General features: G+C 40.6%; 40 protein-coding genes (1 of these 40 running past the window's edge). 38 read left to right on the forward strand and 2 right to left on the reverse strand.

What is annotated here, in order from left to right:
- Positions 1-209: 209 nt before the first annotated feature.
- Positions 210-2144, reverse strand: a complete 1935-nt coding sequence (locus HRT96_RS15515) for a serine/threonine-protein kinase (RefSeq protein ID WP_293158577.1) — start codon at positions 2142-2144, stop codon at positions 210-212.
- A 649-nt stretch (positions 2145-2793) separates the two neighbouring features.
- Here HRT96_RS15515 and tagH point away from each other — a divergent pair.
- From tagH to HRT96_RS15705, 38 genes are all read left to right on the forward strand, one after another.
- Positions 2794-4170, forward strand: a complete 1377-nt coding sequence (gene tagH / locus HRT96_RS15520) for a type VI secretion system-associated FHA domain protein TagH (protein ID WP_293158579.1) — start codon at positions 2794-2796, stop codon at positions 4168-4170.
- A 3-nt stretch (positions 4171-4173) separates the two neighbouring features.
- Positions 4174-4752: a type VI secretion system lipoprotein TssJ gene (gene tssJ / locus HRT96_RS15525; RefSeq protein WP_293158581.1), complete on the forward strand. Its 579-nt coding sequence runs from the start codon at positions 4174-4176 to the stop codon at positions 4750-4752.
- A gap of 53 nt (positions 4753-4805) precedes the next feature.
- A complete protein-coding gene (tssK, locus tag HRT96_RS15530) occupies positions 4806-6143 on the forward strand; it encodes a type VI secretion system baseplate subunit TssK (RefSeq protein WP_293158583.1) in 1338 nt (445 codons plus the stop codon).
- A gap of 98 nt (positions 6144-6241) precedes the next feature.
- Positions 6242-7600, forward strand: coding sequence for a type VI secretion system protein TssL, long form (gene tssL, locus HRT96_RS15535; protein ID WP_293158585.1), 1359 nt, complete (start codon positions 6242-6244; stop codon positions 7598-7600).
- Positions 7601-7605: 5 nt separating this feature from the next.
- On the forward strand, positions 7606-11157 hold the full coding sequence (gene tssM, locus HRT96_RS15540; protein ID WP_293158587.1) for a type VI secretion system membrane subunit TssM: 3552 nt from the start codon (positions 7606-7608) through the stop codon (positions 11155-11157).
- The gene (gene tagF, locus HRT96_RS15545; protein WP_293158589.1) at positions 11139-11894 is read left to right on the forward strand and encodes a type VI secretion system-associated protein TagF; all 756 of its coding nucleotides are present in this window, start codon (positions 11139-11141) and stop codon (positions 11892-11894) included. Before tssM ends, tagF begins: the two co-directional genes overlap by 19 nt.
- Before the next feature lie 14 nt (positions 11895-11908).
- On the forward strand, positions 11909-12694 hold the full coding sequence (locus HRT96_RS15550) for a protein phosphatase 2C domain-containing protein (RefSeq protein ID WP_293158591.1): 786 nt from the start codon (positions 11909-11911) through the stop codon (positions 12692-12694).
- Between the two features lie 49 nt (positions 12695-12743).
- Positions 12744-13946, forward strand: a complete 1203-nt coding sequence (gene tssA, locus HRT96_RS15555; protein WP_293158593.1) for a type VI secretion system protein TssA — start codon at positions 12744-12746, stop codon at positions 13944-13946.
- Between the two features lie 128 nt (positions 13947-14074).
- Positions 14075-14581: a type VI secretion system contractile sheath small subunit gene (gene tssB / locus HRT96_RS15560; protein WP_006033259.1), complete on the forward strand. Its 507-nt coding sequence runs from the start codon at positions 14075-14077 to the stop codon at positions 14579-14581.
- On the forward strand, positions 14581-16068 hold the full coding sequence (tssC, locus tag HRT96_RS15565) for a type VI secretion system contractile sheath large subunit (protein WP_293158595.1): 1488 nt from the start codon (positions 14581-14583) through the stop codon (positions 16066-16068). Before tssB ends, tssC (HRT96_RS15565) begins: the two co-directional genes overlap by 1 nt.
- 81 nt (positions 16069-16149) lie before the next feature.
- Positions 16150-17844: a type VI secretion system contractile sheath large subunit gene (gene tssC, locus HRT96_RS15570; protein WP_293158597.1), complete on the forward strand. Its 1695-nt coding sequence runs from the start codon at positions 16150-16152 to the stop codon at positions 17842-17844.
- A gap of 115 nt (positions 17845-17959) precedes the next feature.
- Complete coding sequence (locus HRT96_RS15575; RefSeq protein ID WP_293158599.1) at positions 17960-18781, forward strand: type VI secretion system accessory protein TagJ; 822 nt, start codon at positions 17960-17962, stop codon at positions 18779-18781.
- The gene (gene tssE, locus HRT96_RS15580) at positions 18781-19272 is read left to right on the forward strand and encodes a type VI secretion system baseplate subunit TssE (protein ID WP_293137720.1); all 492 of its coding nucleotides are present in this window, start codon (positions 18781-18783) and stop codon (positions 19270-19272) included. The genes HRT96_RS15575 and tssE overlap by 1 nt, the downstream gene beginning before the upstream one ends.
- A gap of 75 nt (positions 19273-19347) precedes the next feature.
- A complete protein-coding gene (gene tssF, locus HRT96_RS15585; protein ID WP_293158601.1) occupies positions 19348-21183 on the forward strand; it encodes a type VI secretion system baseplate subunit TssF in 1836 nt (611 codons plus the stop codon).
- A gap of 15 nt (positions 21184-21198) precedes the next feature.
- A complete protein-coding gene (gene tssG / locus HRT96_RS15590; RefSeq protein ID WP_293158603.1) occupies positions 21199-22176 on the forward strand; it encodes a type VI secretion system baseplate subunit TssG in 978 nt (325 codons plus the stop codon).
- A 142-nt stretch (positions 22177-22318) separates the two neighbouring features.
- On the forward strand, positions 22319-24013 hold the full coding sequence (gene ushA / locus HRT96_RS15595; protein ID WP_293158605.1) for a bifunctional UDP-sugar hydrolase/5'-nucleotidase UshA: 1695 nt from the start codon (positions 22319-22321) through the stop codon (positions 24011-24013).
- Positions 24014-24193: 180 nt separating this feature from the next.
- A complete protein-coding gene (locus HRT96_RS15600; RefSeq protein ID WP_293158607.1) occupies positions 24194-24850 on the forward strand; it encodes a LysM peptidoglycan-binding domain-containing protein in 657 nt (218 codons plus the stop codon).
- A 63-nt stretch (positions 24851-24913) separates the two neighbouring features.
- Entirely contained in the window at positions 24914-27913 is a 3000-nt protein-coding gene (locus tag HRT96_RS15605; RefSeq protein ID WP_293158609.1) for a toxin VasX, read from the forward strand.
- A 14-nt stretch (positions 27914-27927) separates the two neighbouring features.
- Positions 27928-28884 carry a hypothetical protein gene (locus tag HRT96_RS15610; RefSeq protein ID WP_293158611.1) on the forward strand — a complete coding sequence of 319 codons (957 nt, stop codon included), beginning with the start codon at positions 27928-27930 and terminating at the stop codon, positions 28882-28884.
- Positions 28885-29021: 137 nt separating this feature from the next.
- Positions 29022-29957, forward strand: coding sequence for a hypothetical protein (locus tag HRT96_RS15615; protein WP_293158613.1), 936 nt, complete (start codon positions 29022-29024; stop codon positions 29955-29957).
- Positions 29958-29978: 21 nt separating this feature from the next.
- A complete protein-coding gene (locus tag HRT96_RS15620; protein ID WP_293158615.1) occupies positions 29979-33497 on the forward strand; it encodes a toxin VasX in 3519 nt (1172 codons plus the stop codon).
- A complete protein-coding gene (locus HRT96_RS15625) occupies positions 33490-34215 on the forward strand; it encodes a hypothetical protein (protein WP_293158617.1) in 726 nt (241 codons plus the stop codon). Before HRT96_RS15620 ends, HRT96_RS15625 begins: the two co-directional genes overlap by 8 nt.
- A gap of 100 nt (positions 34216-34315) precedes the next feature.
- Positions 34316-36913: a type VI secretion system ATPase TssH gene (tssH, locus tag HRT96_RS15630; protein ID WP_293158619.1), complete on the forward strand. Its 2598-nt coding sequence runs from the start codon at positions 34316-34318 to the stop codon at positions 36911-36913.
- 234 nt (positions 36914-37147) lie between these two features.
- Positions 37148-37627 (forward strand): type VI secretion system tube protein Hcp, encoded by a 480-nt coding sequence (locus HRT96_RS15635; protein ID WP_006033241.1) that lies wholly within the window; start codon positions 37148-37150, stop codon positions 37625-37627.
- 72 nt (positions 37628-37699) lie between these two features.
- The gene (tssI, locus tag HRT96_RS15640; RefSeq protein ID WP_293158622.1) at positions 37700-39601 is read left to right on the forward strand and encodes a type VI secretion system Vgr family protein; all 1902 of its coding nucleotides are present in this window, start codon (positions 37700-37702) and stop codon (positions 39599-39601) included.
- Between the two features lie 29 nt (positions 39602-39630).
- The gene (locus tag HRT96_RS15645; RefSeq protein WP_293158624.1) at positions 39631-39918 is read left to right on the forward strand and encodes a PAAR domain-containing protein; all 288 of its coding nucleotides are present in this window, start codon (positions 39631-39633) and stop codon (positions 39916-39918) included.
- Positions 39919-39927: 9 nt separating this feature from the next.
- Complete coding sequence (locus tag HRT96_RS15650) at positions 39928-41055, forward strand: hypothetical protein (RefSeq protein WP_293158626.1); 1128 nt, start codon at positions 39928-39930, stop codon at positions 41053-41055.
- Positions 41052-42020, forward strand: a complete 969-nt coding sequence (locus HRT96_RS15655) for a hypothetical protein (protein ID WP_293158628.1) — start codon at positions 41052-41054, stop codon at positions 42018-42020. The genes HRT96_RS15650 and HRT96_RS15655 overlap by 4 nt, the downstream gene beginning before the upstream one ends.
- A gap of 132 nt (positions 42021-42152) precedes the next feature.
- Positions 42153-44144, forward strand: coding sequence for a hypothetical protein (locus HRT96_RS15660; RefSeq protein ID WP_293158630.1), 1992 nt, complete (start codon positions 42153-42155; stop codon positions 44142-44144).
- On the forward strand, positions 44144-44683 hold the full coding sequence (locus tag HRT96_RS15665) for a hypothetical protein (RefSeq protein ID WP_293158632.1): 540 nt from the start codon (positions 44144-44146) through the stop codon (positions 44681-44683). The genes HRT96_RS15660 and HRT96_RS15665 overlap by 1 nt, the downstream gene beginning before the upstream one ends.
- A 25-nt stretch (positions 44684-44708) precedes the next feature.
- The gene (locus HRT96_RS15670) at positions 44709-45050 is read left to right on the forward strand and encodes a hypothetical protein (protein ID WP_293158634.1); all 342 of its coding nucleotides are present in this window, start codon (positions 44709-44711) and stop codon (positions 45048-45050) included.
- 120 nt (positions 45051-45170) lie between these two features.
- Positions 45171-45626, forward strand: a complete 456-nt coding sequence (locus HRT96_RS15675; protein ID WP_293158636.1) for a hypothetical protein — start codon at positions 45171-45173, stop codon at positions 45624-45626.
- 4 nt (positions 45627-45630) lie between these two features.
- Entirely contained in the window at positions 45631-46170 is a 540-nt protein-coding gene (locus HRT96_RS15680; RefSeq protein ID WP_293158638.1) for a hypothetical protein, read from the forward strand.
- A 280-nt stretch (positions 46171-46450) separates the two neighbouring features.
- Complete coding sequence (locus tag HRT96_RS15685; RefSeq protein WP_293158640.1) at positions 46451-48256, forward strand: hypothetical protein; 1806 nt, start codon at positions 46451-46453, stop codon at positions 48254-48256.
- 64 nt (positions 48257-48320) lie between these two features.
- The gene (locus HRT96_RS15690) at positions 48321-49490 is read left to right on the forward strand and encodes a hypothetical protein (protein ID WP_293158642.1); all 1170 of its coding nucleotides are present in this window, start codon (positions 48321-48323) and stop codon (positions 49488-49490) included.
- Position 49491: 1 nt separating this feature from the next.
- Positions 49492-54033: an OmpA family protein gene (locus tag HRT96_RS15695; RefSeq protein WP_293158644.1), complete on the forward strand. Its 4542-nt coding sequence runs from the start codon at positions 49492-49494 to the stop codon at positions 54031-54033.
- 265 nt (positions 54034-54298) lie between these two features.
- Positions 54299-54625: a hypothetical protein gene (locus tag HRT96_RS15700; RefSeq protein ID WP_293158646.1), complete on the forward strand. Its 327-nt coding sequence runs from the start codon at positions 54299-54301 to the stop codon at positions 54623-54625.
- The gene (locus tag HRT96_RS15705; RefSeq protein ID WP_293158648.1) at positions 54610-55575 is read left to right on the forward strand and encodes a hypothetical protein; all 966 of its coding nucleotides are present in this window, start codon (positions 54610-54612) and stop codon (positions 55573-55575) included. Before HRT96_RS15700 ends, HRT96_RS15705 begins: the two co-directional genes overlap by 16 nt.
- A 265-nt stretch (positions 55576-55840) precedes the next feature.
- Here HRT96_RS15705 and HRT96_RS15710 read toward each other — a convergent pair whose 3' ends face one another.
- On the reverse strand, positions 55841-57671 hold the final stretch of the coding sequence (locus HRT96_RS15710; RefSeq protein WP_293158650.1) for a C39 family peptidase. Its footprint extends 3176 nt past the window's final position; 1831 of the gene's 5007 nt are visible here — the last part of the coding sequence; its start codon lies off the right edge, out of view; the stop codon is at positions 55841-55843.

Consider the following 57671-nt stretch of genomic DNA (forward strand, 5'->3'; position numbering starts at 1 on the left):
AAAAGGCCGCTTAGTGAACAAAATTAGTCCTTGTATACACTGTCGGAAAAATTATGGTCGCGCGCTAAATGACGGAACGATGGGAACGAGTCATTTACATAAAGATGGTCGTGAGTATTTACCTACAGGGGAACTTGATAACCTCGCTGCTGGTTAACGAGCATGCCCCTGTATAAAATACCACATATTGGTTTTCTGGTTTTCTGCATTTAAATTAAATCTGCTTGTCCCTTATCTGCTTTGGTAAACAAACTTTCCGCTTTTTTAATCACTCTTGGGTCTGATTTTATTTTACCTGTCACGATCAGTTTTAAGTAACGATTGGCTAAGTCTCGACGTAGTTTGATTAACGGTTTAAAGTTTACTGGCAAATATTGATTATATTTAATCTGTTGCATATAAATACGATCCAGTGATTTTTGATTTTTCGCATTTTTGATTGCGCCAGTCCAATCATCAAATCTGTCTTGGTAAAATATTTCCGCCGCATCGAAAGGAAATTCTCCGCTTTGTTCTGATACTTGATAGTCAGTGAGCGTGTTAATTGCAGATATTAACTCGGGCTGTGTTAATAAGGTTTGTAGCTCAGGTACCGAATCTTTAAATAGCAGCTCTCCAGGGGCAAGCAGGGTGTTAATTTGACGGTAATTATAATCGCTTACAGCAGTTTGTAGCTGTTTAGCATATAAACTGATGGCTTGCTCGGACGGGATAATTTTGTAATCCGCATCAACTTGTTTAATATCCTGCTCTAGGGTAAATAGATCCATGCCATCGCTATCAGGTTTATAATTGGCCTGTAATAACCGTTGCTCAATATTAGCGACCAGGATTGATCGGGCTGATTCTCTTTGACCTTGCACATACCGCTCTATATCGGTGAGCTTGACCGAGTCAGGATACAGCGTCATTGTCTCTGCGATTAACGCTGACATGTGGTAGAAATCTGGATAACGTGAGTTTGGATCCTGCATAATGCGGTTTACCTTGGCAATATGATAATCGATCACCTCATCACGTTTTTGGCGCAAAACACCGGCTTTAATGGTCAAGGTTTTAGTATCTAAATCAGCTAATGAATTCATAAATACTTCAACACTTGACTTAACTAAACCGTCCACACTGGATATATGCGCTTGCTGCGTGATTTGCTGTTTAGTGATCACATTTTCCATATAATAAAAATAACCAACAGAACCTAATACGGTGAGTAACGGCAAGACAGTTGAAAACACCGGGAACGGTTTGCGGGCTAGTTTAGCTTGCCACTGTTGGATGCTGACTGGACGTTCTGCATTTTTTAGTGCCAGTGCTGAACGCAACATGGCCCAATTCTTACTACTCAGTTTAGTTAACTTTTTAGCGGTGATCTTATCAGTAATGGCTTGATCTGCCGGCTTACGCAAATACGGGTGTTTACTTGACAGTAATTCATAAAATATACAACCGAGTGAAAACAAATCATCACTTTCTGATGGTTGCTGACCCTGCAGTAACTCGGCACTGGCATACGCCGGTGTATATCCACTTAATGCGTTATGATGTTCAACATTATCACCGGCAAATTTATCGGCATGATCCTGCAGTACGCGTGCGACACCAAAATCAAAAACCTTAATATCACCATTGCGGGTATGCATGATATTGGCAGGTTTTAAATCTGTGTGCACGATGCCATTTTTGTGTGCAAACTTAAGTGCATTAGCGACTTGCGAAATGATTTTTTCAGCACCTTTATACGTCAGACCTTTGGGTTTTGACCGGGAAATAACTTGATCAAGGGTTTCACCATCCAGCCACTCCATAATGATAAAGCACAGTTTATCTTCTTTATCGACATCATAAACACGAATGATATTAGGGTGGGAGAGCGCCATGGTTTTATGTGCTTCTCTAAACAGTAACTGCTGTGCTTCTTTGTTTTTAGTATATTGTGGTTGCAGGACTTTTATCGCTACGTAAGGATCATCAACGCCCGCTTTGCTTAATAGTAAGTCTTTGGCTTTATATATATCACTCATACCGCCAGAACCAATATGTGCTTCTAACTCATAACGGTCTTTTAATATTCGTCCTGTAAGCGTAGCTGTATCAACTTCGTCTTTTGAACTAGTGCTATCTAATAGCGTTTTATCTTGTACCACACTACACTCCTTGTTCTGTTTGAATAACGTAATTTATATAAAGTACTAGTTCCGTCTAGCACTTTGGTATTGAATTTTGTTTTTTATTGAATTTAATACTTTAGTTAACTTTCATATTAATAGTTAAAATTTATTGTTTATCATTGTTGTTTACTATGCTGTTTATCAATTGCGATGCAACGGTTATGCTGTTTTTACATTAATGTTCTAAATATGTTGGTAAGAACAGGTTTGCAGGTTAAGTTGTTGTTACTTATCAACTTTACGTCTTAGTTGTTAGCTGTCCATATAGGTTTAAAGCACCACTAAAGAGATTTTATATAAATACCATTTGACGACTTATATAAACACTCTTTTGTTATTGGATATTAATTAGTTTAATTTTGGTAACGTCAATCAGCATACACATTTATTTGTCGGAAATAGTATTAAATGTAGTATTAGATATCTGTTTATTTTGTAAATGTAGCGGATTCACTTGTTTGACTTGACTGCACATATTTGGTTTTATAGTTGTAACAGTATGTATTTGGATATGAATATATATTTCATATAAATAGTATTGCTATGAAGTTTCAAGATGATTTCATAAATAGGTTTAGCAGGATATTTATTTAGTGTTAACAATAGATAAGTCAAGGAATGACAAATGGGACTGTTTTTATCTGTAATTAGCTATCAACAATTATCACCAAATTTACAAGCTAACTTTACCCTTGAAGGTGCTTCAGCCGTGATTGGCCGTTCAGATGCCAGTGATTGGGTGCTACCAGATGGCGATAAAATATTATCTGGCTGCCACGCCGAACTCACGTTAGTGATGGATAAATATTATATTACCGACGTATCGACCAATGGTGTGTTCATCAACGAGTCCACAAAACCGCTTGGTAAAGGCAATCGACACGCGTTGACCACTGGTGAGCAGATTATACTGGGTGAGTACGTTATTGAAGTGGTTATCGAATCTGCATTATCTGACGATAACCAAACTTCCGCTCATTTAGAACCTAACCAACAAGTGTCTAGCTTTTCTTCTTTTACTTCATCGTCGATGCCTCAGACCGATCGCGAGATAAATATACCATCAGTGCCTCATCACAGCCTCAGTGATCCATTTTTAGAAGGCAGTGAGATGGACGACAGTTTAGTTCTAGAGAGTAATTTTATCCCTGATGATTGGAATTGGGATCAAGAAGGTCAGACCCCAGACGTTCAAAAAATGCTAAATAATCCGCAAATCGACGCAGCGAAACTATTACCGACCAAAACTTTACCGACAAAAACTTTACCGTCAGAAATAGCACCGACAAAAGCAGTCTCGGCAAAAATAACACCGAAACAAACAGTTGCTGTTGACGCCAATAACAGTAGCAACCGCCGCCGTAATACAGACAAGGTGATTGAATCACCTCAGGTGGCAGCTAAACCGAACAAACCAACCGTTGCAAATACTGACAACATGATGGCATTGCTGAAAGGTCTAGGTATCGACAAGTCACCAGTTGATGGCGATGAAGAATGGTGGTTTGACCTAGGCGCATCAATGCGAACCATTAATGAAGAACTTATGTCATCACTGCGAGAGCGCGCTGCATTCAAGAATAAATTTCGTGTAAACCACACCATGTTTCAAATTAAAGAAAATAACCCGTTTAAATTTTCTGCTTCTGTAGATGATTTATTTCGTAATTTATACCTACGTAGTAACGGCAGTTTCATGTCGACGAACAAAGCCATCACAGAAGCTTTTGGGGATTTACGCCAGCATGAACAAAGTATGCGTGCGGGTCTAGAAGGTGCCGTGGTTGGTATCTTAGATCAATTAGCGCCAGACAATATGCAGGAAGAGCAGGGCGAACAAGGCTTTTTTGCGAAATTTAATCGTAGTAATAAAGAGCAGAAGCTGTGGCGTCACTTTATTGAAATGCATGAAGATATCCGTAACGAGATCACCGTTAACCGCGAAAGTATTCTTTCCGATGCGTTTGTTCGGGCTTATGAAAATAAACAGAAACAGGGATAACAGATGCTGAGTAATCAACCTTCTTTATTTAAAATCCAACTTATTAATACAGGTAAATACATGAACCTATCTAATCGTAATCGTAATCGCAACCGGAATATTAACCTTAACTTTAATCGTTTTAACCGCATTATCTTTATGTGTTTGGCATTGTTAACCGTAACGAGTATCTCAGGCTGTTCGATGATGAACTTTTTTGTTACGCCATCGACAACATTGAATTTTGTTGCGTCTAAAAATTTAAACCCGGACATGGAAACACGCCCGTCACCTGTAGTAGTGAAGGTGTTTGAGCTGGCAAGTCGTGGGCCAATTGAAACAGCTGATTTCTTTAGTTTGTATTCTGATTATGAACAGATCTTAGGACCTGAGTTACTGAACAAAGAAGAGTTGGTATTTAATCCTGGTCAACGATTGACTTACACACGTGAGCTCAACAAAAATACCCGCTTTATTGCGGTGTTAGTTGCCTATCAAGATATTGAAAATTCACGCTGGCGTGATGTCATTGCGGTAGACCCTAAATCTTATGACGATTTTAGCGTATACCTAGAAAAACTCAGCGTATTTATACGTGATTAATCATCCTTTTGTTTTAGTTGCGAAGATCCGCCCGTTTATGAGTGATAACCGTTATGAGTGATTACAGCAAAGTTGCATGGAGTGAGGGTATGTTCCTTCGCCCACAACATTTTCAACAGCAAGATCGTTATCATAGTTATGTGCAACGACGTTTGTTACAAACATCGGGATCGCACCAATGGGGCGTAGTTGACCTTTGCATTGATGATGATTTATTAGGGTTAGGACGATTCGCACTGACTGACTTTGAAGGCATCTTTAATGATGGTACCCACATTAAAATGCCATCACAGGCCACATTGCCATCGCCGTTATTGATCCCGCCGGGCACGATAGATTGTAATATTGTGTTAGCGCTGGCCATTGATAAAAGCACTGGACTTAACATCATCAGTAGTGATGACGACGGTGTTATTGCCCGCTATTTAAACGTGTACAAGGATGTTATTGATACATCATTAGAGAGTCTGCCTGTTGAATCCATTGCTATGGCGAAGTTAAGTGCAGAATTGAAACTGGCTAATCAAGATTTAACCGGTTATGTCACGGTACCAATCGCACGGGTGATTAATGTCAGCGATGCTGGTGATATCAAGCTGGATAAAAAGTTTATTGCCCCTTGCCTGAGTATCGGTTCGGCGAGCCACTTGGTTGATTACTTAAATGAAGTGACAGGTATGGTCGGGCAACGCGCTGAAGCCATTGCCGCACGTTTAACCAAAGGACAAGGGCAGGGGCAAGCATCGACAGTTGCAGATTACATGATGCTGCAGTTTTTAAATCGCATAGAGCCTTTGTTGATGCATCACATACAGCAACGCACTCTGCATCCCGAACGCCTTTTTGAGTTGTTTATCTCGATTTCAGGTGAACTGTCAACCTTTTACAGTGAAACCAAAAGGGCTGCCAAAATGCCTGTGTATCAGCATGATCACTTGGCAGCAACGTTTGGCAGTAGCATGTCGTTGTTGACGCAAACACTGAGTGTGGTGGTCGATCATACTGCCGTAGCCTTAGTCTTAACGCAGAAGAAATTTGGCATTTATGTGGCACAACTTGCCGATAAATCACTATTAGAAAACAGTATTTTAGTATTGGCTGTAAAAGCCAATATGGCGGTACAGGATATAACTAAAAACTTACCAGGACAGATAAAAATTGGGCCGGTTGAAATGATCCGAGATCTGGTCAATGTTCAGCTTCCTGGGATCAGCGTAACCGCGTTACCAGTTGCTCCAAGGCAGATCCCTTATCACGCTGGCAGTTTTTATTTTCAACTCGATAGTAGTAGTGAATATTGGCACAAATTAAAAAATAGTGGCGGTATCGCTATTCATTTATCTGGCCAATTTCCAGGACTCGCAATGGAATTGTGGTCGATAAAGCAATAACGATCAGACGTTATTAAGAGTTATCAGGAATTATTAGGAATTATTTTGACAGTGATGATTAACATGGACCGTTTAGTAGTAAGCAGGGATAGATTAGTATGAGCGAAAAAACGATATTTAAACCCAGACCTGGAGGACGCAGTCAACCTGCGCCTGCAGCGCCTCGTTCTACGGCGAATGGCAATGTGGTGCCTAAACCTGGGATTGCCGCGGCAGAGGAAAATACTTTATTTGTGCACCCCCAAAATAAAGCGCTTAATCAGACGATCCTAACCATAGGTGCTAATCCACTGATTGAGCATGCCGGTTTGATATTATCCTTGATCAATCAGATTAAAGTGAATATTGAGTATGAAAAAGTGGATGTGTTACACGGGCAATGCGTGGGCATGGTGGATAAATATGAACGCCAACTACACGCACTAAAATACGACAATAAATTGAGTGGTAAAACAGAAACGACGGACAACAAACTGATTGATGCGGCTAAGTTTTGTGTTTGCGCATTTATTGATGAAACAGTGATGACAATGCCTTGGGGACGGAATAGTGCATGGGCGCAAAACTCACTGCAAAGCCATTTTTATCACCAAACATTTGGTGGTGAACATTTCTATACGCTGTTGGATGAGTCTGTTGCCAATATGGTCGAAATGGCTGATATCGTTGAATTACAATATCTTTGTTTATCATTAGGTTATCAAGGTAAATATCGGGTAACGAAAAATGCGGATCAGTTAATCGAATCACTACGTGACAAGCTCGGGCTGGCATTGAAAAATCATCACGGACGTAAAGAAAAGCGTTTATCGGATAATTTACAAGTGATCGAAGTGGGTGGTGAAAAATCTAAATTTGAACTGCCGATTTGGGTGACAGCCTCTATCGCGGGTGCATTACTGGTGGCCAGTTTTATTGGTTTACGTTTAGAAGTGAATGAACAAGCAGATCTAGTCTATCAGCAAGTACTGGATCTGGTTGATCGTCAGCCTGAAGTGTCTGCAGCCGTGAGTGCTAGTTCATTAACGTTAAAATTAGAACAGTTATTACAAACTGAAATTATGCGTAATATTGTCGTTGTTCGAGAATTGTCAGATCGTATCCGGATCCGGATAACCAGCTCAGACCTATTTGCCAGTGGCAGCGACCAAATTAATCCGGCATATCAACCTATCATACGTAAAATAGCGCGCACGCTAGAATCCACTCAAGGGCAGATCTTAATTACCGGCCATACCGACAAACAACAAATTATCTCGAGTCGCTATCCTTCTAATTGGCACTTATCACTGGCTCGTGCCACAAGCATTGCAGATGTGTTAGCCAAAGACACCCGTTTAGGTGGCAGGTTATTACCGGAAGGTCGAGGTTCATCCGAACCATTAGCTGTAGAAACCACGTTTAGTCAAGATCAGCATGCGTTAAATCGCCGTGTTGAAATCGATATTTTGAGGTAGTAAAGATGTCTTTTAAACAACGTATGTCCAAGTTATTAGCGTTATTTACGTTAAAAACACTGTTTATTGTTATTGGTATTGTTGCCATTGTCGTTTGCGTTTGGTTAGCGGGTCCGTTAATTGCGATTGACGGTGTCACACCACTCGCCAGTGCCCAAAATCGGTTCGCTTTTTTAGCGATATTATTACTGCTCTGGATCATGAGCCTAGTGGTGAAAAAGATCATCGTTAAACGTCAAAATGATAAGTTAGCGCGCGAGATGATCAAAGGTCAAGGCAATGAGAGTGATGACATAGCTGCTGACCAAGACATTTCAGCTATTGAAGACAAGCTTAAACAAGCAATTAGTATTTTACGTACCGCAAAATTGAGCAAGGGTAAAAGTATTTATCAGTTGCCTTGGTACGTGCTTATCGGGCCTCCTGGTTCAGGTAAAACCACCGCACTGCAACAGTCGGGTTTACAGTTTCCGTTGCAGAAAGAAATGGGGGTTAATGCGTTAGCTGGTATTGCGGGTACACGCCATTGTGATTGGTGGTTTACTGACAAAGCGGTGCTGATTGATACCGCTGGGCGTTATACCACGCAAGACAGCAGAAGTACGACGGATTCAAGGGCGTGGTTTGGATTTTTAGGATTATTAAGACGTTACCGCGCCAAGCAACCGATTAACGGTGCGTTAATTTCAATGAGCCTAGCAGATTTATTAACCTGCACACAAACAGAGCGTAACTTACATGCGCGGGCCATTAAACAACGTATCCAAGAATTACAGAATCAACTTAACATGACATTTCCAATCTATGTCATCTTTACGAAAGCCGATCTTGTTGCCGGGTTTAATGAATACTTTGCTGAACTGAGTGAAGAAGAGCGCGAACAGGCTTGGGGTTTTACCCTGCCGATGGAAAATAGCGAAGATACCCAAGGGGTGGTGTCTCTGTTTAACAAAGAGTTTTATCAACTTATTGTCAAGATTAACGAAGGCATGCTGCAGCGTTTAAATGGGGAACGCGATCCGAAAGTACGTGCGCTTATTTATGAATTCCCGAAACAGTTACGTATGTTGCAAAGCGCAGCTGATGATTTCTTAAAAGAGATATTTGCGCCCAATGCATTTGAAAAACTTCCCCTGCTGCGTGGTGTGTTTATCGCCAGTGGTCATCAAGCTGGCGATCCAATTGATCGCGTCAGCAGTCAGATGGCGAGTGGCTTTGGGTTAAAACCAAGTACCCCTCTAACCGCGAATAATAATGAACCAAAAGGCTTTTTCCTTAAATCGGTATTAAACGATATTATTTTTGCAGAGCAGAATATTGCCAGTATTAATACCGAACATGCCCGTCAAAATCGTTGGTTACGCCGCACTGCCATTACCTCTATATGTGTTTCTTCTGTGGTGCTCGGTGCTAGCTGGTGGGCGAGTGCAAACTGGAACCAAACGCTTTCGGCACAGATCAGTGAGGATGTTGCAGCATTCAAGCAGAATGCCAATGGTGGATTAACAATAACCAGTGATTTAATTACCCTTGCCAATGGCTTAACTATCTTGCGTAATTTACCTACCGGTTATGTCGGTAATTTACCCGAAGGTTGGCCGAATCATCTTGGATTATACCAAGGCGATCGCTTGGCGCAGGCGACGAACGAAGTATATCAGCGTGCTTTACAGCGCTATTTATTGTCGTATGTATCTCGGTCACTGGTGAGTGATATGGCCAACAATAAAACCCATATTGATTATCTATATGAAACCTTGAAGACATACTTAATGTTATTTGAGCGTGATTATTACAATGCTGAGCAGATCAAATCCTGGTTTTCATTCCACCTAGAAAATAATATTCCTGGTGAGGTAAATAAAGAGATGCGTTTAGCGCTTAATGAACATTTAGAAGTATTGTTAAACAACAACGCGATACAAGCTGAGTACAATGCACTAGCGGTTAGTGATGCCCGAGATATTCTCCTCGCCGTGCCTTTAGCTGACCGTGCGTTCGCCCGCATTGAGCAAAAAGCCAAACAAAATCAGTTAGCTGATTTTAAACTGACGAATATGTTACCAAATGAAAGTATTGGCTTATTTTATCGCCACAGTGGTGAGCCGATGAATAAACCAATTCCAGCGTTATTCACCTATGAAGGCTTTTATAAGGTGTTCTTAACTGAGCATAAACAAATCATCCAAGTATTAACCAAAGATAGCTGGGTGTATGGCGATGAAGTGAAAGGCATGGGTGATGATGTAGAAGATCAGGTGATTAAGCAGGTTAAAGAGCGCTACTTTAAAGAGTACAGTTATTACTGGCGTGATTTGATTGATGATATCGCCTTGAAAACATTTGCTACCGCATCGCAGGGTGCTTATATCACTAAGATCTTAACCAGTCCTGAACAGCCAATACAAAAACTGTTAACGGCGATCCAAGACAATATCGAGTTAACCAAGTTACCGGCTTCCGAAGCGGTTGGTAAAGCGGGTAAGTTAGCAGGTGCCATTGCGGCTCACAAAATGCCAAGTGCAACTAACCGTTTTAAACAATATATGCCAAGAGACGTCAGTATCGATGTGGCATTACCTGGCGAATCGGTTGAAAAAGTATTCCCGGAAATTTTGGCACTTGAAGATACTGAAGTATTACAAATTCAGACGCAAATGAAAAAGGTACATGCATTATTGGCGCAGCTTAATCGTGGCCAAACCAGCGGTGACAAGATTGTTAACCAGCATGTTAATTTAACACAAGCAGGCGAGCCAATTGCCGAACTGGATAAATTGGTTGAGGATTTACCAAGTCCCTTTGCCGCTATGATCAAAGGTGTGATTGACAGCACTACAAAAATCTCATTGCAAAGTGCACGTTATCATCTCAATGATGTGTGGCAGGGCACGGTATATAACGAATACAAAAAACGTATACGTGGTCGTTACCCGTTTAAGCGTAGTGCGCAAAATGAAGTCAGGATCCGAGATTTCTCTCGTTTCTTTAGCCCACAAGGCACGATGTCTAAATACTTTGAAACCTACATTAAACCGCATGTACGTATGGGAGCCAATCGCTGGACCTTTAAAAACAACATAGGGTTAAGTAATGAGTCGTTAAAAGTGTTCCGTAGTTGGCAGAAGATCAAGAATGACTTTTTTGAATCTGGTAGCAGTACACCTGAAGTCGAGTTTGCGTTGAAAGCCAATTATCTAGACCGTGATATGCAGCAAATTAAAGTGCAAATTGATGATCAAAATTTTGTCTATCGTCATGATCCAATTCGAGTGACTGAGTATCGCTGGCCAGGTTCGGCAAACTTTTCCCAAATGCGGGTGATATTTACACCGGCCAATTACATGCGCACGGTAGAGAAGTCATACGAAGGTGATTGGGCGTGGTTCCGCTTCCTCGATGACATCGTTGCTGATCGACCAAAAACATTAACAGATAATATGCTTGAAATTAAAGTTCAGGGTCATACTGCTAGGATCCAATTGATCGCTGGCAGTGCTTCGAACCCATTTAAAACGCGTGAATTGGAGGCGTTCTCATGTCCAGCCAAGCTGTAATAGACGAACAATCAATGAATAGTACCAATATGAACACTAAAACCATCGATATCATCACGGGTTACTGTGGCAAAATTCCCAGCTTGGGGGACTTTGTCAGCCTAGGCTTGGATCCCAACTTAGAACAATCGTGGAATGAATGGGTGCAGGCTGCGCTGGCGGTAAGTCGTGAAAAGCTACAAGGACAATGGTTGGATAATTATCTAACCTCGCCAATATGGCACTTTGCGGTGAGTGGTGGGGTGTGTTCAGACCGTAGTTTTGCAGGCACCTTGATCCCGAGTGTGGATAATGTCGGACGTTATTATCCATTTACCTTGTTCTACCAAGCGGATATTGACCCGCTACAATTTTGGCAGGAACAAGCGTTTTTTCAGCAAAATGAGCAACCGTTATTGTCAATATTAGACGATGAGTGTGTGTTGTTAAATTGGTATAAAAAGTTGACGCCGTTGAGTTTAGATGTCACGCCGATCACCCCCTACAAACAAACATTGTTATCGCCAAATAGCCACCAGCCAAACTGGTTGCTGTCAGCCGCTGGCGAGCAAATTGGTGGGTTCGGCAGTGATCAATTAGGGTTGTTACAGCAAACCTTAAATCAGCAATTTAACCGTTATAGTATTTGGTGGACAGCGGGCTCTGACAAGATCGATCCTTGTACATTGATTTTTTCTGGAATGCCAAGTGCAGCGACGTATGCTGGCATGCTTGATGGCAATTGGACTCGGTCTTAACTGGAGGTAATAAGATGTTAACTGATATAGCGTTAAAATCTTTTGGTCAGAGTCATGTTGGCGCAGTACGGAAAATAAACGAAGACAGTTTATTGGAGTACCCAGAGCAAAATATCTGGGTTGTCGCTGATGGTATGGGTGGGCATGAAGCGGGTGATGTGGCCAGTCAAATGCTGATTGACACTATTAATACGTATATTAATGAGCATGCGTATCATGGCATTACGATTAACGTGTTGAAGCAAGCGATACTGACTGCAAACGAAAAAATCATTGCTTATAGTCATAGCCAATTGGCAGGGAAAACCGCCGGTTCAACGATAGTATTGTTATGGATTGATGGACACACTGCACATTGGTTATGGGCTGGTGATAGCCGTGGTTATCGTTTTTACCATCAGGATTTAAAACAAGTTACGCGTGATCATTCCCATGTCAATGAACTGGTTGACCAAGGTGTGCTGAGTGCTGAAGAAGCCGAAAAGCACCCGATGGGAAATGTGATAACACGTGCGATAGGGGTGGTTGAAGATATCGATGTCGACCATATTTCCCATCCTATTGTCGAAGGCGAAATGCTATTGCTGTGCAGCGATGGCTTAACGGGTGAACTATCGGATGCCAGTATCGCGGAGCAGTTACAGCAGCAAAACGTTATAAATGCAGGTTCATCGCTAATGCACGCCGCGTTAGGCAAAGGTGCCAAGGATAATGTGACCTTAATATTAGTGTCGGTATCGAAGCAGAGCCAGATCGAAAGCTTTAAAGATGATGATCTTACCGTACCGTTATTTAGTTAAACCTTGGTTTTTAACATGTAGCTTTAACCTGTAACTACGGATGTAATAAATGTCAGTATTAAACCCACAAATTATTGAAGATATAGCGCGGCCAATTAACGGTGAATTACCGTGTGGTGTCGATCCGCGTTCAGACACCTCGCCGCTGTCGCAATATTATCGGTTGAAGGAAGTGCGAACCCGTACCAGAGCGGATGAACGCAGTGCGTTAATTGGTATTGATAGCGACGAAACGATGAATGACTTTGTCCGTGAATGGAGTCCAATTAAAGACGAGATCCCGCAGATACTCGCACAGGAAACCAAAGATCTTGAGTATTGCGCCTGGCTCATTGAAGCGTTATGCCGTACCGATGGTTTTGCCGGGTTAACTCTCGGCTTTACATTGGCGCATCAACTGATCAGTCAGTTTTGGGACGGTTTATATCCGAGCCCTGATGAAGATGGTTTAGAAACTCGCATTGCACCGTTACTTGGCCTTAATGGTTTTGAAGGGGAAGGGGTGTTGTTAATGCCTATTCTATCCATTCCTTTGGTTGAAACTGGATCCGGTGAACGGTTTGCAGCTTGGCAAATTGAACAAGCAAGTCAATTAAATAGTCTGAGTGCGGATAAACAAAAAGCCAAAATTGCCAACGGTGCTATCTCATTAAAACAGATTAAAGAAGCGTTAAACGAAGTCAGCGATGATGAGTTGGTTAGTTTAAAAAACGATATTGCTGAGGCAATTATGGCCTTCCGTCTGCTGGCCAACAAAATGGATGAAGTCATGTCGGGTGATGCGCAACCGACATCGAAAATAACGGAGAAGTTACAACATTGCGAAAGCATCTTTACCTTCATTACCTTAGAACGTTTTAACGTCATTAATGCAGAAGCCGCTGTAGAGGCCGCTGTAGAGGCCTCTGTTGCTGAACAAGTAGCTGAAGACGCCGTCGAACTAAACGGCGCAAGTCATAGCTCAAATCATAGTTCAGGCGCATCAGTACCGCTTAAGTCTGTTAATGGCTATGATTTCATGCAAATGGATCAATCGTTAAATAATCGCCACGAAGCCATTAAAGCATTACATAAAATTGAACAGTATTTTCGGACTACTGAGCCGCACTCGCCAATTTCATATGCGATTGCGCAAGCGATACGCTGGAGTGAACTTAGTTTACCGGAGTTACTGGCAGAATTAGTGAGCGACCCTAGTGCGAGAACCGATTATTTCAAACTCACCGGCATAACCCAAGGTGAAGAGACATAACATTAAGGGCTATTAGTCGTAAATAGAATAAATTAGCAATAAATACGACCAATTAGAAGTAAACAACGAACAGTAAATACCAATAACCAAATAATGATTATCATTAGAGCTTAATTTAAGGAATAGCTATGGAAAGCGTACAATCAAAATTATCACGAGTACGTACCCCACGGGTACATATTACGTATGATGTTGAAACGGGTGGTGCAATTGCCAAAAAGGAATTACCTTTTGTTGTTGGCATCATGGGTGACTTTGCCGGTGAAAACAAAACGTCATTGAAACCGTTGAAAGACCGTCGTTTTGTGCAAGTTGATCGAGACAACTTTGATGATGTATTAAAACGTATGAATCCGAAGTTAGAATTTAAAGTTGATAACACGCTGACCGATGAAGACGGCCTAGAAATGAGTGTTAACCTTGAATTTAATTCGTTGGCGGACTTTGAACCTGCTGCTGTCGTAAACCAAGTTGAACCATTGCGTAAATTAATGGAAACACGTAACAAGTTAAGAGACTTGATGACCAAAGTAGATCGCTCTGAAGAACTTGAAGATATTCTCGAAAAAGTATTAAGCAACAGTGCTGATTTAGAGCAGTTAGCGAGTGAACTAGACCTTGGGGAGAAAGCATAATGTCTGATATTGCAGCAGCACAAGAACTCGAGTCGACCGAAGTACAAGTATCGATACTTGACCAAGTCATTGGCGCCACTAAGCAAACTGAAATATCGCGCTCACAAGAACTGATCAAAACGTTAACCGAAGAAGCGTTAAATGGCACTGTTAGCTGGAATAAGAATCTAACCGTTACCTTCAATGAATCGATTGCAGCACTTGATGCCAAAATTTCTAAGCAGTTAGCTAAAATCATGCATCATGACAAATTCCAAAAATTGGAAGGTTCGTGGCGTGGTGTGCATACGTTGGTGAGCAGTTCAGATACGGGCGGTTCGTTAAAGTTACGTTTGATCTCGGTCACTAAAAAAGAACTACATAAAGATTTAAGTAAAGCGGTGGAGTTTGATCAAAGCCAAATATTTAAAAAGGTTTATGAAGGTGAGTTTGGTATTGCTGGTGGTGAACCGTTTGGTGCAATTGTAGGTGACTATGAGTTTAGTAATCACCCCGAAGACATCGAAACGCTGTCATTGATGTCGAACGTATCAGCCTCTGGTTTCTGCCCGTTCTTATCCGCATCGGCACCTGAATTATTTGGTTTTGATTCTTGGAATGAAATGGATAAACCCCGTGATCTGAGCAAAGTGTTTGAGTCACTGGAATATACTAAATGGAATTCATTTCGAGAAAGTGCTGATTCACGCTTCGTGACACTGACTATGCCACGTGTTTTGGCGCGTTTACCTTATGGTGAAGCGACATCACCAGTTGAAGAGTTCCGTTACGAAGAGTTTGAATTAGCAGAAAACGGTCAATCGTCAACAGAAGCCGATCATGATGACTATTGCTGGTCAAATGCAGCGTATGCATTGGCATCTCGCCTTACTGAAGCATTTTCAAAATATGGGTTCTGTACTGCAATTCGTGGTGCTGAAGGCGGTGGTAAAGTAACAGGCTTGCCAACCCATACTTTCATTAGTAACGATGGCGATCCAACGCTTAAATGTCCAACCGAAATCGGTATTACCGACCGTCGTGAAGCGGAGTTAAGCAAACTCGGTTTCTTGCCTATTTGTCACTATAAAGATAAAGACTACGCGGTATTCTTTGGCGCGCAATCTTGCCAAAAAGCCGGTCAATATAACGATCCTGGTGCCCAAGCAAACGCCGCAATCTCAACGCGTTTACCTTATATTATGGCTACGTCACGCTTTGCGCATTACCTTAAGGTGATGGGCCGAGATAAAGTCGGTAGCTTTGCTGAAGCGAAAGACCTTGAAAATTGGTTAAACCGTTGGATCCTTGGTTTTGTTAATGCTTCTGAAGGTGGTGGTCAAGAAATTCGTGCGAAATATCCATTAGCTGATGCGAAAGTCACAGTGGCAGAAATTCCGGGTAAACCAGGTAGTTACAACGCTATCGCCTGGATGCGTCCGTGGTTACAAATGGAAGAATTAAGCACGTCGTTACGTCTTGTGGCTAAAATTCCAGAAGGTAATTAAGATCAATTCTTAGTAAGTTACTAAAAGTAGCAGGTATTGAATCTGCTACTTTAATTCAATGCATATTGTTAAGGGAGTAGCATGATGCAGCAAATCATTATCAACCAGTCCGAAACAATAGACGCTAAAACCTCGATGTCTTCTGTGGACAATAATATCGACAACAATACCGATAAAAGTAGCGACAATAGTACTGAAAACAGTACCGATAAAAATACCGACAGTAAGAACCAAACTAATAATGCTTTTGTATTGAATGCTGTGGATCTTTTACAGCAGGAATTCTTGCAACATATGGATGTTGAAGATGACCTCAGTATTGAAGAATTATTGGTTTGGCTCGTAGATAACGGCATGCAAACGCAGGGACATTTCAGGCAAGAACTGAATGCTACCTTGACTCGGTTGTTAACAGATCTAGATAAAATATTGAATAGGACGATGAACAACATTATTCATCATAATAAGTTTCAACGGCTTGAAGCAAGTTGGCGCGGTGTGCATTATCTGGTGCAGCAAGAGCAAGCCATTGATCGGGAAGAGTTGATTCAAGTTAGGATGCTAAGTATTTCGTGGCAAGAAATTTCGCGAGACTTTAGTCGCGCCATCGAATTTGATCAGAGTAATCTATACCGCCTTATTTACAGTAATGAATTCGGTCAAGCTGGTGGTCAGCCGTTTGGGTTATTACTCGGTGATTATCAGATCACTAATCGCATACAAGCGGGCAATTCATTGTCCGACATTGATATTCTACGTAATATGACGCAAGTCTCTGCAGCGGCTTTCGCGCCCTTTGTTGTCTCTGCTAGTCCGCAGTTTTTTGGGGTTAACAGCTTTGCTGAATTAGGCTTAGGAGTGGATATTGATAAACATTTCGAACAGCTAGAGTATATACAATGGCGTCGTTTGCGTGAAACTGAAGATGCCCGTTATCTTGGCCTTACCGTGCCGTATATGTTAATGCGCAGTCCTTATTTAGACGATGGCCGTTTTCATCATCAGTTTCGTTTTCGTGAACGTATTGAAAATTCCGAACAAGATAATTTATGGGGCAATATTGGCTATTCGTTTGCAGTGATATTGATGCGATCTTTTGCTAGTTCAAAATGGTTTGCGCAGATCCGCGGGGTTAATCAGGGTGAAATCAGTCGTGGGTTAGTTGACCAATTTCCGCATCACTATTTGGGGGCTGGATCATCACTGAGTATGAATTGTGACGTGTATAAACGTCGCAACCAAATACCCTTAAATATGTATGTAAGTGAACGGTTAGAAAAACAGTTTTCGGAAGCTGGTTTTATCCCGTTATCGGTGTTACAACACACCGACAAATTGGCCTTTTTTAGTAATTCTTCAGTGCAAAAAGCAGTAAATTATATACATAGTGGTGTGCAAGTGACAACGGATGCAAAAATCGCGCAGGTTAACGCACGACTCGCGACTATGCTGCAATATATTCTTTGTGTGTCACGGTTTGCCCATGCGATTAAAGTTATCGGCCGCGAAAAAGTGGGTAGTTATTTAACCGCGCAGCAGATCCAAGGTGATATTCAAAAATGGCTGCAGGGATATACGGCTGCCGCAGGCAGTGCTTCTGACGAAGTAAGGTCAAAGCGACCGCTGAGTGAAGCGCGAGTAGAAGTACACGAAGTGAAAGGCAAAACAGGTCATTTTTATTCAGTCATACACTTAAAACCCCATTTTCAATTAGATCAAATGGTGTCGTCGATCCGCTTAATTACGGAGTTGGCGAGTAGTGATGTCGCCGTATAGCAGGAAAGGAACTCTTTGTAGGGTTGGCTTATTCAACCAATATTAGACGTTAGGCATTAGAAGTTTAACTTTAAAGTTAAAAGCAAATTACATTCGCATGCATAAGGATATGAAGATGCAAGAGATAAAACAGTTAATTGAAGCTGGCAAGCTACAAGACGCAATTAGTCATTGCCAGGCAATATTAAAAAAACAACCGCTAGAAACCGATATCCGCAGTGCTTATATCGAGCTGTTATGTGTTAATGGCGAGTTAGATAAAGCCGATAAACAAATTAATTTGTTGCTGAGTCAAGCGCCTGATACGGCGATTGGTGGTAAAAATGTACAACAATTAATTCGTGCACAACAGTCTCGTGTTGATTTTTCACAAGGTGGTGCTACTGCTGAAGTGTTCAGTGACGTTGATGCCGAGCTTAAGGCGATTGTGGCATTGCAGGTTGCGATTAAAGACCAGAATAATGCCGATGTTGTCAGTCTGTGTGCCGCGTTAGAAAGTGCCCGTTATCAGTCGAGTCCGACCCAACCACGTGATCTTGATGATAGCCTCGCTGGTTATCTGGAAGTGCTGGGCACCAATGGCAAATTTTACTTAGTTAAATTTTCACAAATCAGTGTATTAGAATGGCAAGCGCCGACATCAATATTGGAACAAGTATGGCGTCGTGTGCATATTGACATTATCAACGGCGCCAGTGGCGATGCATTCATTCCGTTAACTTATCTTAATAGCCAATCTGATGCCGAAAAACTGGGCCGTGAAACCGATTGGCAAGCAATTAGTCAAGCTGCAGAGAACGAGCAGAGCATGTACCAAGGTGTGGGGCATAAAATGTTATTAATCGGTGAGTCCGCGCAGCAACTTGCTTATTTTACGCGTGATCTTGATGTTCAGGAAACGGATGTTGATACATCGCCACAAGCAGCGTTAGTTTAATGGCAGTCAACAATAAACAGCTTATCGAAGCATCATTATTAGATAAGCTGATTGATTTAGAACCCAATATTAGTAATGCCCAGGAAAAGCGTACCGGTATAACGGTGCGGGCATTACGCCGAGCAATGAAACGAGACTTAGAAAATTTATTAAATTCAAAGGTCAGGTGGATGAACTGGCCACTTTATTATCGTGAGCTGGATAATTCATTGTTTAACTATGGTTTACCTGATTTTTCGGGGGTGCCGGTAGGGACATTAGATGGCCGACTGGCATTATGCGCCAAAGTCAAAGACACCATTCTGCGTTTCGAACCGCGTATTATCGAAGTTAATGTTGAACCGATTGATGTTGATGATGATATTGACCGGTCTTTAAAGTTACGCATTGAAGCGCTGATGCACGCGGACCCACATCCTGAACTGATCAGTTTAGAATCTGAAATTGAACCGGTTTATCTGGGCATATCGGTCTCTGATAATTTGTATTAATTTTCCAATTTGTAATCGCAATGGCGGTATATACGTGTGTATTTATTGTGATTGCCATATCCATAGGCTGTATATATGAGTGATGATTTATTAAGTTATTATAATCGTGAGTTAAGTTACCTAAGACGTATGGGCGCTGACTATGCTAAAAAATATCCCAAAATAGCAGGTCGATTAAAGCTTGATGATGACTCAGTCGAAGATCCACATGTATCACGGTTGCTCGAAGGGGTATCGTTATTAACCGCACAAATTAGACAAAAACTCGATGATAGTTTTCCGGAATTAACCGATGCCTTGTTAGGGCAGCTGGCGCCTGATTATCAAGTAACTATTCCGTCGCTGGGTATTTGCCAACTTAATGTCAACGAGATTGTCAGCAATGGTAGCTTATTTGCAAAAGGCAGTCGTGTGGTTACTCATGTGGCCGGGTACAAGGCTTGTGAGTTTACCACTTGCTATGATACCGACGTTAAACCACTGACTATTGAAGATATACGCTTTAAAAATGCCCCTTTCAATGCGCCTGATTCGCCTTGGATCACTAAACCGCATTCGGTATTACAATTTAGCTTAAAGCATTTTGTGGCAGGTGATAATTTATCTATGGTTAATCCAGATAAATTACGCTTTTACCTTGGCGGGCAGCTGCAGCACGCATTTTTACTCTATACCCATTTATTCCAACATCTCATTGGTATTAGCATCAGTGCCAAAGATGATTTTAGTCACAGTAAAACGCTCGAAACGAGGCACCTTTCTACTGTCGGTTTTGACCATGACGCGTCCGTATTACCTTATGGCAAAAAATCATTTGATGGTTATCGCTTGTTAGTCGAGCAATTTGTGTTTCCACAGAAGTTTTTGTTTGTGGAATTAGTCGATTTATTATCTAAATTGACCCCGGAATACCATGATGAGGTGCAGTTTCATTTCTATTTTTCAGCGCCTTCATCAGAACTCGAATCAAACATTAATCACGATAGCTTGAAGTTAAACTGCACGCCGATAATTAATTGTTTCGAGCAGCAGTTAGAGCCCGTAATACTGAGCCCAAGTGTATATGAATATCGCATAGTAGCAGATAATCGTGACGAGTCATGCTCTGAAGTTGTCGCGATTACGGATGTCGCTTTGTATGACAGCGAGATGGACAAAACCATACTCGGGCCATTTTACAGCCAAAGTCATCCCAGCTATCAAGATGTGAGCCATTTTTGGGTGGCAAGACGTGAACATTCAGATTGGTCAGGCGGTGTAGCCCAAAAAGGTACCGAGTTATTTATCTCGGTTGTTGATCGGGAATTCAATAGTTTTACGGATGTAGCCGCAAATGGTAGCAGCCAACGGTTAAGTTTACATGGCCGTTGTTCTAATCGGAATTTACCGGTGCAGTTACCTTATGGCGGTGGTAACCCTGTTTTACATACCCCAACTGGTGGTCATATGGTACAAAGTGCAACCTGTATGACGCCATTTACCGCTGCGGTACGCCCTGAATTAGGTAAAGCCACGCGTTGGCAGTTATTACGTCTGGTGAGTCTTGATCATTTCTCCGGCAACGAGGGCCGCGATAAACTGTGTGACTTATTACACCTGTTTAACTTTGCTAATAATGCTGCCAGTAATACCCAGATCCAACATATTGACGCGTTAACCATTACGCCTGCGACAGCTAAGTTACAAGTACAAGGTCGAATGGGGCTGTGTTATGGCAGTGATATTAATTTAACCTTAAACCCTGCGGGTTTCCCGGACAATGATTTATTTTTCTTTGCCACGGTGCTCGATCGTTTCTTTGCTTTGTTTGCTGCGATCAATAGTTTCACCCGTCTTAAGGTCACTTGCCACGGTAGTACGCAGCTATATCATCAATGGCCTGCGCGTATTGGCGAACGAGCTTTGCTGTAAGAATAGGGACGATGTATGTTAGAAAAAGATTTAATGCAATTTCCGCATGATTATGATTTTTATCAAGCCGTTTATGCAGTGCAAAATCAAGCAAAACGGGCCGGACTTGATAATGGTGCCATTGGTCGTGATAATTTCCCCAGCCTTGAAGCGGTACGTTTTTCAGTTGCGCAGCAAGTTGGTTATGTAGGTGCTCCAATTAGCCAAGTGACCGAGGTCGCAGATAGCCATCAGTTAGATTTGGCGGTGACATTTTTAGGATTGACGGGGGTGAACGGGGCTCTGCCATTTCATTATACCGAAGCCATTCTGCAGCGAATGCGACATAAAGATCATGCATTACGTGATTTCTTCGATATGTTTAATAACCGCATCATTGCCTTGTATTATCGCAGTTGGGAAAAATATCGTTTTGCAATTGGTTATGAACAGAACGGCTGTAACCCCACCGATCCCATCAGCGTAGCGCTGAGTAATTTAACTGGCGCGGATGACGATTTAGAACTCTATTTTGCCAGTTATTTCAAACATGCCATTCGTAACGAAGCTAATTTACGCAATATGTTGCAAGAGATTGTGGCAGGTGATGTTGTCATTAAGACACTGCAAGGTCAGTGGATCAACATGGCGGATGATGAAGTCACCCGGTTATGTTCACGGCAACAACCTGAAGGTGCATTCGCCTGCTTAGGTGTTAATAGCATGGTTGGTGGCAAGATGTGGGACCTGAGTAGCAAGATTGATATAGTGTTAAAGCCAAGTGATGCGTCGGACTTTGACCAGCTAAAACCTAATTCAGCCAAACGTAAGATAATAGAAAACTTAGTCGCCAGATATCTTGGCCCCGCAATCAAAAGCAGCTTGAAAGTAGAGGCTGACTATGACGCCATCATCAAACCACGGTTAGGTGCTGTCGAAATGCAGTTGGGTTCTGGCGCTATGTTATTACATGATGAATCGCAAGGGAATCAGGCTCGTAAGGTGTGTTTATGAGCATCTACGTTCATGATCATTTAATAAAATAACGTACACTAATCAATGTTTTCATAAAACTACCACATTCATAACTTACTCTTTAATAAGGTGATCGATAGCAGATCGTAATGGAATGAAATAACGTCAAGGAGTTGATGTAATGAATAATGTATTTTTGAAGACGATGATTGCAGCGAGTTTATCCGTCACATTAACAGCATGTGATGATGATGATAAGTCCAATTACAGCACATGCGTAGACGCGGGAGATGAATGCCAGCAGTTTACCTTATTACACACCAATGATAATCATGGCCGCTTCTGGGAAAATAGCTATGGTGAATATGGCATGGCAGCCCGTAAAACATTGATTGATACCATTACTGCAGAAGTCGAGTCTTCAGGCGGCGAAATATTATTGTTATCGGGTGGCGATATTAATACTGGTGTACCGGAATCAGATTTACAAGATGCGAGACCTGATTTTATCGGGATGAATCTGCTTGGTTATGATGCGATGGCTGTCGGTAACCATGAGTTTGATAACCCATTATCGGTGTTAGAAATGCAGCGTGAGTTAGCTGATTTTCCAATGTTAGCCGCCAACATATATGATAAAGAAACGGGTGAACGTTACTTTGACGCTTATAAAATATTTGAGATTAATGGCGTACGTATCGCAGTCATTGGCCTAACAACAGAAGACACAGTGAAAATTGGTAATCCCGAATTTATTAGTGGACTTAGATTTACCGATCCAAAAATTGAAGTGCAATTGGTTATTGATGAAATTAACGCTGCAAATAGCGCGGACGTGATATTTGCCACAACTCACATGGGGCATTATGCCGACGGCCAGCATGGCAGTAATGCACCGGGTGATGTGGCACTTGCTCGTGCGGTAAACGAAGGCGAGCTTGACGCTATTATTGGCGGCCATTCGCAAAACCCTGTGTGTATGGAAGCAGATAGCAACAGCTATGCAAACTTTCAACCGACAGGTGAATGTATTCCTGATCAACAAAATGGCACCTATATAATGCAAGCCTTTGAATGGGGGAAGTATGTAGGCCGAGCTGATTTTGAATTTTATAACCAACAACTACACTTGGTTAATTATCGATTAATCCCTGTTAACATTAAAGTTAAAAATGAAGATGGCGAGCGTGTGCTTGTTGCTGACCCGATCATCCCCGACGCAACGGTTAAAGAGATCTTATCCCAATACCAAGATAAGGGACAAGAAGAACTTAGCGAGGTTATCGCCACAACCGATGAACTATTAGATGGTGCACGGGCTAATGTTCGTTCTCAACAAACTAACTTGGGTCATCTCATTGCGACTGCGCATTCGCTCAAGGTTAACGCGGATATTGGTATTATGAATTCGGGCGGGGTACGTGCATCAATCGAAGCCGGAGATATCACCTATAAAGACGTGTTAACCGTGCAACCTTTTGGTAATACATTAACTAAAAGCACGATGACGGGCGCTGAAATAGCCACTTATTTGAGTGACGTAGCAACGAAACAAGTGGGTTCAGGTGCTTATGCACAATTAATCGGTGTATCAATGAGTGTTGATTGCCAAAACCAAAGTGTGTCGATCTCTGATATCAATAATAAAGGTTTTAGCGAAACGGCGAGTTATAGTTTCACTGTGCCAAGTTTTAATGCGGCCGGTGGTGACGGCTACCCAGTTATTGACCCGGTCATGACTGGCTATGTGGATGCTGAAGTGTTGTATTCATTTTTTAAACAACAAGGCAATATTGTTGCGAGTGAATTTACACCCTCTAATCAGGTGGTTTACACCAATTCAGATAGTGTGAATGGTTGTTTGATTAACGAGTAACACGACTGTGTATCGTGGTGAATATTTTCGTGGCGATACACACACTTCATTTCGTATGCTAATGAGCAACAAATTTCATACTTTTTCCAACTTTAAGCTATTGATATTTCTGATAAGCTAATTTTATTACGGAATAGCGTTACGGCTGTTACCAATAAATTGCTGTATTAAGGATTGATAATGGCAGAACAATACACGGTGGTGCAGGGCGATACCTTACCACGCATTGCAAAAAATCATGGGTTTGCCAATTACAAAGCAATTTATGAACATGAGTCGAATACAGATTTTCGTATCCAACGTGATAATCCTAATATCATCTTCCCTGGTGATGTCATCACTATCCCCGATCCAGAACCTGTCTTTAAGGCACTCACTAGCGCAAAAATTAATGTATTTAAAATTATAAAACATGCGGAGTATTTTCGCGCCGATTTTAAAGATAGTGAAGGTAATTCATGGTCTGGTAAGCGAGTCATCTTATCGCTCGATGGTGTAGACGCTGAATCATTCGTTAATGATGATGGCACCATTGAAATAGAGTTAGAAGAAAATAGCCCAGAAACAGGTACATTAAGTCTGTATTTTGACGATGAATCTCAAGAACCAAGTGAGATATTTGACGTTAGTCTAGGGCATTTAGACCCTGTTGATACAGCAACGGGAATTCAAGCTCGTTGTCGATTACTGGGTTTTGATTGTGGAGATGTTGACGGTAATATTGCTGAAAAATCAATGGTAGGTATTAAAGGTTTTCAGGCTGAACATGGATTAACTATCGATGGTGACGCCGCGGCAATTACGCAAGCTAAATTAAAAGAAATATATGGCTGTTAAACTATATGGTTGTAAAGCTATGTAACCTATAAAAATAGGCTGTAAATAAAAAATGGATTTTATATGACTCAGCAAACTCTCGCCGCTCCGGTAGCGAAAAATGACATGAATAAGTTTATCATCGATACCAAAGTTACGCCGATTTATCCGGTACGTTATGCGTATGCTAACTTTTTTGAAGAAGAGTTGAGTGAGGCGTCTGAGCCGCCAACATTATCGACATTACTTGATCTTGATGCGTCAGATAACAGTGGATACATCAAAGAAAGTAAGGGTTACTTAGTTAGACTATTGCGTGAAGGCTGGGTATATATTCGTGAAGAAGATGACTCGGCTAATGGTTATTTTCATATATTTAAATATGAAAAAATTCAGAATGAAGGTCAAATCGTCGAAAAGTTCACTAAGTATCTGTTTAAAAATAAAAACAATGCGCAAGATGGATTGGTTCTGGACGATTCAACAAAGGTAAAGTCATACCCGTTTGTGTTTGTGCGTAAAGGTATTAAAGAGATCAGTATTATTTATACCGCACATGAGCTACATGCAAATGTTATCGATAATTTGAATAGTAATGTTAACGAACGCAAGTTAGCAATGCAGCGTGTAGATCTATTAGCTGATTCTCATGAACATGCTGTCAAGGCCAATGCAGACAATTTCAATAAATTAATTGAAGATTACAAATCAAGACAAGATCGGTTTTTACGGTTAAAAGAATCTGATAACCCTGACATTAAAGATCTTAACTTGGATGTTTTAACCACTGAATCATCGTATGAGTTAGCCGCTGAACAGATAGCAGCAAAATTACAACGTAAGATCCCTTATGGTGAAACTGCACGTATTATTGCATTACACGATCCTGTTGGACGTCAAATTGAAATTGCTGAAGCACATGCGAAACTATCTATTTGGGAGAAGAATTTTTCAGCGTCGAATATTTATTCATATACAATTGGTAGCATTGTTAATGACTTAAATAAAACCGATGATGTTGATATGCGGGAGATCCTTGATGAGTCAATTGCTTGGGATAAGCATGAAAAACATTGGGGAGAAATGAATGAGCAATATGATCAGTTTAAACAGAGGCAAGAGCAGTACTCTGCACTATATCTCGATTTTATGTGTGGTTCGGAGCTGACTGTCGGCTCACTTAGCATGTATTTTCAACATTTTTTTTGGTCTGAACCACTATCTGCAGATGATACTGAAGCTGAATTAAACAAATTGTGTAGTGTCGGGGCTGATATGTTTATGGGTATTGTGTCTTCTGCGCCAGGCAAAGCTGCAATGAAATCGATCATTACTGATGCGGCTGATAATAAGAACAATAATGCTTATTCAATAAGCATTGCCGTTATTGTTAAATTGTTGACTACACCCGGAATTAAATGGTCAACTTATACTATTCAGTCTGTCGATAAACTTTTTGCTGGTTTAGGTTCGTTATGGGGGGAGATGCTCTCTTATTCCGATTACTCCGTTGAGTTATCTAAAAGGAAAATCAATAAATTTAATGCCAAGGCGCTTATCTATACTGTCGAAGATGTTGTGCCGCATTTATTAAAAGTATTTGGTGTGAAAATTGATCGGCAAAATAAAATAAGAATTTCGGATGATGCTTTGGCAAAAGTCTTTGCTAAGGCTCTTTCAGGTAAATTAAATTCAGCCGTTAAAACACAGGCTGAAGTCGGTAGTAATGAAAGGGCTAAGTCACGCGGGAATAGACTTTTTGCGACATCTAAAAAGTTAAAAGAGATGTCATCATTTTATTACTCTCTTGCAAACATTACGGTAGATAAAGCCGTTGCTCATCGTTATAAAACAGTTATTGCGGGAGATATAACCGCTGATGCGAGTGTTACTGGTAATCATAAAGGTAAAGCGGTGCTTTTTTTAGATACGGCATTTTCGGGTTTATCAGCCTTTATTAACGTACAAACTCTTTTTGATATAGCAAACGAATCTAAATATGCCAATGCAGACCCCCTAAAACAAGCTGCAATAAATAATTCAGCCATGAGCTTGATAAGTAGCGCATCGTCTTTAGCCGTTGATACTGTGACCCTTGCAAATACAGTTACTCAAAGTGCAGCTATGCTCAGCAAGCATGCTCCACAAATTGCTAATATGTCGAAAGTCATGATCCCCGCATTAACTGCACGTGCAGGACGTGTTGGAACACTGTTAGCTGGCAAGCTAGTGGGCAGTGCTGTTGCACTAGCAAATTTTACCGCCTCTGTTGCTGCGGTCTATAGTGGTATGCGTGCGTATGAATTAGGCCATACGGAAGAGGCAACTGGTCATTATATTTCTGCTTTCGGTTCTGGTGTGTTATTCGGGCAGGCTGCCGTCGCCGCAGGACTGTACTTAACATCTAGTGGTGCAATTCCTAGTCCAGTTACATGGGCAGTTGCTGTAGTGGGTTTAGTCGCTATTGGTGCAGGCGTTGCAATAACAATGGTATACGGTAAAACTCGATTGGAATTATTACTTGAAAGTTGTTTTTGGGGGGCAGGGAAAAAACATTTATTTTGGGATGATAAAGAAAATCGAATTGATGATATAACTAAATTGTTAGAAATGGCAGGTGAAATTCATAATTTAAAAGCAGTCCAATCGTCTTTCCAAAACGAATTTCAAGAGTTCATGAATTTATTCTACATGCCAAAATTAGATATAAAACAAAAAGATAATGGAAAAGGCGCGCCACGGACTGTTAAATATCACTTCTCATTACCCAGTTTTCAAGTGGGACAATCAGACTTACGGTTTGATTTCTTCAGTACAGATTGGTTGGACTATGCAGTGGATAATAAATTAAATAATGATTTTCAAACAGCTTTTGAGGCTTATTTAGCTAATTCGCTCGATGGTCTTTATAACAAACGCAATCTTGAATTTGAAATAACGATGCTAGTTCCAAACAGTAGTCATATTAAATGGTCTTACGAATGGCAACCCAATATTACCGTGCCTACTCGATTTTTAACTGAAGATGGCATCATAAAGGGTGAAACTTCTTACTTCGGTATGCGTAATGACGACATTATTTAAGGGTAAATAATACTATGAAAAAGTTTAAATGGGTTGAGCATCCTATTCCTTTAATATTTAAACGAGATGAATTATTGGTGCATGAGCTTAATGAAAATTGTAAAGTACCAAGACCGATAATTTCTATTAGCAATGAATTTTTAGTCTTAAGTAATAGTTTTGTTATTATTCGGAATTTATTTTTAATTCCAGCATTGCTTTCTGTTCTGTATTTGTGTGTTAGTGAAATAGAAGATATATATCAGAATTGGAAAGCATCTGAGAAAAATGCAATAGAATACATTGGATTTAAAAAAAGTACTTATGGAGATGATTATTTTGACAAGTTACCAGTAGGAACTAAATATCGAGATATCATTTTGTATCAATATGGGAGGATTGATGAAAATAATAAGCTAACTTTTGAGCAGTTCCTTACTGATAGATATGAAGGGTATTATGTCGATGGTGATGGCTCTCGCCGTCATGACCGAAACAGTATCATTTTCTTCGGGACAACTATCCCACTATTAGTCATTTGGGTTATAGGTTTTAAACGTCGTGCCCCTTTGATTTTTGATCGTAAAAGGCGCCTGCTTTACACATGGAGTAAAGGTAAAGTAGTCGCGCAGCGTTATGACAACCTACGCGCTTTGGAAACTCCTTCTTTCTTAGCCCTTATGTTGCGGGCTACAACGAAAAAAGGTGCATTAGGTTGGGGGCGTTTTTCTGTTACACCTCAAGGCAATACTATCTATAACAGTAAGGATTCTTATCAACAGATCCTCGCTTACATAGTGCAGTTTATGGAATATGGACGAGAGCATGTGATGCCAGAGCAAACGCAATGGCAGGGGCGAAAAGGCTGGTTCTTTTTTGAAGACAAAAAGCCCGAGGATTTTGAAGATCAGCTTGCAGCCTTGTTAGTGAGAATCGATGCTGCGACAGACGAAGTCGAATTTGATGAAGATGGTCAGCTTGTAGAGTCTTAATAACGCCATACTTATAATCAGTCCTTGGTATAGTTAAGGTATTAATTTAACGACGGAATATAGGGCTGGTATATAAACAGATGTAAGATGCTAGGACAGCATCATCGTACTTCAATTTTAGCTAAACGGATTTGGCAATGTCTTATAAATTAATATTATTAAGTGATTTAAAACCTACCGATCTTAACATGGTATTAAGACCGCATGTTGCCGTTGATATTATCCGTGAATTGCACCTACAGCATATACAAATTTGGGACCTTGATTGGCATAATGATCATGCTGATTTCATGTCCTCACCAGCAGACAAATATGCGCGAGTGATTGAAAAACTACTCCTTGGGCATGTAGTACTACTGCAGTGGCCACAAGCACGGTTTGACGGTGTTTTTGATCATAGTGGCAATGTACACCTCTCTATGACAATGGGTATTGGCAACGAACTGCTTACGAGCAAGGTTAGAACACTTCAAGAGTCAATTGTTGAACGAGAAAATCATTCTCCTGCTGCGGAAAGTAAACCGCTATCAAAACCAATTGTTGTACCTGCTAAGACTCCTGTCGCCGCGCCAGCTCGAACCATTAAAGATGCGGCTGTAGCAGGCCCGTTCGAAATTGAAGTCGAATTGTTGGATGAAACTGAAACCCCGATTGCAAATGCCGAATATATATTAAAACTGGCTACGGGTGAGGAAAGAACCGGACAATTAGATGGTAATGGTTATAAATTATTTTCAGGAACTGAATATAAACGATCGGAGATCCATTTCCCACAATACGAAGGTTATGATTGGGAACGTGGGGCAGCTTCGCAAAAATATCAGCAAGTAAGTAGTGTTACTCAGAATCCCATCTCTGCTCAGAGTCAGACCGACAAGCCTGTTTTGATAGAATTTAAATTGCTTGATCATGACGATACACCGATGGCAAATGAAGCGTATCTCGTCACGCTGTCTTCTGGCGACGAAGTTAATGGCAAACTGGACGCAGATGGTTATGTGCAGTTATGTGGTGCTGAATACAAAAATGCAAAAATTTGCTTTCCAGAATTTGATGGCGAAGATTGGTCATAATGACAACGTTAAGGATTGATTATGTCAGATAAAGCGAATGTATATACAGTTGCAAGTGGTGATAACTTTACATTAATTGCACGCCGATTTGGCTTCCGTAATTATCAAGCTATATATGACCATGAACTCAACAGCGAATTTAAAAAATTACGCCCTGATCCTAATTTAATCCATCCGGGTGATGAGATTGTGATACCCAATAAAGTCATGAAAACAATACCTGCGAAAGAAGGTGAATTACAGGTTTTTCGAGTGGTTAAAGAAAAAGACATCCCTCCTTCAGTAGGTCAACAGATCGGGGTTTTACCGGTCCGATATGCATTTTCTGACAAGATCGCTGAATCTCTTGATGAAGAACGTCAGCAACTCGATAGCACCGGTACTAATTTAGAGTCAGGCTTGATGTCGAGTGGTGTCCGCGACTATACCTTGCGTCAACTACGTGATGGTTGGCTATATGTGTATAACGACACCAAAAGTGAATTAGACGAATACGAATTATCAGGCTCAACTTATACGAAATATGACTGGGATACGATAGATCAACACGCCGACAGCCAGGCGGGCGATGCAAAAAGTATCCTTTTGTACAACGAAGGTGACAAACTTGCGGTTTCGTTCGCACCATTACGTTGGACAGACCGTGTTTGTGAACACATGAGTAATGATGCTGCTAGCCGTGATGCATGGATGCGTCAGCTTGATATGAATGACTACAAAAATGCACTGCACACAGCTGACATCAGTAAACTAAGTGAATTAGTAGCAGATGTAGATATTGAAGGTGATGCAACGTTTAATAATACCTGTGTACCGCTATCAGATCCAAAATTGGCTGGTAATAAAGACGGGCTGGTACTCCACAAGGCTGCGAGCGTCGAGACTGATCATACAGCTGATCTGCCAGATGCAACCGAAGCGATTATTGTAGCGCTGGATGATTCACTCGCAGATGTGAAGGATCTATATGTTGCATTAGCACAACCGTATGGAAGACACTCGCTAGTTATGGGGTCAACGGACAAAGAAGTAGCAGAAAATACCCGTAAATGGGAGATGGCTCAGTTTACCAAGAGTTTAGCGAGAGTGCAGTTAAGAGCTGATGAATTACCATCGAAAGTTAAAGAGAATCCCTTACTAAAAAATCAATTCAATATTGATTTTAATGAATACTTAAATCAGGTTGAAGCCAGAAATTATTTCTTGACGCTGCCATCAGCGTCATACGAAGTGATAGATAAATATGATGACAAAATCACAATATCTAAAAATGTATTATTAGAAAAGTACAATTTTGTACCTACGCACAAGAAAGAACTTGATTTGATTGCACAACAAAAAAGTAAATATCAAGATGAAGTTAGGTGGGATGAATTAGACGCATTCTGTGATGACATTGAACCTAAGTTAAAAGCCAATTTACCGTCAATTAAACAGGCACATAAAGACTTATTAGCCAGTTTGAGCATTCTTGGCAATGACGCGATGAAGCTTGGTCTTGATGTTGAAGATGTTGAGAGCGTGACCTATCTGTTGAATTTTTCCAATGCACTAACGTCAATGCTTATGCTTACCGCGCTTGATGAAAATGATGGGTCGTGTCTAAAATCATTTTTAACTCAGCAATCCCCTGACAACCTACTATCGCTGACTACGTCCTGCTTTTCAATGGCATATAAAAAAGAGTTTGAAGAACGGATGTCGCTTTATCATGAGTTAAAAACAGAAATTGATAATGGTAATTGGGCTGGTAATGGCTCTTTGTGGGGTACACGGTTAAGTGAATTTAATACCGCTATGGGCTTTAATGTGGCTGGTGCTCAGGGTTCAAAATGGTATCCGCTAGTGCAAACTTCGATACAACGAACCTATAGTGCCTTTAAAGAAGCAGCAAGAGGAACTGCTAGTTCGGCCTGGGAATCGTTAACAGTATCGTTATTTACTTTTGCGCGACCATCTAACATATCTGCTAATGTCAATAATGCATTCATTCATCATTTACGCTTAACATTATTAAGTAATGCAATCGAAGAGCATTCGGTCATCTTAAATAAGCAGTTTGATATTAAGATGAAGCAGTTTACAGGAACACTCGAAGATATCGACAGTAGACTAAAACCACTTCTTAGAAGTAAGGCTAGTTTAAATTCAAATAAAAATACCAGTGGTAAAGGTAACTCGTTCTATGCGAAAAAATTCAAGAAAGAAGCAATAGATATAGAAATTGAAAAACTCGTTAATCAAAAACAACTTCATATTGAAAGTAAACCAGATTTATTTGTTTTTGAAAATGAAAAGATGAAACAGATTGATGCTATATCTAGTCAAAGTACAGCGGAACTTGCTGGCACAGAAGTGGCAAAACGAACACAAAAAGCGCAAGGAATATATGAAAAATATGGTGCTACTTCACCTGGGTTAGCCATGTTGAATTTTGTTAACTTGCTATATAAAGCTGAAGATTATGCAAATAGTTATGATTATTTGGATGACAAACAGAAATCTAGAATGAATAAAGACCTTGCTTCCACTTTCTTTTGGACTGCATCCTCTATCAGCGATGTGTTTAGAGGGGTGCATTGGGCACAGGTTCAGAATCAAGGTGAATCACTATTAAGGCTATCTTTAAGTAAAGCTGCTACAGATGGTCAATATGCTTCTTTAGTTAAGAAATTCAGTGTCAGCATGGGAACCATGGCTGGGTTTGGATTAGTTGCAGCAGGTGTTGAAGCCTGGATGACATGGGATGATATAGATGATGCAGATACTGAATTGGAAGATACATTATTGTGGGGTAAATTTGGCTCATTGGTTGTTCAAGGAGGTGTATTTGGTGTACAAACGTTCCTTTGGGTACTACTGTCAAGGTTTGGAAACCTCGCGCTAGGGACTATATTCCTTCCGTGGATGACCGCTGTACTTGCTATCTCGGGGGTCGTGTATCTTATCACTTCTGTTGTGCTTGGCATTATACAAAAAACACCTTTAGAAACTTGGATAAATAAAAGCACATGGGGCAAGAGACAAAATACTGACTGGACGGCTGAACAAGAACTTCTTGAATATGACAAAATAGTACGTCAACCTATCATTGAGATTACGCAGTTAGTAGAAGAGGAGACCGCAGCACAGAAAATGGGCTATGGGCGTAAACCTACTAAGAAACGTTTGGTTATATCTGTACCTGGGATTAAACCTAATGATGAAGTTGATATCGGTATAACGAAACACAGCTATGTATCTACATCAACGCGTATTAGAGAGGTAAGTGATATATCCGCGGTAGCACCACTTACATTGGATGATCTTAATCAAGGAATATGGGCTGAGCTAGACGGTCTTTGGCAGTATAGCGTTGATGTCATAGTGGAAGCTGAACGTGATAGTTTTAATATCAACATTGTCGTGTCTGCGGGCGATGCAGAAATAGAGTATAAATCGACAGGTAGTGAAGGCTCTTTGACTGTACATGTACAAGATCAAGTAACTATTGAAAGTAGTTCAAACTTATTTACGAGCAGAGTAGGACATCATGAATAAAGCAAACGGAATGACAGAACTGGAAATAAATGAACTTCGTTGGCAGGAAGAAAGAGAATTTCGGGATATTTTGGATGCTAAATTATTTAAAGCACCTGTTAGTTATGAGTGGCAATTAATTGTATCAGCACCTGCGGTAGTTAAGATTGGGTTCGTTGTTATCAGTTCAATTCTCGGAGGCTTATTTATATATGGAGGTTTTTCTAGGAGTTCTCTAGGTTTAATTATTACAGGCGTTATTTTTGGTGTTCTATTCTTTCTCATGGCTCGTTATCTATTCAGCCCTGATAAGGACACACACTACAAGCTCACTCCTTTAGGTATCATTCTAACTGAAAAAGATACCATCCCTGATGTTGCTTATACAATCATGCGTGGTTTTGCGTGGTTCTCTGTTGTTATCTGTTTAGCTACGGTTGTGTATGTTGGACCACTTGCTTTTGTCGGTGCTGGTGGAATGGCGTTGTTAGCCGTTAAATTTACGGGGTTTAAAGCTGAGACTCAAACTCATCATATTAATTTTATCGGGAGCTATAAAATTAAAATTATTCAGAATAAAGGTGTGTTAAGTCTATGGACTGAATCACATGGTATACATGCATCCGGGCGATTTTATTTTGAAGCAGCTAAAGAAGATGAATTAATTAAAGAACTGTCAAAGCATATGAAAATAAAAGAAATAACGCATGTGAAAAGTATGCGTGAGTTAGATTTTTAAAACAAAAAACCAACCTTTTTTCATACCTCTAACCGATTGTTGATTAAGTCTAAAGTTCATACCATTGAAGTGTTAATGGGATGAATTAAAAGGATTTTACATGTCAACGATGTCGTTAAAACACCTAGTGGACAAACTGAACCAAAATGGAAAAAAGGCACTAGAGGGTGCTGCGGGGCTTTGTCACTCACGCAGTCAGTTTACGGTTGAAATAGAACACTGGTTATTACAGCTAGTAGAAAACAAACAAGATGATATAGCGATAATCTGTCAGTTGCAGGGCATCGATGTACAAGTACTTATCAACGAACTTAATTTATCATTAGAGCGACAAAAAACCGGCAATAGTGCAGCGCCGAGTCTGTCTCCGCATATCATCAACTTATTAAGACAAAGCTGGTTAAATACCACTATTGAGTTTGACGAACAACAGATCCGTTCCGGTATTATTCTTTATACACTCCTTAGCGATGACAGTATCAACGCGATGTTGTCTCGCCATATTCGTCAGTTCGAACGATTATCAGCTAATTTAATTCGCGATAACTGGTCTATTATTACCGAAAAATCGGCAGAGCAAAACGGTATTGTTGCAGTGTCTAATGCTGGTGTCTCAACCAACAGTAAAACGCCATCGTTAGACCAATTCACGGTAGATTTAACCGAAAAAGCCCGCAACGGCAAAATGGACCCGATTTTAGGCCGTGATCCAGAAATTAGACAAATGGTCGATATTCTCACTCGACGTCGTCAAAACAACCCAATATTAACCGGTGAAGCTGGTGTGGGTAAAACTGCCGTTGTCGAAGGACTTGCCCAACGTATCGTTGCCAAAGATGTACCAGAAAGTCTACAGCACGTGCAATTACGTGAACTTGATTTAGCGCTGCTGCAAGCTGGCGCGGGTATGAAAGGTGAGTTTGAAAATCGCCTAAAAGCAGTATTAAATGAAGTAAAACAATCAGCAACCCCAATTATCTTATTCATTGACGAAGCACATACCATGATTGGTGCTGGTGGCGCGGCAGGGCAAAACGATGCGGCTAACATCCTCAAACCTGCACTTGCTCGCGGAGAGTTACGCACCATCGCAGCCACTACATGGGCTGAATACAAAAAGTATTTTGAAAAGGATCCGGCATTAACCCGCCGTTTCCAAGTGGTTAAAATTGAAGAACCTTCTGTAGCCACTGCGGTGATTATGTTGCGTGGTATTTTACCTGTGATGGAACAACACCACGATGTTGTGATTACTGCTGATGCCTTACAAGCCGCCGTTGCCTTATCTAAACGTTATATAAACGGTCGTCAATTACCAGACAAAGCAGTGGCACTATTGGATACTGCTTGCGCTCGTGTTGCCATCAGTCAAGCCGCAACACCGGGCTTAGTTGAAGATTTACAACGTAAAAAAGCGCAGCTTGAAGCTGAGATAAAATTGCTTGAACGTGAACAATTGTCTGGCGAAGATCATGGTGATGTCATTACCGCATTACAAGGTGATCTTGTTGGTGTTGAAGATAACTTGGTTGTTGAGCTACAAGCATGGAAAGCACAATCGGAATTAGTACAAGCTATTCAACAGCAAATTGCCGACATTCATGAGCATGGAGCAGAGGAAGAGAAATACACTCGACTTACTGCGTTAAAAGCACAATTACACGACGCTAAAAATACCATGGTGTACTGGCAAGTTGATGAGCAAGTTATTTGTGAAGTGATCTCGGACTGGACGGGTATTCCCCTCGGTAAAATGGCGCAAGACGAACTCGAAACTGTGCTTAATTTAAGTGCTGAGATGAAGACTCGTGTTATTGGTCAAGACCATGCCATTGATTTGATCGCTCGGACGGTACAGATCTCTCGTGCCCAGTTAAGTGACGAAAGCAAACCCAATGGTATTTTCATGCTAACGGGCCCAAGTGGTGTCGGTAAAACTGAAACGGCGTTAACACTTGCCGAGCAGGTTTATGGCAGTGAAGAAAATATCATCACCATTAATATGTCTGAATACAAAGAAGAGCATAAGGTCTCTCTGTTGCTCGGTTCTCCTCCTGGTTATGTTGGTTTTGGTGAAGGCGGCGTATTGACTGAAGCGGTTCGTCGTAACCCTTACAGTGTCGTGTTACTCGATGAAATTGATAAAGCGGCACCTGGCGTGCAAGATATCTTCTATCAAATCTTTGATAAAGGTTGTGTTAAAGACGGCGAAGGGCGCGATATTGATTTCAAAAATACCATTATCATCATGACATCTAATGTCGGTACCGACACGATCACTGCGTTGTTTGCTGATCCCGATACGGCACCAGACTTAGACAGCTTGGCTGATTGTATTAAAGGCGACCTCATGGCTGCCTTTAAACCCGCATTTTTGGGTCGAGCCAACATAATTCCGTTTGTCCCGTTAACAGATGACATGTTAAGCACCATTGCCCAGTTACAAATAAACCGCTTGGCTGCGCGCATTCGTCGTAATCACAATGCCGAGTTTACCGTTGATAATGAAGTGATTACTCAAATAGTCAGTCGATGTCATGACGTGGCATCAGGTGCGCGTACCATTCACAACTATCTGCAAAACACGCTATTACCGGAAATATCGGTGCAAGTGTTACAAGCGATGACGCAGCAGACTGAATTTAGTCAAATTAACGTTACAACGAATGAAGATAACTTCATTATTACGCTTAATTAGACAGAAAAGTATGAGATAAAAACCATTCTAAATTCGCTGGTAATACATACTTCTAAAACTTGTGTTAAAGGGCGATTATTAAGATAATTTAATCAGCTTCTACAGCGGGTATTTGTTTATTTATTAAGGTGTTAAATGAACAAGTTGGTAACCAGAAATAAATTTTACAGATGGTTTTATTGACAAAACCATCACCATAGCAAGCTTATTTAAGCAATTTAAAAGGATTATAAAATGCAAGCAAATACGTATTTAGATTATGAAGGTATTGTTGGTGAATCTACGGCTCAAGAATTCCCAGATTTAATCACAGTATTATCATTAGACTTTGGTACAAGCCGTGTATTAAGTTCTTATACTGGTACAGCGCAAGATCGTGAAGCAAGCTCTGCAAAGCTTAATGATGTAACAATTACTAAGCTACAAGATAAAGCTTCTCCTGATCTTTTCAAAGAATCTACGATCGGTAAAGGTAAAAGTGCTATTTTCCACATCACTAAGCAAGGCGAAGGCATTGAAGAGATCATGAAAATTGAACTTACTAATGCAATGATCAGCAGTTACCAAGTTTCAGTTCAAGGCGATCGTCCACTCGAAACTATCACCATTAGTTATACAGAAATGATGATGACTGTAACGCCTACTGATGACTTAAACAATGTACAAGCTCCACTTGTATATGGTTACAGCGGTGTGACTGGCCAACAAATGTAAGTTTGCTGGTTTCACAGTTGGGCAACTTGAACAGTTGCCCAACTGTTTTTTTTTGTTCAGTTAGGAAATAAAATGGCAGCGGCTACTCAACAACATTCAATGATGAAAATCACCACACCATTGGGAGGTGACGCCTTACATATTACATCTGTTTCTATGCAAGAGAGTATGTCATGTCTATATGATATTGATGCGTCGGTTTATTCTGTAGGCAAAGAAATAGATCTACAAGCGCTATTGGGTCAATCAGTTACCATTGAAGTAAGTGCTGAAGCAAATGGTAGTGTCCAAACTCGCTATTTAAATGGTATCGCGACAAGCGTGTCTGGTGGTGAAACTTCGCAACAAAAATCCGATAGTAAATCAAACGTATACAATTACGAAATAAAAATTAATCCACAATTTTGGCTCACTACTATGCGTAGTAATTGCCGAATTTTTCAAGATGTTAGTATGCTTGATATTGCGACAACAATATTTGGTGAGCACAATGTTACTTTTGTTGATAATTCAGGCAAAAGCTTCGTGCCTTATGAATATTGTGTTCAGTACCATGAAACTGATTATGATTTTTTACTGCGTTTGTTCTCTCAAGAAGGGATCTTCTTTTATTTTACCCATGCAAACGGCAGTAATACCTTGGTGCTCGCCGATGTGGGTACGCCTCATACTTCTTGTGCTGAAAGTCCGTTACTGCAAACGGATGAAATTGTCTCTGTTCCTCATGTTTCTGCGTGGAATAATGTGGTTGCAGTCAAACACGGTAAAGTTAGCTTAAGAGCGATTAACTTTGAGCAGCCTTTACTTAATCTTGATGGTATCTCTGGGTCTGCTGATTTTACTGGGCATGATAAATTAGAGTTATTTGAATATGAAGCCGGTAACGTAAAAGCCGGGGAAACAACACTTACAGCCAAGTCTTATCTTGATCAACTCCAGGCTGAAAAACAGAAATATGTTGCTATCAGTGATTATCTTACCATTGGTTGCGGCAATACTATTCAATTTTCTAAGCATAATACCGACGCACTTGTTAACCAGGAATTGCTGGTAACAGAAAGTGATTTAGTGCTGCGACAAGGTTCGCAACATGATCGTTCCTCTAGCGCTGGTATCGAAATACACAATGAATTTAACTGTGTTCCCGTAACCGCGAGTTATCGCCCGAACACGAGAGTACATAAACCGCTTATTCGTGGTGTGCAAACCGCAATTGTAACCGGTGGTGCGTCTGATGAAATATACGTCGATTCATATGGCCGGATCAAAGTTAAATTCTATTGGGACAGACTCGGCACCTCTGACGAGAATAGTTCTTGTTGGATCCGTGTTTCACAAAATTGGGCTGGCAAAAACTGGGGCGCATTCTTTTATCCTCGCGTTGGCCAAGAAGTATTGGTTTCATTTTTAGACGGTGATGCGTCACAACCTATCGTGATTGGTTCTATATATAACGGCGAGCAGATGCCCGCTAATGCACTGCCAGCTAACAAAACGCAAAGTGGTATTCGCACTCATTCTACCACAACAGACGGCAATGCTAACTGTAATGAATTGATATTCGAAGATAAAATTGGTAGTGAGTTGTTAGGATTACGCGCCGAGAAAGACCACCAATTAGTTGTAGTCAATGATCAAGTCGATACTGTTGGTAATGATAGAACGACAACGGTAACCAACAATGACACGCTGACAGTGAGCAATGATCAAATCGAAACCATCGGTAATGATCGTCAGACCAATATTGGTAATGACGATACGTTAGATGTTGGCAATATCTTAAATCTAAAGGCTGCAACTGAAATAAACCTGACCGTTGGCTCGGCTACGTTGTCGATGAAAAGTGACGGTACGATTAATCTATCGGGTATTAATATCGAAATCTCAGGCTCCAATGTCAAAGTGAAAGGAACTGCGACCAATATTGAAGGTTCTATGGTTGTGGTAAAAGGTTCTGTTGTCAAAATCAATTAGATTTAGACTTATTTTATAAAAGGATTTGTATGGGAATGCCAGCTGCAACAATGACGAGTTTTCATGTATGTCCTGCCTCTAGTGGACCCGTTCCACATATTGGTGGACCTGTGATAGTGGGTTCCCCTAACGTGTTAATTGGTGGGTTACCTGCGGCTCGGTTAGGAGACAAAATGGTCTGTTGTGGACCACCTGATACTATCGTGAAAGGTTCTGCAACTGTTCTTATTAATGGTAAACCTGCTGCACGTCTAGGTGATGCTGCCGCACATGGTGGCAAGATCGTTGCTGGTGTACCTACGGTTTTAATTGGTTAGGGATTGGTTATGGATGTGCATTCTCTACTTTTGCTGACGTCTCAGGTCGAGACATATTTTCAACAGCGTGAGCGTTGTTTTGATAATTGCTGGTCGACACAATTGCAACTTAAGCAATTGGATCAGCAGGCTGCGAACTGGTTTTACTTATTCACTCAATATCGGTCTATTCTAAAAATACAACACAATGACAATCCATTATGGCTGAATTTATTATTATCAGAAACAGTGGCAGAAACGGTTCAGTTGTTAGAAAATCAAAACGATATTAATAATTCCGCACTTGTTTCCTTACAGTGGTGGGCGCAACAGCACAATGGTGCCGCCTTAATATCTGCGCTTATTTCCCTTGAAACAACGAAACCAGAACTGACAAAACAACTGCTATGCGTGATTGGTAGTGCTACGTCGACAATTAACGATCAATTCAACTTTCTTCATGTTATCAATATCAAACCTTGTATCAACTTTATTAATCAGCATTTAGGTAGAGCGTCTCAAATTTGGTTTAGCCATTTTATGAACGATGAAAACACCGATGATGATAATAAGAAATTGCTCGAACTAACCTTATGTAGAGGTAATAGTGCGGCTAAACTGCCTGCACTAAACAGCACTCTGTTAGCAGACAAATGCTTACTCAAGCAGTACGTGGTTCAGGCCGATAGCAAATTAGTCAATACTCTGATAAATGAACTATCTAAACATAATGATAATGCCAAATTTGTATTATCCATGATGGCGTTTAGCGGTTATAAGCAGTTTGTCCCTTGGTTGATCCAAATGTTAACGGCAGGTTTTTTAAGTCACGCGGCTTTTGCTGCTCTGCATACCTTGTTAGGGACTGAATTTGAGCGGCAATTACCCGATGGATTATACGGCGAGTTCGAACCTGAATCTCAAGTTGAGTTGCTGGTGGCGTTAAAACAAACATTAACAGCTTGGTGGGAAGTGCACAGCGATGATTTTCCTGAACAGGTATTAGCGGGTAAAGCGATTAATGAGTCGAATATTACATCGGTCTGGCAACTGGGCAATATTTTTCAATGCGAAGTTGCCGCTTATCGTTATTGGTGCTTGAAGGTTGAACATCGTTTAACTGATGCTCGCGGGTTTAATACGCGAGGCTTGTTATGAAATTTACCGTAACCGCTTATGCTGGCGAATTTGGTTGTGCGCCGGAATCATTTGATGCTGTGTTGTCTGGCCAAGCGCCGCGTATCGATTTAACCGAACTTGCACCATACGCACAGTTTAAACCAGCCAAACAAGTGGCGTTTACCCAATCGGCATTAGCTGACAACCGGATTGACCGTTGGCAAATATTGATTAATACGGCACTGATAAATTCCAACCTAATTGAATCTAGTAAGCATGCACCGTTATTAATGGTACTGCCTTTTGTTGACGCTAAGTTTAGCGAAATGCAGACGCAACTCATAGACTCTGTGATAGAAATATTACCCGCGTGGACAACGCATCCAAATAGCCAATATTACTTGCTGGGCAGCGCTGGTTTTTATCAAGCGCTACGCCAGGCTGATGTGTTACTCCGTGATGGCATGGAACAGGTGGTCATCGGCGCTGTTGACAGTTGGGCAACGGAGCAGGGCTTGTTGAAGTTTGTCAGCCAGTTCAGTGATTATTCCTCCGTTGTATTGCCGGCTTCGGAAGGCGCTGTTTTTGTGGTGCTATCACGACAAGCACTATCTCCACAAACACAAGGTATCGAAGTATTGTCTTGTGGCATGGATGCAGTGATAGACAGGCATAGTCCAAATGGTTTAATTACACTGATTGCTGATAGTGTCGCAAAGCAAGCTGCACCGATGCCGTATTTATCTTTGTGCCATAGTGGCGATGAAGGTTTAGATCAGGTTAGCCACAATACACTCGCTGCTATATCAGGACTTTTCGATGCCAATACCCAGTTTTTCATGCCACAAATGACCCAAGGTGATATAGGCGCTTGTTATAGCCTGTTACATTTTTTAGTGAGTTATCATCACTATAAACAGCATATCTGGCAGGGTACTAGCCTGCAGATTGATACATCGTCATTGCCATATGTAGGCGCAGCGACGTATCGCTGGTGTGACTGAGTATTTATCGCTGGTGTAACAGAGTACTTACCGGCAGTAAGACACCTTATTATTGAAAAAGATTAAATGGACTTATTTTCATGAATGGAATCACGATGCAAAGCCCTCTATCGATAGATGGGAGGGTTAACTATGCGGTATGCAATTAAACAACTGAGTGAGTTGACCACGGCAGACTTAGGCGCTGTGATGATGCCTAGAGCTGGCGCGCGTATTATTCGTCGCCAGTCAAAGGCGTTTACACACGATAACATTGCCAAGTTGGCGAAATACCGTCAATCAGTGGGGCACTCACGGCCTCATTTAGACCCGCTAGAGTTGATCGCAACGCGCATAGAAACGGGAAAACTGGTGTTAATCCGTATACCAGCACCCTTGGTATCGAGCGTGGTTTCACCAAGTGGCAATGTAAACCATCTACTGCCTAGAGCACTGGCTAACAAGGTACATGCGTTAGCAGAACTCACGCTGGTTGAAGATATTGAACATCATATCAGAAATGAAAACAGCGTTAATCAATCTGGCGGGTATACCAGTGACACTGCGGTTGCTGCTGCTAGTAATTCTAGTCCTGCAGCTGCTGCGAGCCGGAGTATGGCGAATGCGGCGACGGCTCCAGTTACTGCACCGATAAAAGAATCAATAACATTAAACTATGACTATGTTGATGGCCAACCTATCGAAGATATCCCTTATATAGTTAATCATGCGGGTGATATATACGAAGGTGTACTGAGTGCAGGGCGTGCGCTTATCTCAGATGTTGACGCTGGCTCATATTCGGTTGAGTACAAAGCGGTTGATGAAAGTGAAATTGTTACATTAAGAAAAGAACTAAAAACTAATTTAGACGGGATGATTGCAGAAGTAAAAGCAAAAGCAAAAATCCAAGAAGCATTAATAGAGAAAGAAAGTTATGTGATGCAGGGGCTTATTTATTCTGGTGCGTTTTTTACCGGTTTATACGAGAGTGGCAGCAGTATTGCGAGCGGGCTTGTTGAAGCTGTAGAATCAGGTGCTGAATTTGCCTTTGATGTCGGAGCAGCTTGTTGGCGAATACTTAAGCTTTTAGGTTCTGGTGATTTAGCCGGTTTACGTCGTGAGTTTCAAGAAATTGCCAAGCAGGGCGGCGAAACTTTTGATGCAATAAAAGATTGTTTCAAAACCCTCTATATTATCGCTATGGATGGAGAGTCACGATCATTGCTGGCTGATTTCCCTGAAGCCTACTTTGATGCCCATTCCAGTGTTGAGAAAAAGAGATTAGTCGGGAAGCTCGCATTTGAGGTTATCTTTGCAATAGCAACATTTGGTGCGGGTGCTGCGGTATCTGCAATCGCTAAATCGAAATATTTTGTTAAAGCGGGTCAAGCGCTGCAAGACATTACTAAGCACATTAAGTTAGAAAAACTGAATCATAAACGAGATGGTACAACTAATGATGATGTGCTTGATGCCGCAGAGCGGATAGATGATGAATTGGTGCTCGTCGCACCGTTACCCTATGAAGTTAAGGAAGGGGTCAATGCTTTCGATGGTTCTCCAGTTATTTTTAAACGGCAACATAAAGATGGAGAGCAGGGAGAATCTAGGCCTGATAGTTACACCTTGATGCCAGATGGTAAACCTATGGGGGCTACGGAAGGAGCTATGCCTGCTAGGTTTGAAGGTATTAAAAAACTTCCGCCGGAAGTAAGTACAAAAGTGCAAGAAGGTTGGCCAAATATAATCAAGTATAAAGATTTTGCTAATTTTACTGATCTTGAGGCGGTAAAACTTAAAAAAGGTACGACAATCTATCGAATTATTGATGAAGGTACATCCGAGGCAACAAAAAAACAGTCGGGTGGATATTGGGCGCTTGAGTTGCCGAATTCAAAGACTGAGTGGCGTAAAGAATTTGCAGTTAAAGATACCTGGAATGATAATGGGCATTATATAAAACATAAACTTGAGGAAAATACCCAAGTTTGGAAAGGAGGCGTAGCAGGTCAAGCCTATGAAGAAGTAGATGGTAAAAAGTTTTACCTACAAGGCAATAATACACAGATATTTGTTAAACCGAAACTTATCACTGGTGACCAAATTAAGCCGCAATTAACTAATTGGGAAGATGCAATTTAATGAAAAACAGAGCAAAAAAAACACTTTTGGAACGCAAGTTTACTAGTGTTGGGTACATGACAAAATATGTAAACCTTTATCAGGAAATGGTCTTTAACCTGAAGAGTGGCATGGATGAATTTGAATTTGAATATAAGAAAAACCCTAAATTAGATCCAGATAATTTTACTGACTGGATTAATAGAGGTTATCCAAATTTAGTGCGTGGGGCGGATAATGCGATAGAATGTTTAAATAGAGCAAAGCTGGGAAATATTTCTGGTATATCAAGTTCAGCCGGAAACTTACGAGGTCTGTCACGTGATGTTGATAATATCGGAGGATTTGGTGATTGGTGGCAACACATTGATAAGAAATTTGAAGATGATTTCAATGATGCCTTAAATCTCGCGCAAACTACCGGGAGTAATATTGATTGGACGATTAGAGACAGCTGGAATAATGATGAGATTTTAGATGAGGACATCACAGGTGTTATTGATGAAGCTGATTTACTTAATTACTTAAAACCAAATGAAAAACTGGATGATATTTCCTAAACGTATATTTAAGTGATAACTAACTATGTCTAAAATTCAAATGTCTTTTGAAGAAGCTCGTAATAAAAATAACATTGGATTAATTTTACCTGAATTTTTGTCATCCATATTTTATGTCGTTGGTATTGGTGACGAAAAGTTATTCGATTTTGCAATGACAAAATCACCAGATAAGAAAGAGATGTGTGTAACGGTATCTGAAGACCCTGAGTTAGTTAGTTTTGATCAATGGAGTATGAAAAGTATTGGTGGCCGTGAATTATTAAAAGCAACGCCTAAAAATTCGGGGATACTTTTAACCTATCATGCTGGTGGGGATTATATTTCTAGAAAACAGATTGACTGGTTTCTAGAACTTATAGATTAGACGACTAGATTACCTAGTTTTGTAACTGCTTGTGAATATTATTAGCTAATGACAAGAGGCTTATATCAGGTGTAAAAGGTTGGTTCGCGAACAGCTTAAGCGATGTATTTAAGGTTGATGATGATCCCACTTCGAAATTTTAAGTTAAAGGAAATTAAAGATTTAATTAATTTTCCGCAAGGTGTTGAGTATCTTGTAACCACAGAAGATACTTTAAATTATCCTGGTAGATTTTGCTCGTTTTACAGGCAAAATTATTTTTTAACAATAGTAGAACATCGAAAAGTAAAATTTAAAGATAAACCTGAATATCTTTCACTATATCAATTCGATGCGCCTATTGAAATTTTACCTTGGTTTGTAGATAAATTTGATTTTTTCTTGAAACCTGCGTCGCAAGGGGGATTACCTTCAGGAAACATAGCTACAGATAAAGAGTTAGTCGGTGGTTATAAATATAATCGTTCAAGACATGGTAAGCAGTCAATATTAATTTCAGGCAGCTATATGTTTCAAGGTGGTTTTCTTGATACGTGGAAAACATTAGCGAATAAATACGAAAATGGCACTTTGTGATCTAATGAATAAAATCGCAAAAAAAGAGTTATTGGCACGGAAATTTACTTGTATTGAATATATGACTGAGTATGTTGAGTGTTTTAACAAAATGATCGATTCGTTACTTATTGGTATGGGTGCGTTTCAGCAATTACAGCAACAGAACCCTACAATTGAAGCTCATAATTTCTCTGCATGGGAGAGTCGAGGATTACCTAATTTGGAAGGTGATAGAGCGTATGCTATTGATGCTTTAAAAAAGGCAAAAACTGGGGATCCAAGCTATTTAAGTAGCTCGGCAGCAAGTTTACGTGGTATTTCTAAAGATGTAGATAACATAGGTGGTTTTGGTGAATGGTGGCAACGCCTTGATAAAAAGTATGAAGATGATTTCTTATTAAAATTAAAACAAGCAAAAAAAATAGGCAGCAATATTGATTACACAATTTGTGGTGACTGGCTAGATGATGAGATTTTAGATGAGGAAATTACAGGCTCTATTGATGAAACAGAATTACTTAATTATTTGAAATCAAATGAAAATCTGGATGATATTTCATAATAGAGTATCAGTAATACCTGTACTTGAAATGTTACTTTAGGCAGAGTAACTTAGTCTGCTTAAACACCATAGATGGTTAGTCTAAAGTATTGCAAAGGTACTAATTTAACTCGTTTTATTGGGATTGTTTAGTAATCAAGGGTAGTATAAGTAATTGATTATTCCTTGGTTAAGGATTAGACCTCGGAACCCATACTTTAGATTTCGATATACAGGCTTCTGTGTATTTTGAGTTGTTCGAGGTATTTAAAAATTTCACTTCAGTTAAATGGATTTAGCGATGCAGTACACACTTAAAAACATCAATGAACTTAGGGTGGCAGATCTTAAAACTGTCATGCGTCCTGCTGCTGCTGTCCGTTTAATACAAGGTCAGTCAGAACTTGGGGCCAAGCCCAATATTACCAATGTAACCGACTTTAATGTCGGGACTTATGATTCAGTCAATAATAATGTTGATCAGCTATCACGACATCTCGAAACCGGTAATGTAGTCATTGTTCAAAGCGATCCTTTGGATGAATTGTCGGTGTTGTCATCTATAGGAAGGTTAAGCACAAATTTACCCGAAGCGCTAAGCTCAAAAGTTAAAGATTTGTTTGTTGCGGTGCGTTCGACGAGTAGTATAAACAGAGCAATTCCATACGAACTTGTCTCTAAGCAAGCCGCTATAAGTAGTTTGGCGGCTGAACAACAGGCAAAGGCCGATGCAAATGCGGTAAACAAGACTGTTGCTCATCCTTCTGCGTCAAGAGTAAACAATCCAAAAGCAAATACTGCAAATGGTTCTAATGGTGCATCTACCAGACCATCTAATCCGTATCAGAGTCAGTATACACCGGTTGTCTACTATGAAATCAATGTTGAATTTGCAGGGCAGTGGCCGAGGAACAGTGCTTCATTGTTTTTAGAGAAAACGAATGAACAAGATAAAGCCATCGCAAGGCCAAGAGCAGATCGCAATCTTAGTCACCGTAGTTTATCCCGTTTTAGAAACATAGATAATGAACCTCGAAACCTTTACTTAAATATTCCAGATAAAAACGGCTCAGCACCTTTACAGTTATTACTGGCCGAAAATATAGTGCCTGTCGAAAAAGATACCGAGATGGATGAGTGGGACAATGTATTGGTGCCCGTCCGGCCGTTGGCTTATTTAGATGAAGGTAAAAATAAAGCCAACGCTGCTGAATTAAAAGGCGGTTACTTATATCTGTTCTGGAAAGGCGAGTTGTGGCGTGAATTAAAAGTTTCAGAACGCAGTTATTATCAAGACGTGAATCTTGAAAAATACCGAAATGTACCAGCGCAACAGAATTCAGACAATGATAGTGAGTTAAGACCCGCAGACGGAAGCGGCCTACCTGACCTCTGGATCCCATATAAGCTTAACGGGCAAGTACAAGCAGGTGCGACAGGTGTTAAGTTACTCTTTTGGCCTACGCAGCTTACTGACGACCAAATTGATAATTATGAAGCAACGCCTGCTGATCTAGATAAGTACGCCACAGAACTCGATGGATTAAGTGCTTATTCACAGTCGCAGGCCTTTTCTGATGACCAGCATGTTTCAGATATGCTTTCTAATTCTTTAATACCCGTTACTGACAATGATATGCCGTGGTTAGGTAATGCCACTTCCTTGTTTGGGCGATTGCAGAATGCCAATATCGCTACGGCTTATTTGGATGGGCAGAACAAAGGGATTCGTTTCAAGTTCGAAGTCGGTATGGAAGATTATGATCACGGCCATTCGACAGAATACCTTGCTCACCTTGTTGATAGTAAAAGCCAGTGGCAGCAAACTCAGCTTGTTACGGTCGTTAAAGACTCGCATGGAACATGGCGTGAATGTGTGTTTTATGCATTGCCAAACCAAGGCGAATTCTCATTGTATGTTGTTAACCCCGATAACAACTATGAACGATCGTTAATATTGAGTGATCTAGATTATGCAGCATTAGCAAAGTCAGTTCCCGTTGACGATAAAATTGTGACTGTTGATGAACTTGCCCAACCAGATGAATCTAAATTTGCCCCCGATCAGTTCTGGGATGATTATCATGATCTGCTGACACAGTGGTAAAAACTAAAGTTAACAACGGTATATACAGAACCAAACAATTTCTCAAGTTAAGTAAAGGTACCTGATGAAACAAGTAAACAATATATTGCAAACTATGATGGTGGTTGCCTTTATCGGTGTGAGTGCTTGGTGGTTACTGGGCGGCAATGAACGCTATATCAATGACAAGGTTTATGAAAAGCAAATAAGTGGAATGGTTGAACATAATATGTGGAGTTGGACTTATGATATCAACCTACCCAAAAAACCGCTACGTGAGCAGTGGGATGCCCAATATAAGATGCCTCGGGTGATGTTCTGGGGTCAGAAGGATAATAATCCGGCAACGAAAGGCGGGCTTTGGTCGATGAATATTGATGCCTCCGATATTCGCCTTATGGTGTCGGAGGGCGAGGTAGCAGGCCTGTTCGATTTACAAATGAGTCGCTCGCCCAATGGACGCTTTCTTATCTTTAGTACTCAATACAAAGGTTTTCCCGGCTGTTCATTATATGATCTAAAGACTCACGCCACCAAAAAACTGGGTGATGATAGTTGCCGACGTGTTCAATGGACGAAGGATGGCAGTAGAGCATATATGTTCCATGGTTATGGTCCGGCCATTTATTTTAGTGACAAGCAAGAGATTGTACTTGCGAGTGACATCGCAAATAGTGATGGCGTGCAGAAGGCAACAGCGGGTTGGTTGGTTGATAACGAACAACATTATGTGCGTTACGCTAATCCTGAATACTATAAAGGCGATGGGCAGTTTGTGGTGTTCGATGCCAAGACTTTTGAGTTAGTCGAGCAGAGCGACTACTTTCCAAAGATTTGTCGTAGTCGAGTTTATTATAGCTTGGATGGGAAATCATTTACTTGCAGTACCAGCTCATCGCAGCTGAAACCTACAGGAAGGCGCGATTTCAAAATATACAATGCTGAAAGTACTTCCGAGGTTATCGGCCATACGGAGATGCGTATGTTAGGCATTTTGCAAAAAGATAAACTTTATGCTGATTATGAAAGAAGTATTGTGCGTGTACGACAACCGGATGAAAAAAGTCCGATTAAAGCAATGCGATACATTTACAGTAAACAAAACTTTAGATTTGGTTTAATTCACACTTATGTTTTCCTCTCAAGTGACTTAGTGGATAATTTGGATGCCGTTGATTTTCTGCAATATCTACCGCCGTTGCCAAGCAAAGAGCAGATAATAAATGCTCGACACCAATTAGCTGAGGATAATTAACATGAGTTCATTAAAAGCAGGCAAAGGCATAGCAGAAGTAAACCAGTCAGGTTATTACCTATTGGGACGTCCTTATAATAAAGATGGGATAGCTTGTGGTCATTATATCCCACTGCGTCATTACGCGATGGCTGTGACGATTAAGGACAGCGGAGATAAAACCGTAGAACATAAGAGTAAGAATGTTACAATAACCCCTGCTACGGGTTTGGTGGTGAGTGATAATAATGGGTTGCTTGTACACCCAAGCCGTGAGGTTACATTAAGCCGTAAACCTTTCACGTTTCAGGATAATAAGGCCGGTAACGGTAAGGTAAAGGCACTATTTTTCCCGAGTCATATGCTCCCCATGGCATATGCCTGTTTCGAAGGTAATTGGCTGAAAAAGTTGCATACGCTGTTAGAAGATCAACAATCGTTAACACACAGCAGTAACGTAGTGCTTAGACGTGAAAACAGAGTTGCCTTAAAAAAGTCATCTGTATTTTCGGTTCCAGATCCCAACGCGAAGGATAAAACCGCAAAGAGTTATGCACAATGGTATGAGCAATTATTCTCTGAGCATAATCGCGAACAGCCGATGGAGTTTATCGAAATTCCTCAGTTATACACCATCGTTGTTGTATTTTCTTCTTCGGTTTATATGGGGGCAACGGTTTGTTTATCACAGTTTCCCAATAATCTTCGTTTTGCAGGGACTGAGGACGATGATAGCTCAATTAAAAAAGCTACATCTCAAGTTAAAGAGGTTTCTCATCCAGACAATGCAGGAACCGCAAATACTAGTTATGCTGCTACCTTCTGGCTAGAGGGCAATTTACCACAGCAGTTAAAACCCAGTGAACAGTACTGCCGTTTTGATATTGATCTATCAACTGTTTCATTAAGAAGTAACAAAGATAAAATCAAAGAGTCAAAGATCCCTCATGACTACAACCTGATCGAGCAAGTGTTGCATCTGCCGATCAGTACCATCGCAGGTCGTTCGAGTTTGGTTAATGGTGATCCAATCAGTGTGGAAGAGGCATTAGTTAATCATTGCCCGCAATATTTTAAAGATCTGACAGATAAAATTACCGATAGTGCTTATGTCAAACCACAAGATGCCAAACTCAGCAACGGTAAATCGGTACCAGCGGGAGTGTGGCACCACCTACAAACATATAAATCGTATTATGAAAGCCTCGGGACGGGCCTTGAAAAAGGTGTCACGATCGGAACGGTAAGTAAGCTAATCAATGCATCATTATCTCAAATTGATCCTGATAGTGAGTTTACAAAGTTTGTTCAATCGGCAACCGGTATATCTGGTGCGGCAAAAAGTTACCTTGATATATACAAAAAATTCGATCCCGCGAGTATAGGTAAGTTGGCGAAGGGGGTTAAAGCCATGGCTGAGTTAGTCAACTCTACTGGAAATTTGGCTGGGTTAGGATCTTTACACGTTTTCCCTGCACATTTGAGACCGTTTGCATCCACACTCGGTAAGGTTTTTGATACTGCGTTAGGCACCCCATTGTCATTTCTGGAACTTGGCTACAACATGAATGAAGCATTGGACAAATCTAATGTATCTGACAATGCTGAAACAAATTTCATGAACACATCCAAGTTATATACCCATAATACCAACTCATTCTCGGCAGTGTTAAGGGATATTGATAAAGCGCAATCTAAAGAAAAAAAAGAGGCTTTAAAAAACGTTAGAGAAAAACTGATTAAGGTGATTAATGGTGGTGAAGCCGAAAATACACTCACTAGAATAAAAGACAAAAAGGGGGATAGTGAAGTCCAACTGTTGAATTTAAGTTTCAAATTTAACCGCTCAGATATAACGCTCGGCGATAAAGGCAAGACAATCATTAACGAGATCGTTAAATTTCTTGTTCTTGTAGAGCCTATACCAATTAAAATAAGAGGACATGCCTGCAGAATTGGTACTGATTTTGCCAACAACAAAATCGGTCAATTGCGTGCAGATGCTTTTGCTACTCTGCTGGCAGAAGGACTAAAAGGAAAAGTTGACGATGATATATGGAGTATTTGGACACAGCAGATACAAACAATATCAATGGGGTCTAGCATATCTATTGATGCGGGGTTAAAAGAAGAGAATTTAGCAAGAAATAGGCGTGTAGAAGTGATCTTCATGTTTGACAAATATGTTCAAAACCCCCCTTGTCGTTCTGGCATGTTAGCGTTCGAGGCAAGTCGAAAGGGTGTCGTTGCAGCGAGTGTGAATGAAGACAAAGCGTGGGTAGAAACGGCTAAAGGTGGATTTGAACTGGCCGTTGGATTGGGAGCTGCCCTAATGGCACCAGCTGCTGTTTTGGCCTATACATGTTATGCGACGGGCAAAATTATTGAGCCCGGTTGGTCATATATGCAACGAATGACGCATGACAACAAAAATTATATAGCTGACTTAAAAAAGTTTTCTGAATTTGATATTGCGGGACAAAATCTACTGTTACAACAAGATGAGTATCAGTCAGTGAGTTCATTTATGAATAAAGCCTATTTGAAAAGAGGCTTGGCATTAAATGGTTTGATCCGACTCATTCACCGTTACTATTATGAGCAATCAATAGTTAAAGATTACAGGCAGCATTTTCCAACATCAATGAATTCTGGCCACACGGCTAAATCTTTCGAGGATTATGATATTGGTGGCTACATACAGCATTTTTTACTGCGTGATGATTGGAGTATCGGTAACGATCTATTTGCTGTGCACCTGGATGAATTTTGGTTGGATCAAAAAGGGAGTGCAGCAAGCTATTCATCATTTACGTCTTGGATTGGTGGTGCGGCTTATGTTTGGAATCGAACCTGGCAAGAAGAACACAGTAAAACACAACTGGTTAAAGGGCAGAAATATCAACAATACTTGCCTATTCATTATATGAATAGTCACAACCTTGATTATTTCAAGTCATTATTTACCACGTTACCGCTAAAATTTAATAACAAAAAAATTGTTGAAACGATGGTTATTTCTGCAAGACCAAGAGGGAGTGATGAACCTTGGAAGTTACTTGACCGTTATCTGGATAAACATGTTCATCGCTGCTTATCGCCTTATGATCAGATCCGTGTATTAATCGTACTGAATAAAGAGAATGATATATTAAAAAAAGCACTCGTCGATTCAGGCCGTGATCTAAAGACTTTAGACCATAATGATACTTCTGAAAGTAACGGGCCGGCAGTGCTATTACCAATTGCAATTCGAGCTGTTAAACAAAATATGATCCTTAACGATAAAACAACGCCGACCATCGGATTCGCCACAGATTTAAATCATTCTAAACTTTTAAGTCATGAATTAGACTTAGTCGGCGGTGAAGATTTATTTGGTGCGATTATTAACCCTACATTTTCACTAGGCCGAAATGTTATTTCGGGTACCAGACCTATGGCTGACTACGGATATGGTTTATTGGAAGCCCTGTTTGATGACTCTAATGGTTCAGATGAGAATAACTATAATACGCCAGCACAAGTTTACACTATGCGGTATTTTTATGAATGCTATATCCCCGGCAGTAAAGACACTGAACAACCTGTGTATCTTGATGACAAAAAAAACGACCATTTGTTTAACCTAAGGTTAGATCCTAAGCGGAAATACAAATTACTAAATAAACAAAATAATTCATTTTATACTGTACAAGATGATTACCATTTTTATGCAAAAAATTTCCTTGAATCAGATACGATAACACAGAATAAAGTAATTTATCCCCGTGTATTTATGGATACTGTAATGCAGTTTTCGGTCTATCAGAAAGGGAAACACTATGTGTCCAACGAATTGTTTGATTGGAATGCAGCCACTGAAATAGAACTTGTAGTACGTACAGTTAGCCAAGGCGAAAAATTAAAACATCAAGGTTTTTCGCAAAATAGTGTACCAATTCAAGTGAGATTCGGTGAGGGTTATAAAATAGAACAAGCTAAAATGTTATATCGTATTGGTAAAATTTATAAAAAAGAAGGTAAATGGTGTTTCGACGCGGTAGACAAGCTTGATGGAAAATTAGTTCTCTTGGCAGCAAAATATGAAAAAATGACCTCCGAGGATTTAAACAATCTTTGTATCACCGATAAACCGACAGATATCTTTGCATTCCATGTTTCGATGTCTTACATCAACGCAGTCGGGGTACCGCAAGAAGGCCTGAAACCATTTGGTGATCGACGGGGTGCAATTTTTGGTTCAAACAACCCATTTACTGATGTCAGGTTAAAGGTCAGTAGTGCTGAGGGTACAGGGTTAGATAACGCGGTAACAAGTAATACGATTGCTTTTCGAAAACTTTCGAAGTATGACGATGTACCAAAAAATTGGATAGCTTATAACAAAGATGATGAGGTCTTTGTAAGGCAGTCACTAAAGAAACGCGATTCTGATATAGATGCGCTTAAAGCCGAAGGGCAATTGGTGGATAGTAAGCAGACCAAATTAGGGGCTTGGCTAATGGCTGATCCTAATAAGAAAAATGATATTATTAATACATGGATGCATGCTAAAGGTTAGGTTCTATATACGTGAGATGATTAGCTAAGTCACCGACTGCCTATGTGACTTAGCCGCGTTAAGAAATAGGATTAACATGAAGTCGGTCGATGTCATCATCAATATGTTGCAATGATGGGTTGTCATTAAACTGCTAATTTCAGCTCGATTTATGCTGGATTATTTATATATACCTCACCAACAGGGTCGCAATTTCTTGTCGTTCTTGACCAATGTTCTGGATGCTTCACACTATATTTTAGTGTTCTAAGAACAGATTCTACGAATGCGTTATCATTACTTGTATGTGGCCGACTTTAACGCAGGCACTAATCATAATCCAACAAACAGTAATAACGTTGACCAACTGTCTCGTCACCTTGAAACAGGTAATGTTGTTATTGTTCAAAGTGATACTATGGATGAATTTTCGGTGTTGTCATCTATAGGAAGGTTAAGCACAAACTTACCCGAAGCGCTAAGCTTAAAAGTTAAAGATTTGTTTGTTGCTGTGCGTTCGACGAGTAGTATAAACAGATCAATTCCATACGAACTGGTCTCTAAACAAGCAGCTATCAGTAGCTTGGCTGCAGGGCCGTGGCTGAAAATATAGTGCCCGTCGAAAAAGATACCGAGATGGATGAGTGGGACAATGTATTGGTGCCCGTCCGGCCGTTGGCTTATTTAGATGAAGGTAAAAATAAAGCCAACGCTGCTGAATTAAAAGGCGGTTACTTATATCTGTTCTGGAAAGGCGAGTTGTGGCGTGAATTAAAAGTTTCAGAACGCAGTTATTATCAAGACGTGAATCTTGAAAAATACCGAAATGTACCAGCGCAACAGAATTCAGACAATGATAGTGAGTTAAGACCCGCAGACGGAAGCGGCCTACCTGACCTCTGGATCCCATATAAGCTTAACGGGCAAGTACAAGCAGGTGCGACAGGTGTTAAGTTACTCTTTTGGCCTACGCAGCTTACTGACGACCAAATTGATAATTATGAAGCAACGCCTGCTGATCTAGATAAGTACGCCACAGAACTCGATGGATTAAGTGCTTATTCACAGTCGCAGGCCTTTTCTGATGACCAGCATGTTTCAGATATGCTTTCTAATTCTTTAATACCCGTTACTGACAATGATATGCCGTGGTTAGGTAATGCCACTTCCTTGTTTGGGCGATTGCAGAATGCCAATATCGCTACGGCTTATTTGGATTGGCAGAATAGGGGATTTAGTTTTAGTCTTGATGTTGGATTAGAAAATAACAACGAAAATATTGTGCCTGAACTAATCGTTCACCTCAGCCACGATGACAGCGATTGGCAAGAATCAATAACACTTGAACCTGACCAAAACGATGAATGGTCTAATTGGCGAACTGCTACTTTTATGTGCATGCCTACGTCTGGTCATTATTCTCTGTATGTCGTTAATCCAGGCAGTAGTAATGAAGTTGAAGCCATATTCAGAAACCGACCCTATACAGAGCTTGCAAGTGAAAATGTTAACATTGAGCCAAAGCGTATAAACGTTGGTACGGTAAGACTTTTAGCAATCTAACTGATACTAATAACACAATTGATATAGTGGGAATTCCGCAGCTTTATACTAGAGATGAGTACTGCTAGGGAAGCAATCCTTAACGCTTGGATTGAAGGTGGTAGCGTTCAGTAACCTAGTAAATGTTAGTTTTTAAACAGGATTTTTGAACCCGTATTAATTTATCGTTAATACGGATTCAATGCTATAGAACATCCTAGACGGTTTCCTACAGCCATGAATTAAGTTTTATTGGACATAATCTCATTCAGATTGTAACTCTTATCTAAAAATGATTACTGATCCACCATTTTAGCTTCATCCTATCAATAAACTTGTTGCTGGATATGGCTTGTTTTAAATGAGCTTTAACGATTTTCTTGGCGAAGTTTGCTTGCAGAGCACCAACGGTTTGTTGATAGTAGCACTGGCAATTTCTAAGAAAAGGCGATAATTCATCCTTTTTGTCATCAAGACTCGCTGTTCCTAATTGTTTTATCACGGTTAATAAACAATGCACATATTGATCGGTTTCATTTAACTCTTGTTTATTGATCATGTCTAAATCAACAGGATCTAATGAATTCGTTGTTCGGAACTGCTCGAATACATGCCATAACTTTAACGTATCCAAGTCGTTATCCACATTTAATGTTAAACTTTGTTCAAGTGGTGCGAGCGTTTTATCCCATTTACCTACCATCTGTAAAGAGTGTATATAATGATGAAAAGCATATGTTGGTAACAGGGTTTTGTCCTTAATTCGTTCAAAGGTCTCAATGACACTGTAATATTTTTGTTTTTCAAGATATGTATAATTAAGATGGGCGACAAGATCAGGGTCTGTTTCTAGCTTGGGCTTGTATTTTTTTATCAGCTTTGCTGGTGGTGTTAGGTCATTGTTATCCCAATAATCAAACAATGCCGTGAATAAAGTCGACCATGCACAGTGGTGCTCGACGATATCTAATGCGGACACCACTTTTCTTACCCCGGCATTTTTATTGTGTTCACATTGCTGCTCAGCCCAATAGTAAGTTTGAACTTCGTTTAGGTCTTTTAGCTGGCTTGAAAATACAGTTAATAGTTGGTCTTTATCAAAATGTTCACTTAACGCGGTAAATGCAGTATCGACAACCCAATAACTCTCTTCCCGTAACGCTAACATCGGTTTTAACAGTGCTAAGGCTTCATTGTGACGTTGTCTTTGCGACAACATCTGAATTTTTCTTGATGTCACATAGCTACTTTGGCAGGATTTTTCTAGCGTTGTTAATACCCTTAGAGCTTGTTCAAGCTTATTTCTATTCGCTAGACGGTCAGCATAAGTAATCACGATGTTTTCATCGTTGGGCGCTAATTGGTAGGCTTTAAATAGATATTCGTCGCCTGTTTTCTCTGTTTGTTGATTACCATACTTAATTAAATTTTCGCCAGTTTGACTCAGTACATCTGGATCATGGGGATTCAATGCGGCTTGTATTTTACTACATACTATAATCTCTGCTGAGTTCTCATTTTTTTCTAGCAGTTTGTATAGCTTTCTCCAGAGGTGGCTATAACCACAGGTTTTTGATAGTGTTTTTTTGAGATATGAAATCGCTTGGCGATGTTGGCCGCTGCGTTCTAAAATATCAAATTTTATTGGTATCAGTGCCATTGGCAAATTGTCCCCCCACGGGGTTGTCATTACCAATGTTTGAGCTGTTCGGTAATCACCAATATTCATGCTTAACATGATTTTTTCGCGGTGAGCGGGTAGATAGCGTATATTACACTGCAATGCTTTTTCTAAATGCTGTAATTTTTCATCTGCGTCGTCACTAACATAAGCCAATGCACACCAACGTTGGGCAAGATGCGGCGTTTTATCAGTAAAGTCTTTAGCAAGTTGATATGCATATTTATCGGTGTCGAGTTTGTTCTTCGCGTTTAGTGAGGCGGCGACGGTCACAATTTTGTCCCACGCCCAAAGATAGTCATCAAACTGTTCAACCGCACAACTCAGAGAGTCTAAAGCTGCTTCTTCATTGCCTTGTTGGATGTAAATATCGGCGAGGTAGCCATGCAAAGAGCCATCACTGAAGTTATACTTGAGACTGTGTTTAATAATCACT

It is taken from the genome of Moritella sp. (genome assembly GCF_013215705.1).
In the GTDB taxonomy this organism is placed as follows: domain Bacteria; phylum Pseudomonadota; class Gammaproteobacteria; order Enterobacterales; family Moritellaceae; genus Moritella.

What these genes read in the sequence shown, in the direction of transcription:
- tagH (WP_293158579.1), top strand. Translation starts at nt 2,794, where the DNA reads ATGGGACTGTTTTTATCTGTAATTAGCTATCAACAATTATCACCAAAT.
- tssJ (WP_293158581.1), top strand. Translation starts at nt 4,174, where the DNA reads ATGCTGAGTAATCAACCTTCTTTATTTAAAATCCAACTTATTAATACA.
- tssK (WP_293158583.1), top strand. Translation starts at nt 4,806, where the DNA reads ATGAGTGATTACAGCAAAGTTGCATGGAGTGAGGGTATGTTCCTTCGC.
- tssL (WP_293158585.1), top strand. Translation starts at nt 6,242, where the DNA reads ATGAGCGAAAAAACGATATTTAAACCCAGACCTGGAGGACGCAGTCAA.
- tssM (WP_293158587.1), top strand. Translation starts at nt 7,606, where the DNA reads ATGTCTTTTAAACAACGTATGTCCAAGTTATTAGCGTTATTTACGTTA.
- tagF (WP_293158589.1), top strand. Translation starts at nt 11,139, where the DNA reads ATGTCCAGCCAAGCTGTAATAGACGAACAATCAATGAATAGTACCAAT.
- HRT96_RS15550 (WP_293158591.1), top strand. Translation starts at nt 11,909, where the DNA reads ATGTTAACTGATATAGCGTTAAAATCTTTTGGTCAGAGTCATGTTGGC.
- tssA (WP_293158593.1), top strand. Translation starts at nt 12,744, where the DNA reads ATGTCAGTATTAAACCCACAAATTATTGAAGATATAGCGCGGCCAATT.
- tssB (WP_006033259.1), top strand. Translation starts at nt 14,075, where the DNA reads ATGGAAAGCGTACAATCAAAATTATCACGAGTACGTACCCCACGGGTA.
- tssC (WP_293158595.1), top strand. Translation starts at nt 14,581, where the DNA reads ATGTCTGATATTGCAGCAGCACAAGAACTCGAGTCGACCGAAGTACAA.
- tssC (WP_293158597.1), top strand. Translation starts at nt 16,150, where the DNA reads ATGATGCAGCAAATCATTATCAACCAGTCCGAAACAATAGACGCTAAA.
- HRT96_RS15575 (WP_293158599.1), top strand. Translation starts at nt 17,960, where the DNA reads ATGCAAGAGATAAAACAGTTAATTGAAGCTGGCAAGCTACAAGACGCA.
- tssE (WP_293137720.1), top strand. Translation starts at nt 18,781, where the DNA reads ATGGCAGTCAACAATAAACAGCTTATCGAAGCATCATTATTAGATAAG.
- tssF (WP_293158601.1), top strand. Translation starts at nt 19,348, where the DNA reads ATGAGTGATGATTTATTAAGTTATTATAATCGTGAGTTAAGTTACCTA.
- tssG (WP_293158603.1), top strand. Translation starts at nt 21,199, where the DNA reads ATGTTAGAAAAAGATTTAATGCAATTTCCGCATGATTATGATTTTTAT.
- ushA (WP_293158605.1), top strand. Translation starts at nt 22,319, where the DNA reads ATGAATAATGTATTTTTGAAGACGATGATTGCAGCGAGTTTATCCGTC.
- HRT96_RS15600 (WP_293158607.1), top strand. Translation starts at nt 24,194, where the DNA reads ATGGCAGAACAATACACGGTGGTGCAGGGCGATACCTTACCACGCATT.
- HRT96_RS15605 (WP_293158609.1), top strand. Translation starts at nt 24,914, where the DNA reads ATGACTCAGCAAACTCTCGCCGCTCCGGTAGCGAAAAATGACATGAAT.
- HRT96_RS15610 (WP_293158611.1), top strand. Translation starts at nt 27,928, where the DNA reads ATGAAAAAGTTTAAATGGGTTGAGCATCCTATTCCTTTAATATTTAAA.
- HRT96_RS15615 (WP_293158613.1), top strand. Translation starts at nt 29,022, where the DNA reads ATGTCTTATAAATTAATATTATTAAGTGATTTAAAACCTACCGATCTT.
- HRT96_RS15620 (WP_293158615.1), top strand. Translation starts at nt 29,979, where the DNA reads ATGTCAGATAAAGCGAATGTATATACAGTTGCAAGTGGTGATAACTTT.
- HRT96_RS15625 (WP_293158617.1), top strand. Translation starts at nt 33,490, where the DNA reads ATGAATAAAGCAAACGGAATGACAGAACTGGAAATAAATGAACTTCGT.
- tssH (WP_293158619.1), top strand. Translation starts at nt 34,316, where the DNA reads ATGTCAACGATGTCGTTAAAACACCTAGTGGACAAACTGAACCAAAAT.
- HRT96_RS15635 (WP_006033241.1), top strand. Translation starts at nt 37,148, where the DNA reads ATGCAAGCAAATACGTATTTAGATTATGAAGGTATTGTTGGTGAATCT.
- tssI (WP_293158622.1), top strand. Translation starts at nt 37,700, where the DNA reads ATGGCAGCGGCTACTCAACAACATTCAATGATGAAAATCACCACACCA.
- HRT96_RS15645 (WP_293158624.1), top strand. Translation starts at nt 39,631, where the DNA reads ATGGGAATGCCAGCTGCAACAATGACGAGTTTTCATGTATGTCCTGCC.
- HRT96_RS15650 (WP_293158626.1), top strand. Translation starts at nt 39,928, where the DNA reads ATGGATGTGCATTCTCTACTTTTGCTGACGTCTCAGGTCGAGACATAT.
- HRT96_RS15655 (WP_293158628.1), top strand. Translation starts at nt 41,052, where the DNA reads ATGAAATTTACCGTAACCGCTTATGCTGGCGAATTTGGTTGTGCGCCG.
- HRT96_RS15660 (WP_293158630.1), top strand. Translation starts at nt 42,153, where the DNA reads ATGCGGTATGCAATTAAACAACTGAGTGAGTTGACCACGGCAGACTTA.
- HRT96_RS15665 (WP_293158632.1), top strand. Translation starts at nt 44,144, where the DNA reads ATGAAAAACAGAGCAAAAAAAACACTTTTGGAACGCAAGTTTACTAGT.
- HRT96_RS15670 (WP_293158634.1), top strand. Translation starts at nt 44,709, where the DNA reads ATGTCTAAAATTCAAATGTCTTTTGAAGAAGCTCGTAATAAAAATAAC.
- HRT96_RS15675 (WP_293158636.1), top strand. Translation starts at nt 45,171, where the DNA reads ATGATCCCACTTCGAAATTTTAAGTTAAAGGAAATTAAAGATTTAATT.
- HRT96_RS15680 (WP_293158638.1), top strand. Translation starts at nt 45,631, where the DNA reads ATGAATAAAATCGCAAAAAAAGAGTTATTGGCACGGAAATTTACTTGT.
- HRT96_RS15685 (WP_293158640.1), top strand. Translation starts at nt 46,451, where the DNA reads ATGCAGTACACACTTAAAAACATCAATGAACTTAGGGTGGCAGATCTT.
- HRT96_RS15690 (WP_293158642.1), top strand. Translation starts at nt 48,321, where the DNA reads ATGAAACAAGTAAACAATATATTGCAAACTATGATGGTGGTTGCCTTT.
- HRT96_RS15695 (WP_293158644.1), top strand. Translation starts at nt 49,492, where the DNA reads ATGAGTTCATTAAAAGCAGGCAAAGGCATAGCAGAAGTAAACCAGTCA.
- HRT96_RS15700 (WP_293158646.1), top strand. Translation starts at nt 54,299, where the DNA reads ATGCGTTATCATTACTTGTATGTGGCCGACTTTAACGCAGGCACTAAT.